Source organism: Muricomes intestini, assembly GCF_004346165.1.
GTDB lineage: Bacteria > Bacillota > Clostridia > Lachnospirales > Lachnospiraceae > Muricomes > Muricomes intestini.
The window spans coordinates 230,686-288,356 of sequence record NZ_SLZZ01000001.1 but is presented as its reverse complement, the minus strand read 5'-3'; the positions used below and the strand labels follow the sequence as shown (position 1 = coordinate 288,356).

At 43.8% G+C, this 57,671-nt stretch carries 51 protein-coding genes (2 of these 51 only partly in view); 5 read left to right on the top strand and 46 right to left on the bottom strand.

Annotated features, from left to right (window positions below; all coding sequences use genetic code 11):
• The 30 genes from mutL to EDD59_RS01220 all read right to left on the bottom strand — a co-directional run.
• Positions 1–328: the 5' end (the start) of a DNA mismatch repair endonuclease MutL gene (gene mutL / locus EDD59_RS01365; RefSeq protein WP_132378132.1), read on the bottom strand. It extends 1,592 nt beyond the left edge of the window; only the first 328 of its 1,920 coding nucleotides appear in the window; it begins with the start codon at positions 326–328; the stop codon falls past the left edge of the window.
• 10 nt (positions 329–338) lie between these two features.
• Positions 339–2,990 carry a DNA mismatch repair protein MutS gene (gene mutS, locus EDD59_RS01360; protein ID WP_330571842.1) on the bottom strand — a complete coding sequence of 884 codons (2,652 nt, stop codon included), beginning with the start codon at positions 2,988–2,990 and terminating at the stop codon, positions 339–341.
• Between the two features lie 85 nt (positions 2,991–3,075).
• Positions 3,076–3,492: a putative ABC transporter permease gene (locus EDD59_RS01355; protein ID WP_132378130.1), complete on the bottom strand. Its 417-nt coding sequence runs from the start codon at positions 3,490–3,492 to the stop codon at positions 3,076–3,078.
• A 258-nt stretch (positions 3,493–3,750) separates the two neighbouring features.
• Positions 3,751–5,226 (bottom strand): tRNA (N6-isopentenyl adenosine(37)-C2)-methylthiotransferase MiaB, encoded by a 1,476-nt coding sequence (miaB, locus tag EDD59_RS01350; RefSeq protein ID WP_132378128.1) that lies wholly within the window; start codon positions 5,224–5,226, stop codon positions 3,751–3,753.
• A gap of 98 nt (positions 5,227–5,324) precedes the next feature.
• On the bottom strand, positions 5,325–5,942 hold the full coding sequence (locus EDD59_RS01345) for a 5-formyltetrahydrofolate cyclo-ligase (RefSeq protein ID WP_132378125.1): 618 nt from the start codon (positions 5,940–5,942) through the stop codon (positions 5,325–5,327).
• Positions 5,920–6,141 (bottom strand): DUF896 domain-containing protein, encoded by a 222-nt coding sequence (locus EDD59_RS01340; RefSeq protein ID WP_132378123.1) that lies wholly within the window; start codon positions 6,139–6,141, stop codon positions 5,920–5,922. The genes EDD59_RS01345 and EDD59_RS01340 overlap by 23 nt, the downstream gene beginning before the upstream one ends.
• 37 nt (positions 6,142–6,178) lie before the next feature.
• Complete coding sequence (locus EDD59_RS01335) at positions 6,179–6,538, bottom strand: hypothetical protein (RefSeq protein ID WP_132378121.1); 360 nt, start codon at positions 6,536–6,538, stop codon at positions 6,179–6,181.
• 62 nt (positions 6,539–6,600) lie between these two features.
• The gene (locus EDD59_RS01330; protein WP_132378119.1) at positions 6,601–8,274 is read right to left on the bottom strand and encodes a putative polysaccharide biosynthesis protein; all 1,674 of its coding nucleotides are present in this window, start codon (positions 8,272–8,274) and stop codon (positions 6,601–6,603) included.
• Between the two features lie 21 nt (positions 8,275–8,295).
• On the bottom strand, positions 8,296–8,793 hold the full coding sequence (ybeY, locus tag EDD59_RS01325; RefSeq protein ID WP_132378117.1) for an rRNA maturation RNase YbeY: 498 nt from the start codon (positions 8,791–8,793) through the stop codon (positions 8,296–8,298).
• A gap of 2 nt (positions 8,794–8,795) precedes the next feature.
• Positions 8,796–9,809 (bottom strand): PhoH family protein, encoded by a 1,014-nt coding sequence (locus EDD59_RS01320; protein WP_132378115.1) that lies wholly within the window; start codon positions 9,807–9,809, stop codon positions 8,796–8,798.
• Complete coding sequence (locus tag EDD59_RS01315; protein WP_330571845.1) at positions 9,784–11,055, bottom strand: sporulation protein YqfD; 1,272 nt, start codon at positions 11,053–11,055, stop codon at positions 9,784–9,786. Before EDD59_RS01315 ends, EDD59_RS01320 begins: the two co-directional genes overlap by 26 nt.
• A 36-nt stretch (positions 11,056–11,091) precedes the next feature.
• Positions 11,092–11,376: a YabP/YqfC family sporulation protein gene (locus EDD59_RS01310; RefSeq protein WP_132378113.1), complete on the bottom strand. Its 285-nt coding sequence runs from the start codon at positions 11,374–11,376 to the stop codon at positions 11,092–11,094.
• 71 nt (positions 11,377–11,447) lie between these two features.
• The gene (locus tag EDD59_RS18640; protein WP_408632274.1) at positions 11,448–11,531 is read right to left on the bottom strand and encodes a DNA-3-methyladenine glycosylase I; all 84 of its coding nucleotides are present in this window, start codon (positions 11,529–11,531) and stop codon (positions 11,448–11,450) included.
• 65 nt (positions 11,532–11,596) lie between these two features.
• A complete protein-coding gene (locus tag EDD59_RS01300) occupies positions 11,597–12,769 on the bottom strand; it encodes an NAD(P)-dependent malic enzyme (protein WP_132378109.1) in 1,173 nt (390 codons plus the stop codon).
• 37 nt (positions 12,770–12,806) lie between these two features.
• Entirely contained in the window at positions 12,807–13,754 is a 948-nt protein-coding gene (locus tag EDD59_RS01295) for an L-lactate dehydrogenase (protein WP_132378107.1), read from the bottom strand.
• A gap of 255 nt (positions 13,755–14,009) precedes the next feature.
• On the bottom strand, positions 14,010–14,489 hold the full coding sequence (gene rlmH / locus EDD59_RS01290; protein WP_132378105.1) for a 23S rRNA (pseudouridine(1915)-N(3))-methyltransferase RlmH: 480 nt from the start codon (positions 14,487–14,489) through the stop codon (positions 14,010–14,012).
• 9 nt (positions 14,490–14,498) lie between these two features.
• A complete protein-coding gene (gene gltA, locus EDD59_RS01285) occupies positions 14,499–15,893 on the bottom strand; it encodes an NADPH-dependent glutamate synthase (protein WP_132378103.1) in 1,395 nt (464 codons plus the stop codon).
• Positions 15,893–16,783, bottom strand: a complete 891-nt coding sequence (locus tag EDD59_RS01280; protein WP_132378101.1) for a sulfide/dihydroorotate dehydrogenase-like FAD/NAD-binding protein — start codon at positions 16,781–16,783, stop codon at positions 15,893–15,895. The genes gltA and EDD59_RS01280 overlap by 1 nt, the downstream gene beginning before the upstream one ends.
• 332 nt (positions 16,784–17,115) lie before the next feature.
• Positions 17,116–18,297 carry an iron-containing alcohol dehydrogenase gene (locus EDD59_RS01275; protein WP_132378099.1) on the bottom strand — a complete coding sequence of 394 codons (1,182 nt, stop codon included), beginning with the start codon at positions 18,295–18,297 and terminating at the stop codon, positions 17,116–17,118.
• A gap of 202 nt (positions 18,298–18,499) precedes the next feature.
• Positions 18,500–19,783, bottom strand: coding sequence for a chitobiase/beta-hexosaminidase C-terminal domain-containing protein (locus EDD59_RS01270; RefSeq protein WP_132378097.1), 1,284 nt, complete (start codon positions 19,781–19,783; stop codon positions 18,500–18,502).
• 11 nt (positions 19,784–19,794) lie between these two features.
• Complete coding sequence (gene folD, locus EDD59_RS01265) at positions 19,795–20,634, bottom strand: bifunctional methylenetetrahydrofolate dehydrogenase/methenyltetrahydrofolate cyclohydrolase FolD (RefSeq protein WP_132378095.1); 840 nt, start codon at positions 20,632–20,634, stop codon at positions 19,795–19,797.
• 11 nt (positions 20,635–20,645) lie between these two features.
• Positions 20,646–22,316 carry a formate--tetrahydrofolate ligase gene (locus EDD59_RS01260; RefSeq protein WP_132378093.1) on the bottom strand — a complete coding sequence of 557 codons (1,671 nt, stop codon included), beginning with the start codon at positions 22,314–22,316 and terminating at the stop codon, positions 20,646–20,648.
• 24 nt (positions 22,317–22,340) lie between these two features.
• The gene (locus EDD59_RS01255) at positions 22,341–24,785 is read right to left on the bottom strand and encodes an FtsK/SpoIIIE family DNA translocase (protein WP_132378091.1); all 2,445 of its coding nucleotides are present in this window, start codon (positions 24,783–24,785) and stop codon (positions 22,341–22,343) included.
• Positions 24,786–24,827: 42 nt separating this feature from the next.
• Positions 24,828–25,562 carry a ClpP family protease gene (locus EDD59_RS01250; protein ID WP_132378089.1) on the bottom strand — a complete coding sequence of 245 codons (735 nt, stop codon included), beginning with the start codon at positions 25,560–25,562 and terminating at the stop codon, positions 24,828–24,830.
• A gap of 135 nt (positions 25,563–25,697) precedes the next feature.
• A complete protein-coding gene (locus EDD59_RS01245) occupies positions 25,698–26,456 on the bottom strand; it encodes a CFI-box-CTERM domain-containing protein (protein WP_132378087.1) in 759 nt (252 codons plus the stop codon).
• An 11-nt stretch (positions 26,457–26,467) separates the two neighbouring features.
• Entirely contained in the window at positions 26,468–27,199 is a 732-nt protein-coding gene (locus EDD59_RS01240; RefSeq protein ID WP_132378085.1) for a YebC/PmpR family DNA-binding transcriptional regulator, read from the bottom strand.
• A 94-nt stretch (positions 27,200–27,293) separates the two neighbouring features.
• Positions 27,294–27,659 carry a type II toxin-antitoxin system PemK/MazF family toxin gene (locus tag EDD59_RS01235; protein WP_132378221.1) on the bottom strand — a complete coding sequence of 122 codons (366 nt, stop codon included), beginning with the start codon at positions 27,657–27,659 and terminating at the stop codon, positions 27,294–27,296.
• Between the two features lie 120 nt (positions 27,660–27,779).
• Positions 27,780–28,946, bottom strand: a complete 1,167-nt coding sequence (gene alr, locus EDD59_RS01230) for an alanine racemase (protein WP_132378083.1) — start codon at positions 28,944–28,946, stop codon at positions 27,780–27,782.
• Complete coding sequence (locus tag EDD59_RS01225; protein ID WP_132378081.1) at positions 28,943–30,448, bottom strand: NAD(P)H-hydrate dehydratase; 1,506 nt, start codon at positions 30,446–30,448, stop codon at positions 28,943–28,945. The genes alr and EDD59_RS01225 overlap by 4 nt, the downstream gene beginning before the upstream one ends.
• A gap of 231 nt (positions 30,449–30,679) precedes the next feature.
• Positions 30,680–31,327: a redox-sensing transcriptional repressor Rex gene (locus EDD59_RS01220; RefSeq protein WP_132378079.1), complete on the bottom strand. Its 648-nt coding sequence runs from the start codon at positions 31,325–31,327 to the stop codon at positions 30,680–30,682.
• Between the two features lie 175 nt (positions 31,328–31,502).
• On the opposite strand from EDD59_RS01220, the gene EDD59_RS01215 reads away from it, so the two are divergent.
• Positions 31,503–33,449, top strand: coding sequence for an ABC-F family ATP-binding cassette domain-containing protein (locus tag EDD59_RS01215; RefSeq protein WP_132378077.1), 1,947 nt, complete (start codon positions 31,503–31,505; stop codon positions 33,447–33,449).
• A 142-nt stretch (positions 33,450–33,591) separates the two neighbouring features.
• Here the strand turns inward: EDD59_RS01215 and EDD59_RS01210 are convergent, their stop codons facing one another.
• The 11 genes from EDD59_RS01210 to EDD59_RS01160 form a co-directional block, all read right to left on the bottom strand.
• Entirely contained in the window at positions 33,592–34,788 is a 1,197-nt protein-coding gene (locus EDD59_RS01210; protein WP_132378075.1) for an NADP-dependent isocitrate dehydrogenase, read from the bottom strand.
• 44 nt (positions 34,789–34,832) lie between these two features.
• Positions 34,833–35,492, bottom strand: coding sequence for a GntR family transcriptional regulator (locus EDD59_RS01205; RefSeq protein WP_132378073.1), 660 nt, complete (start codon positions 35,490–35,492; stop codon positions 34,833–34,835).
• A 21-nt stretch (positions 35,493–35,513) separates the two neighbouring features.
• The gene (locus EDD59_RS01200; protein WP_132378071.1) at positions 35,514–36,902 is read right to left on the bottom strand and encodes a hydroxymethylglutaryl-CoA lyase-like TIM-barrel protein; all 1,389 of its coding nucleotides are present in this window, start codon (positions 36,900–36,902) and stop codon (positions 35,514–35,516) included.
• 192 nt (positions 36,903–37,094) lie between these two features.
• Positions 37,095–38,258 (bottom strand): phosphoglycerate dehydrogenase, encoded by a 1,164-nt coding sequence (locus EDD59_RS01195; protein ID WP_132378069.1) that lies wholly within the window; start codon positions 38,256–38,258, stop codon positions 37,095–37,097.
• Position 38,259: 1 nt separating this feature from the next.
• On the bottom strand, positions 38,260–39,342 hold the full coding sequence (gene serC / locus EDD59_RS01190; protein WP_132378067.1) for a 3-phosphoserine/phosphohydroxythreonine transaminase: 1,083 nt from the start codon (positions 39,340–39,342) through the stop codon (positions 38,260–38,262).
• 45 nt (positions 39,343–39,387) lie between these two features.
• Positions 39,388–41,067, bottom strand: coding sequence for a biosynthetic-type acetolactate synthase large subunit (ilvB, locus tag EDD59_RS01185; protein WP_132378065.1), 1,680 nt, complete (start codon positions 41,065–41,067; stop codon positions 39,388–39,390).
• A 16-nt stretch (positions 41,068–41,083) separates the two neighbouring features.
• Entirely contained in the window at positions 41,084–42,757 is a 1,674-nt protein-coding gene (ilvD, locus tag EDD59_RS01180) for a dihydroxy-acid dehydratase (protein ID WP_132378063.1), read from the bottom strand.
• Between the two features lie 46 nt (positions 42,758–42,803).
• Positions 42,804–43,892 (bottom strand): 3-isopropylmalate dehydrogenase, encoded by a 1,089-nt coding sequence (gene leuB / locus EDD59_RS01175; RefSeq protein WP_207670352.1) that lies wholly within the window; start codon positions 43,890–43,892, stop codon positions 42,804–42,806.
• Between the two features lie 205 nt (positions 43,893–44,097).
• Entirely contained in the window at positions 44,098–44,406 is a 309-nt protein-coding gene (gene yajC / locus EDD59_RS01170) for a preprotein translocase subunit YajC (RefSeq protein ID WP_132378059.1), read from the bottom strand.
• 136 nt (positions 44,407–44,542) lie between these two features.
• Positions 44,543–45,679, bottom strand: a complete 1,137-nt coding sequence (tgt, locus tag EDD59_RS01165) for a tRNA guanosine(34) transglycosylase Tgt (protein WP_132378057.1) — start codon at positions 45,677–45,679, stop codon at positions 44,543–44,545.
• 22 nt (positions 45,680–45,701) lie between these two features.
• On the bottom strand, positions 45,702–47,417 hold the full coding sequence (locus EDD59_RS01160) for a L,D-transpeptidase family protein (RefSeq protein ID WP_132378055.1): 1,716 nt from the start codon (positions 47,415–47,417) through the stop codon (positions 45,702–45,704).
• 185 nt (positions 47,418–47,602) lie between these two features.
• On the opposite strand from EDD59_RS01160, the gene aroC reads away from it, so the two are divergent.
• From aroC to EDD59_RS01140, 4 genes are read left to right on the top strand one after another with little or no spacing between them, the layout of a single operon-like run.
• The gene (aroC, locus tag EDD59_RS01155) at positions 47,603–48,712 is read left to right on the top strand and encodes a chorismate synthase (protein ID WP_132378053.1); all 1,110 of its coding nucleotides are present in this window, start codon (positions 47,603–47,605) and stop codon (positions 48,710–48,712) included.
• Position 48,713: 1 nt separating this feature from the next.
• On the top strand, positions 48,714–49,787 hold the full coding sequence (locus EDD59_RS01150; RefSeq protein ID WP_132378051.1) for an ABC transporter ATP-binding protein: 1,074 nt from the start codon (positions 48,714–48,716) through the stop codon (positions 49,785–49,787).
• Positions 49,777–50,592: an ABC transporter permease gene (locus tag EDD59_RS01145; protein ID WP_132378049.1), complete on the top strand. Its 816-nt coding sequence runs from the start codon at positions 49,777–49,779 to the stop codon at positions 50,590–50,592. Before EDD59_RS01150 ends, EDD59_RS01145 begins: the two co-directional genes overlap by 11 nt.
• Complete coding sequence (locus EDD59_RS01140) at positions 50,589–52,472, top strand: extracellular solute-binding protein (protein WP_132378047.1); 1,884 nt, start codon at positions 50,589–50,591, stop codon at positions 52,470–52,472. The genes EDD59_RS01145 and EDD59_RS01140 overlap by 4 nt, the downstream gene beginning before the upstream one ends.
• Here EDD59_RS01140 and EDD59_RS01135 read toward each other — a convergent pair whose 3' ends face one another.
• The 5 genes from EDD59_RS01135 to dnaG form a co-directional block, all read right to left on the bottom strand.
• Entirely contained in the window at positions 52,473–54,143 is a 1,671-nt protein-coding gene (locus EDD59_RS01135; protein WP_132378045.1) for a nucleoside kinase, read from the bottom strand.
• Positions 54,144–54,221: 78 nt separating this feature from the next.
• Positions 54,222–55,004, bottom strand: a complete 783-nt coding sequence (locus tag EDD59_RS01130) for a Nif3-like dinuclear metal center hexameric protein (protein WP_132378043.1) — start codon at positions 55,002–55,004, stop codon at positions 54,222–54,224.
• The gene (locus tag EDD59_RS01125; protein ID WP_132378041.1) at positions 54,994–55,704 is read right to left on the bottom strand and encodes a tRNA (adenine(22)-N(1))-methyltransferase; all 711 of its coding nucleotides are present in this window, start codon (positions 55,702–55,704) and stop codon (positions 54,994–54,996) included. The genes EDD59_RS01130 and EDD59_RS01125 overlap by 11 nt, the downstream gene beginning before the upstream one ends.
• A 10-nt stretch (positions 55,705–55,714) precedes the next feature.
• Complete coding sequence (gene rpoD / locus EDD59_RS01120; RefSeq protein WP_132378039.1) at positions 55,715–56,824, bottom strand: RNA polymerase sigma factor RpoD; 1,110 nt, start codon at positions 56,822–56,824, stop codon at positions 55,715–55,717.
• Between the two features lie 57 nt (positions 56,825–56,881).
• Positions 56,882–57,671 carry the final stretch of a DNA primase gene (gene dnaG / locus EDD59_RS01115; protein ID WP_132378037.1) on the bottom strand. It continues 986 nt past the right edge of the window, so the window shows 790 of its 1,776 coding nt (coding positions 987–1,776); its start codon lies off the right edge, out of view — the gene reads right to left on this strand; it ends in the stop codon at positions 56,882–56,884.

Genomic DNA, 57,671 nt, shown 5'->3' with positions numbered 1-57,671 from the left:
CGACTTTTGTAACTGCGGCAATACTGGAAAGGGCCTCTCCCCGAAATCCCAGAGAAGAAATATGGGAAAGATCCTCTACACTGCGGATTTTGCTGGTAGAATGCCTTAAGAATGCATTGGGCACATCCTCCCGCGAAATACCGCTTCCATTATCTGTAACACGGATAAAAGAGATTCCGCCCTCCTGAATTTCAACTGCTACAGCAGAAGCACCGGCATCCATGGCATTTTCTGCCAGCTCCTTGACAATAGAAGCAGGGCGCTCAATCACTTCCCCGGCGGCAATCTTATCAATTGTAATTTGATCTAACACCTGAATATGTGACATAGCATTCCTCCTACCATCTGTTTTTCAGCTTGTTCTGCAGCCTGTATATAGTATTCAATGCATCAACAGGCGTCAGATTTCCGACATCGATTGTTTTTAGTTCTTCCAACACATCATCGTCCTTGACGGTATCGAAAAGAGATATCTGTGCAATGTCGACCTCATCATATTTTTTTGCCTTTGTCTGTTTTTTTGTTTCGTGCTCTTTCGCCGCAATCTCACTGACTCTTGCAGTTATATCTTCGTTACTTAATTCTTCTACAATTTCTTTTGCGCGGGTGGTTACAATGTCCGGTACTCCCGCCAGCTTTGCCACCTGGATTCCGTAGCTCTTGTCTGCCCCGCCCTTGACTATTTTGCGCAAGAAAACAATATCCTCACCCTTTTCTTTGACCGCAATACAGTAATTGTTTACATTCTGTATTTTGCCTTCCAGTTCAGTCAATTCATGATAGTGGGTCGCAAATAAAGTTTTAGCTCCCAGCAGGTGGGTGTCTGAAATGTATTCCACCACAGCCCAGGCGATAGACAGGCCGTCAAAAGTGCTGGTGCCCCTCCCTATTTCGTCCAGTATCAGCAAGCTTTTATTAGTAGCATTGCGCAAAATATTTGCTACTTCCGTCATCTCTACCATAAAAGTGCTCTGACCAGAGGCCAGGTCATCCGATGCCCCAACCCTGGTGAAAATCCGATCTACAAGCCCAATATCGGCTGCCGCAGCGGGCACAAAGGAGCCAAGCTGAGCCATCAGTACAATCAAGGCAACTTGCCTCATGTAAGTGGACTTCCCGGCCATATTCGGCCCTGTGATGATGGAAATCCGCTGTTTTTTATCATCCAGGTATGTATCGTTTGAAATAAACATATCATTGGGAATCATCTTTTCCACTACCGGGTGGCGTCCGTCTTTAATATTAATCACACCCTTTTGATTAATTTCCGGACGCACATAATTGCCTCTTTCCGCAACCAGTGCCAGAGATGTAAACACATCCAGTGCAGCTACTGCCTTGGCTGTTTTCTGAATCCTCGCTACCTCCCCTGCCACAGTATCCCGCACTGCACTGTACAGTTCATATTCCAGGGCATACAGTTTGTCCTCTGCCCCTAAAATAGTATCTTCCAGTTCTTTGAGCTCCGGGGTAATATAGCGCTCTGCATTTGCCAGCGTCTGCTTTCGGGTGTAATAATCGGGAACCATGTCTTTATAGGAATTGGTCACTTCCAGGTAATACCCAAAAACCTTGTTATACTTTACCTTCAGGTTCTTAATTCCTGTTTTTTCCCGTTCTTCTTCCTCAAGCCTGGCAATCCACTCTTTTCCATCCGATTTTGCGCGGCGCAGTTTATCTGCTTCCTCGCTGTACCCGTCTCGGATAATGCCGCCCTCTTTCATGGCAAGAGGTGGGTCGTCTGTAATCGCCTCTTTAATCAGGGTACACAAATCCTCCAGTGTATCCATATCCTCCCGGATTTCAGACAATAACTGGGAATGCATATCCTCCAGAATATAACGGATGGGGGGAAGCATTTCAAGAGAACTGCGAAAGGCCGTCAAATCTCTTGGATTTGCCGAGCCATATGTAATCCTTGTGACCAGCCGCTCCAAATCATAAATTGGGGCCAAATACTCCCTGATTTCTTCCCGGCTGATTGCCTCGTTTTTTAGCTCTTCCACAGCATCCAAACGTTTTTGAATTTCCTGTACTTCTATAAGAGGCTGTTCCACATATTTACGCAGAGTCCTGGCTCCCATTGCAGTTTTGCTCTTATCCAGCACCCAGAGAAGAGAGCCTCTTTTCTGCTTTTCTCTCAGAGTTTCAGTGAGCTCCAGATTTCTGCGCGTGGAACTGTCCAGCATCATATACTTTCCTGTGACATAAGGTGTAATATGTGTCAGCTGAGAAAGGTTATTTTTCTGAGTTTCCAGTAGATACTGCATCAAAGCTCCGGCGCTGATAACCCCGCTGTCAAAATCCTGCAGTCCCAATCCCGCAAGTGTAGAAACATGAAAATGCTCCAGCAGTTTTTCTCTGCAGATGGCATCATCAAAATACCAGGAATCCAGGGAATAAATGGCAATCCCCAGCCTGTCCCTCAAATCATCCAGATTCATACCGCTCATATAGCAAGACTCATTGCAGATAATTTCAGAGGGCATGAATTTGTAAATCTCATCTAACAGTTTTGTGCTGTCAGGCAATTCTGTCACAAAATAATCACCGGTAGTGACATCTGCAATAGAAAGTCCGTATCTGTCAGCTATGTAAACAATACACATCAGGTAGTTGTTTTTTGCCTCATCCAGTGCCTGGGCTGCAAGATTGGTCCCCGGAGTGACGATTCGGACCACATCCCGCTTCACCAGCCCCTTAGCCAGCTTCGGGTCCTCCATCTGCTCACATATGGCGACCTTATAACCTTTGGTCACCAGTTTATTCAAGTAACTGTCCACCGCATGATAAGGAACCCCACACATAGGAGCCCGCTCCTCAAGACCACAGTTTTTACCAGTCAGTGTAATCTCCAGTTCTTTTGAAGCTGTCAGTGCATCCTCAAAAAACATTTCATAAAAGTCACCAAGTCTATAAAATAGAATGCAGTCGGGATATTGGGACTTTGTCTCCGTATATTGCTGCATCATAGGGGTTAATTCTGCCACTTTTTTCTTCCTTTCGTTCCCAAAATTCCCCCTAAGTATAGCATTTTTTTATGAATTATGAAAGAGGAGGTTTTATTTGTCAAACTTACAACACGTGAAATTGAGGCTTCTCCTCCCCATAGAGCCAGTGGAGTAAATAACCTGTCAAAAAGATTCCCAGGACACACAGACCGGAAAACAGAATAATAAATGGCACACAAATCTGCCCGAAAAGTTGGAATATCTGGTCTGAATAATCCCACACGTCCCATCCCAGCCACTTATTCACAATAATTCCGGTAATAAATTCTGCCGCAGTCACAAACACCGCGCAGCGGATTACTTGAAGCCACAGCGGATCTTTCCATTTCATCCAGAGTCCCTGCTGTGCAAAAAACACCATGCACGCTCCTCCCAATACAAACATGGACCAGTGGGAAAACCCTCTGAATACCATTTCAAACGCATAATAAATTGTGCCTCCCAGCGTCCATAGAAATAAATATTCACTTAGTTTCTTCACAAAAAATGCCCTCCTATATAGTATTCATATGATACCAGGGTCACAAGGTCATGCGTTTCATGCTTGCATGAAAAAGCATGACTTTGGGACCTGCAAAACATGAGAAAGAAGCCCGAGTAGGGCGGATTTCGAATGTTTTTAGGATTGCGGGAGCAAAAAGTGCGGAGCAATCCGTAGGTATCAGGGGGCAAAATACCTTTTGTCCCCTACATCATTCATATATAGTCTGGACGTTTTTATATGAAATATAATTGGAATTTATTTCTTAAGCAATTCTCCAATATAGTAAAAGCCTTTACATTCTTTCAGTTTTACATCAATAATTTTCCCAATCAAACTCTCACCTCCCGGAAAATGAACTAACTGATTGTTGCTCATTCTTCCTGTCATAAGCAGTGAGTCGTGGTCATTCACGCCCTCCACCAATATCTCTTGAACAGTATCCGTATGTACACTGCACACTTCCCCGGAAATTTTTTGCACTTCCTGAAGCAAACGGTTAAATCTATCCTTCACCACTGCATCCGCGACCTGCTTTTCCATCGATGCAGCCGGAGTTCCTGTCCTTTTTGAATAAATGAAAGTAAAGGCACTGTCATAGCGTACTTTTCTGACCACATCCAGAGTCTCTTGGAAATCTTCCTCTGTTTCAGTTGGAAACCCCACAATAATATCCGTAGTCAGAGAAATATCAGGAACAGCTGTGCGGATTTTATCTACAAGCTCCAGATAGTGCTCTTTGGTATAACCACGGTTCATACTTTTTAGAATCCGGCTGCTTCCCGATTGTACAGGTAAATGCAGATGTTTACATATCTTTTGGGACTTTCCCATCACCTCGATCAGTTCATCAGATAAATCCTTCGGGTGAGAGGTCATGAAGCGAATTCTTTTGAGTCCTTCTATTTTTTCAATTTCCTGTAAAAGCTCAGCAAAACTCATGGGGGTTTTCAGATTTTTACCATAGGAATTCACATTTTGGCCCAACAGCATAATTTCCACTACTCCATCGGCCACCAGTGCTTCTATCTCACGGATAATATCCTGGGGATTGCGGCTTCTTTCCCGTCCTCTCACATAGGGTACGATGCAGTAGCTGCAAAAATTGTTGCAGCCGAACATGATATTTACTCCAGATTTAAAAAAATACTTTCTTTCACTCGGAAGATCTTCCACAATTTTATCTGTATCTTTCCAGATATCAATCACCATTCCCTGAGATTCTAAACGTGTCACAATCAACTCAGCAAATTTGTAAATGTTGTGAGTACCAAAAATCAAATCTATATATCGATAGCTCTTTTTCAGTTTCTCCACAACTTCCGTTTCCTGCATCATACAGCCACATAGGCCTATCAGCATATAAGGATTGTCCTTCTTCCCCTTTTTTAACTGTCCGATTCTTCCATAGACCCTCTGATTGGCATTCTCGCGGACAGTACAAGTGTTGTAAATAACAAAATCTGCCTTTTCTTCCTCTGTCTCCTCCCGATAACCAATTTGCTCCAGAATGCCGGTCAACTTCTCTGAGTCCCTTGCGTTCATCTGACACCCAAAGGTTGTGACATGTGAGAAAAGCGGGCGCCCTGCCTTTTCACTCATTTGTTTTACATATCCACGCGCCTTCTTGATAAAATAATACTGTCTTTTCGGTTCGTCTACCGGTGCCGGTTTGCTGAGATCTATAGTGTCCAGAATTGTTTCAAACTCTTCATTTTTTGTATTATCAATCATTACATATATTCCTTTCCTTATCATACATTTATACATTATACTTTAAGGGCTTTGTTTTTTCAACGAAAAACCGCACCTTTTAAAGTGCGGAAGTCCGTTTAACATGTATAAGTCTCCTCTTCTGTAATAATCATTTCCGGACGGATATCGTGTGCCTCGGCTGGAAAAGTGTCGAGGCACTGCATGGAGTAGGCAAGTGCTATTCTTCGAAATTGGGGGTGCTGCTTTAGATAAGAATCATAAAAACCCTTTCCATAGCCGATACGGTTACATTGTCTGTCAAACGCAACCCCGGGCATGACAACCAAAACATTATCTCCACAGGCCGGTGTCTTTTCCGGCGGTTCCATAATTCCAAAATACCCTTCACTTAATTCATCAGTACCTTCTATGTAATAAAATTCCATCTTTCTTTTTTGCTTAAAGGTTACAGATTTCTCCTGCAAATCAGAAATGTTCTCCTTCGCGGCAAAGTTATCCACAATAATCTTCGGAACCGCAACTTTTTTCCCCATTTTTAAAGAATAAGAAATCAGCTTCTCCGTGGACACCTCCTCCACGAAGGAAACATAACAGTAGATTTCTCCGGCATGTCTATACAACGGATGGCTGATTATCTGTTCAAAAATCTTGTCACTGAAAGCCTGTCTCATTTTCGGATTAAGTGCGGCCCGCTCATTTCTTATCCTTGTTCTAATTTGCTTTTTTGTCTCCATATTTTTCACCAAGATTCACTATTGTTCCGTCTTTTTCCTCAATATCAATATTGTCAAGCTGACTGCGCAGGTTGCGCTTGAAGGAATCAATATATTCCTGACGGAGCACTTTCTGCTCCTTCTTTTCACATTCAGTCAGGCCTTCAGCCTTGGATTTCCTATATAATGCGTTAATTCGTTTAATCTTTTGTTCGTCCATCTTTTTCTCCCACTATTTGATAGATTTCGTCCACTTATCAGCTGGAATAGTTCTCCAAAAAGCCGTACACCTCTGACTCTTTCTCAACATACTTTCCGCTTTTCACTTCTTTTTGTACATCCTCGGGCAAATCTGAGACCAGAATACTGGTAACCTCGTAGACTGTTGTTTTGTCATATAGGTATACAACCACATATCCGTGGAGTTCACATATATAATATCCCTCATTCTTTGTTGCGTCGCCCTTTGTCGTCACACTTTCAGTTGTTTTCTCCTGCTCTGACTTCGCCTCCTGCCGGTTCATTGTGTGCCGGTAACTGAGCTGATATCCAATGCCCAATATAATAGCCAATAAAAATATCCCTGTAAAAAAGCCAACATAATACTTCTTTTTCATAAGGATTCAACTCCTTTTTTTCATACAGTATTGGCTTTTTTACCGCTTTTATACAGTTTTTACTAATATTCCTCTTCAGAGAGCAGATGTAACCTTCTGCAGAGCCGCAGAATCTTATTTCCCTGAGGCAAAGCAAGGATATCATCTACAGAAAGAACTCCAAGCTTTAACACACTTACGGCATAGACAAGTACTGCGATCAGGATGGAAATTATGGTAGCAAAACGTCCTCCAATCAAGATGTCCAGAATCAGATGTACCGCATATGTCACAACTCCCATAATAACCGCCGCCAGCAGAGGGCGTACATAGTTCTTCTCCATATCCTGTTTATAGCCGCTTGCTTTGTGGATGGCACTCATATTTAGAATGCACATGCAAAGTGCAAACACAATATTGCTTCCCACCAGTGCATAAATATTCCATTTGAAAACAATCAGCATAATCAGCAGTGCAATGATATGTATCACCAGTGAGATTCCCGCGTTTTTCGCCGGTGTTGATATCTTGTCCAATCCTTGAAGAATAGAATTTGACACTGTGGAAAGGCAGTACAAAACTATTGTAATGGCGCCCAATGCCAGGAGTGCGGCCGGGGTGGTGCTGGCATCGTTGAACAAAAGAACCATAATCGGAGATGCAAGTACCACAAATCCTACGAAGCAGGGAATTGCAATCAACATAGTGAATCGAATTGACTGGTTAATCTTATTATAAACCTGGGGCCTATTACTTGTTGTCACTGCTGCAGTCAGACTGGGTATGACAGAAGCTGCCAGCCCGTTCGCCATAGCCAGGGGCACACTGATCAATGTATTATATTTGCCGGAATAAATTCCCAGAAGGGCCATATACTTTTCTTCTGTGAACCCCTGCGCGGCCATGATCATATTGAAAAGTGTCATGTCCAGAATCTGGTTAATATTGTAAACTGCCGTGCTGAAAATCACCGGGATAATAGTCGCTATCAGAATCTTAAGTATCCGGCTGTAACTTTCTGTCCTTCGGCTTTTATCCCTGCGGATCTGTCTCTTTATAACATCCTTGTACACAAAAAAGGCAAAAATCAGAAACAATAATGCGAAGAGCGCTCCGACAATTGTACCTACAGTAGCTCCTGCTGCACCGTAGGCCGGCCCCAGCAATTCATTGTTCTGCTTCTCAGCTGCCCGTGTCCCGACTTTAAAAAGAAACACTGCACCGAGAATGCTTACAACTGCATTGACGATCTGCTCAATTATTTGGGACACTGCTGTCGGCACCATAGTCCCCAAACCCTGAAAATATCCCCTGAGCACTCCCAAAATAGAAACAATGAAAAGTCCCGGTGCCAATACCTTAAGTGCAAAAGCACTTAAGGGAGATTTCATCAGATGGGTGGAGAACGCATCTGCTCCGAAAAAAATAATCAGTGCAAAGAGGGTCCCCACTACTATCGCAAAAATTAAGGAACATGTAAATACCCTAAATGCATTTTTGCGCTGCTTCATTGCCATTCTCGCAGAAACCAGCTTGGATACGGCAGTTGGAAGGCTCAAAGAAGAAAGAACCAGTGCCATAGCATATACCTCAAAGGCATACCCGTAAAACCCGATCCCCTCATCTCCCAGAATATTCGTCAGGGGGATCCGGTATACAACACCAATGATTTTTGTAATAACACCGGCGGCTGCCAGTATTGCTCCCTGCATCAGGAAATCATCTTTTTTTGCTTTTCGCTTATGTGACTCAGCCATATGTATCCTCCGTTATTTACATTACCTCAATATTTGAACATTTTGTAAAATATCACTCTGCTTTTTCTCCATAATGAAACGCTCCTCGTCTTTCATATGGTCATATCCGAATAAATGAAGCATACTGTGGGCAATAAGAAAAGCAAATTCCCGCCTCGGGGTGTGCCCATAATACTCTGCCTGGGAAAGTACCTTGTCCTTGGAAATGACAATATCTCCCAGCATCAGTTCGCCGGATTCAGGATTAAAAGCATCTTGAGTGTTCTCCTCCAGGGCAGAAAAATCTCCGGGAGTCTCATATTCCAGCATGGGAAATGAAAGAACGTCTGTAGGCTTGTCTATCTGACGGAACATTTGGTTCATTTCCCGGATATCCTCATCTGTGGTAAGCAGCAGGTTTATTTCCGCTTCATATGGACATCCCTCATATTCCAGCGCAGCTTCGATCACAAGCTCTGCTGTCTGTTTTGTGTCAAAAGGCAGAACTGCGGTACCTTCCTCTTCCGTGTATAAACTCATGTTTATCTCCTCTTATGATTCTTTTTTGATTTGTAACTTGATTTATTTTCAAATCGAGTTCCCTTTTTCTCATAGTCCTCATAGGCTTTTACAATTTTCTGTACAAGCGGGTGACGCACGACATCTTTGCTCGTCAGTGTACAGATACTTATATCCTCAATATTTTTTACCACATTCACTGCCGCATCCAGGCCTGAAACGGCACCGGCAGGTAAATCCTTCTGAGTGGAGTCTCCGGTAATCACTACTTTAGAGCCAAATCCGATGCGGGTCAGAAACATCTTCATCTGTGCAGGTGTAGTGTTCTGTGCTTCATCCAGTATAATGAAAGCATTGTCCAGAGTACGCCCTCTCATGTAAGCAAGAGGAGCTACCTCAATCAATCCCTTCTCCGAATTCTTCAGAAAACTTTCCGCCCCCATAATCTGATACAGAGCATCGTAAAGCGGCCTGAGGTAAGGATCAATTTTGCTCTGCAGGTCTCCCGGAAGAAAGCCAAGCTTCTCCCCTGCCTCGATGGCAGGCCGGGTCAGAATAATCCGGCTGACTTCCTCCCGCTTAAAAGCTGTAATTGCCATTGCCATGGCGAGATAGGTCTTTCCTGTTCCGGCAGGTCCAAGTCCAAAAGTTATCATTCTATTTCGAATGGCATCCACATAGCGTTTCTGTCCCAGCGTCTTAGGTTTGATCGGTTTTCCCTGGAGAGTATGACAGATTACCTCCCTGTCAATCTCTACGAGACTCTCCTCCTGATTTTCAAAAACAAGGGATATGGCATAATCTACATTTTGCTCTGTGATGACATTTCCGCGTTGGGAGAGCTCCGTAAGCTGAGCCAGAATGTTCTTTACTTTTTCCACAGCCGGGCTTTCTCCCAAAATTTTTGTCTCCCCGTCCCGTGGTATCAGCGTGACACGGAAGGCACGCTCCAGTTTTTTCGCGTATGCATCAAACTGGCCGAATACATTTTTCTCATGTTCGGCCGGTATATCAATTATCAGTTCTGACAGACTCATCCTGTTCGCTCCTTTCAATTTCAATGATTTCCGTATCTGCCTCCTGGGTAATTCTTTCATTCAAAAAGAGTTCTCCTGTGGCAGAAGCCTCGTTTTGGCCTATGTGTATTTTAACACTATTTTCCTTGATTTGAATACCTTTTTCTTGTAACCTTTTGGAAAATTGTTCAAAGTTTTCAGTTAATTGCTTCTGAATCTCTTCTTTTGTATATGTTTTTTCTTTCGGGGTGTAAGATTTTATAACTTTACTCCCGTAAGATATTGGAAGATAAAAATTTTCACCCAGTTTAAGTTGGTGTTCATTTGTTCGCAAATCCCATTCCTTGTAATTGTTTTTGAGTGTCCCCAAATCTACAAACCAAGAACCTATTTTAACATAATACTGGTATCTTTTGGACTTTTCATAATACTTTTTTTTATATTTTGTGCTGATTGTATCCTTATAATGCATCTGCGTGTCCGCAAAAATATCTGCATCCGCTTTTTGATATTGGTATCCGACAACTTCCAGGCTGTCGTTAACCACCTCTACTCTGCCGGATACCAGAATATCTCCTTTAGACACCGTGTCCCCCTCATGCACCTGAGGTACGCCCGTTCTGGTAATAATACTGGTAATAACACCGTCTTTGGAGGCAATCAGGTCCTTAGGCTGTTCTGTATCTTCCTGACTTTGGGCATCCACACCTTTTGCCGGGCTGACCGTCTTATCCTCCCCGTCTTCCCGGAAAGTATCCTCATTTTCTTTTATCTGTATGTTAAGCCTGCTTCCGTCAATGGAGGCAGACACCCATACGATATCATCATACTCCTTTCGGATATCTTTTACAATCTGTGCACAGTCTACTTTACTTTTTGGCATATGGGGGGCAACATTCTTCGTTTCCAAAAACTCCAGCAATGTCTCATTGGTCCACTTCTCATTTCCTTCAAAATGAATGTCCCAGATAAAACTAGAGTAAAGATACAGCAATCCCATACAGAGAAAGAAACTTAAGAAAAAAAGTTTTCTTTTCCTGTATTTATATATAAAAAAAGGAAGACCAACTCTCGAGATAAGCACTACTCTTGTATGCGTCTTCCTTACAATAGGCCTAAGCTTCCGGAATCCTTTCAGGCTCATATACAGCTCATATGCATTGCCGCAGGGAGTAAGTCCCCATATGTAAATTTGATGATGTCTGCAAAGGTTTAAAAAACGTTCCGGGGAGTAGCCTTCCACCCGGATCTTCACGTATCCCCGCATATACCGAATTATTGACTGAATCACAGTTTCCTTACCTCACTTACAATATTCTAGTGAAACTATCCTGCCTGTTATCTTCATTTCATCATTGGTATAATATTCTATCTGCAAATGCTTGCCCTGCAGCTTGATTTGATATCCTTTTGTCTGTACACGGATCAATACATCTGTGTATTCTATGATTCCCCTGTAATTCTCAATGCAAACCTCCCCCGCCCCGATGATTGTCACGACAGCCGCCCCGAGAACTACGTCCTTGGGCATACTTGCAGCAGATGCAAGCTTCTCCTTTAATCTATCATTCTCTCTTTCTTTGCCCATATCAAAATGCCACACATACGCCCTTTATTTGTAGTATATGTGCAGAAATTTTGTCTTATTCTTATGTTGCTTCAACTCACTTCGTAAAAAGCACAGGATACCAAGTGGTCTTTCATCATGCCTACTGCCTGCATAAAGGAATAGATAAAAGACACAGCTCCCCTGGATAAGAAAAACTGTGCCTTTATAATTATGCTTCTAAAAACGGTCAATATAATTTTTAGACTCTGGCCACACCGCTCTTTCTTGCAGCTTCTGCAACGGCCCTAGCAACTTCATCTGCAACGCGTTTGTCAAATGGATTCGGAATAATATAGTCAGGTGACAGTTTATCTTCCTCTACCAAGCCCGCAATAGCATATGCCGCAGCTACCTTCATCTCATCGTTGATGTCCTTCGCACGTACATCCAGTGCGCCGCGGAAAATACCGGGAAATGCCAGTACATTGTTAATCTGGTTCGGGAAATCACTTCTTCCGGTACCGATGACTGCGGCACCTGCTTTTTTAGCCAGATCCGGCATAATCTCCGGAACAGGATTCGCCATCGGGAAAAGAATTGGCTTGTCGGCCATATTCTTTACCATTTCCTCTGTAACAGTTCCCGGGGCAGATACGCCGATAAATACATCTGCACCCGCTAATACATCTGCCAGAGTCCCTTTTTCCATGCCAAGGTTACAGATTTCAGCCATCTCTGCTTTTTCGGTATTTAAACCTTCACGGCCCTTGTAGATAGCACCTTTCCGGTCACACATAATAACGTTTTTAAGTCCCAGGCTTACTAAGAGCTTTATGATAGCAATTCCTGCTGCACCTGCACCGGAAGTAACTACTTTTATCTCGTCAAGATTTTTTCCCGTCAGCTTCAGGGCATTAATAAGCGCTGCCGCTGTTACGACCGCCGTACCATGTTGGTCATCGTGAAAAATCGGAATATCACAGCATTCTTTAAGCTTCTTTTCAATTTCAAAACATCTCGGCGCAGAAATGTCTTCCAGATTCACTCCGCCAAAACTTCCTGCCAAAAGACTTACCGTCTTTACGATTTCATCCACATTCTTTGTGCGTACGCACAGAGGAAACGCATCTACGCCGCCGAATTCTTTAAATAGCACACATTTCCCCTCCATAACAGGCATTCCGGCTTCAGGACCAATGTCTCCAAGTCCTAAGACTGCAGTTCCGTCCGTAATAATTGCCACCATGTTGGCACGGCGTGTATATTTGTAAGATAAGTCTACATCCTCTGAAATCTTTAAACAAGGCTCTGCAACTCCCGGAGTATAGGCAACAGACAAATCTTCTGGTGTCTCAAGTTTTGCTCTGCTGGTCACTTCAATCTTGCCTGCCCATTCCTCGTGTTGTTTTAATGCAAATTCCTTCTTGTCCATGTTTTTACTCTCCTTTTCTATTGCTTTTCACCTGTTTTTATTGTTCTTTTACCTGTCTCCAAAAACCTTTTAATATTTCAACAGAATGGTTCATTGCCTGCGTTTCTTCTTCATTCATAGGAATTCTAAAGCTCTTTTCAATTCCTTCTCCTCCGATGCGGCATGGAAGGGAAACAGCGACACCTGCCCACTCTCCAAAGCTCTCATCCAGCACGTGAGCCACAGGGAGTATGGCGCCTTCATCCTTCGTGATTGCTTCTACGATTGTTGACACTGACATTGCAACCCCGTAGAAAGTTGCACCTTTCAGTCCGATTACTTCGGCTCCGCCTACCTTCGTATGTTCTGCAATTGCTGCTTTGTCAAGTGAGATTCCTGTCTGTTCTTCATACTCCGTCATAGGAAGGCCGCCTACTATGGCCGAGCTCCATACCGGCACCTGACTGTCTCCATGCTCTCCGACAATATATGCCTGAACATCTTTTACATTCACACCAAGTTCTGTACTGATATTATAACGGAACCTGGCAGTATCCAAAGAAGTCCCGCTTCCGATTACCCGGTGGGCCGGGAGTCCTGAAAATTCTTTTACCTCCGTAGTCATAACATCCGCAGGATTGGAAACAACAATAATTAGCGGGTTTTCAGCATATTTCATGATACTCTCTGTAATACTTCTGATAATGGAAACATTGGTCTTCGCCAGCTCCAGGCGGGTCTGCCCCGGCTTTCTTGCGATTCCGGCAGTAATAATAATGATATCTGCACCTGCACATTCCTCGTATCCGGCCTGCCTGACCTGTACCTGATGATGAAAGCTGGTTCCATGTGCAATATCAAGAGCTGCACCTTTCGCTCTGTCCTGGTTTACATCCACCAGAACAATATCCTCAGCCTGGGCTTTTGCCATGAGGGTATAGGCAATTGCCTCCCCTACATTCCCGGCTCCGACTACAACAATCTTTTTTCCGTTTGTACTTTGCATATTTGCACTCCTTTTGCTGTAATATTTTTTGGCATTTCAGGTTTTTAAGAACTTGATGTAAAGCCTATAATTAAATGTCAAATGTGACCTTGTTAAAAAAATCACTTTTTACGCAAGTCTATCACATTACAGCATAAGTGTCAAATGTTTGTATAAAAAACTTTTGTTGGGCAATATTCTTCTGCGAATTCTGCATCCGGATAATGTATGACCAGTTAACCAGAAAAATCCCAGAAGAATTGTTTCTCCCGGGACCTATTTATGATAGGGTGCTCCTTGTATAATCCGGTAACTTCTGTAAATTTGTTCCAGCAAAATAACCCTCATCAGCTGATGTGGGAATGTCATACATGAAAAACTGAGTGCATAGTCTGAATGTTTCGTGACTTTTCTACTAAGACCTATAGAACCGCCAATGACAAAGATGATATGGCTGATGCCGGATATGCCTAGTCCTTCTATCTTTCCTGCCAGGTCTTCGGAGGTAAGCTGACATCCCTGTATCTCCAGAGTGATGACAAAAGCATCATCCCGGAGATATTTCAGAAGGCGCTCTCCCTCTTTTTCCCTGATACTGTTCTCAACAGTCTCACTGATCTGGTCAGGCGTTTTTTCATCTGCGACTTCTATAACTTCAAGTTTGCAATATTTACTCAGGCGTTTAGTGTATTCCGCAATAGCGTCTTTCAGATATTTTTCTTTTATCTTTCCTACTGTCAAAAGTGTAATCTTCATTTACATCCATTATTTGTCTCTATTGCGCAGATATTCATCAATTCCCTTTGCACCGGCTTTTCCTGCACCCATAGCAAGAATAACGGTAGCTGCTCCGGTTACGGCATCACCGCCTGCATATACGCCTTCTTTTGAAGTCTGTCCGGTTTCTTCTTCCGCAATGATACATTTCCTTCTGTTTACATCCAGTCCGATTGTAGTAGAAGAAATCAACGGATTAGGTGATGTTCCAAGAGACATAATCACAGTGTCTACTTCAATCTCATACTCAGAGCCGGGAATCTCTATGGGGCGCCTCCTGCCTGATGCGTCAGGTTCCCCCAGTTCCATCTTAACCACTTTCATCCCCCGGACATTGCCGTTCTCATCTACAAGTATTTCTTTTGGATTGGTAAGGAGGTCAAAGATAATCCCCTCTTCCTTCGCATGATGCACTTCTTCAACTCTGGCTGGAAGTTCTTCTTCACTTCTTCTGTATACAACATGCACTTCTGCGCCAAGCCTCAAAGCAGTTCTTGCTGCATCCATAGCTACATTTCCGCCCCCGACAACTGCAACCTTCTTTCCTGCGGCAATAGGAGTGTCGTAGGAATCATCAAAAGCCTTCATCAGATTGCTTCTTGTCAGATATTCATTTGCGGAAAATACACCATTTGCGTTCTCTCCCGGAATTCCCATAAACATGGGGAGACCTGCTCCCGAGCCTATAAATACTGCCTCAAAACCTTCTTCATCCAATAACTGGTCAATCGTAACAGACTTGCCGATTACAACGTTTTTCTCAAATTTAACTCCTAAACCCTTTACCTTTTCTATTTCCTTTGCCACAACCCTCTGCTTCGGAAGACGGAATTCAGGAATACCATATACAAGCACACCGCCCAACTCGTGAAGCGCTTCAAAAACTGTCACGTCATAGCCCATCTTTGCCAAGTCTCCGGCACAGGTAAGTCCTGAGGGACCGGAACCGATGACTGCTACCTTCTGTCCGTTCTTTTCCTTGGGGCCTTCCGGATTAATATCATTCTCCAGGGCATAATCTGCCACAAATCTTTCTAGCTTTCCGATAGACACCGGCTCACCTTTAATTCCGCGGATACATCTCTGTTCACATTGTGATTCCTGGGGACATACACGTCCGCAGACAGCCGGCAGTGCGGAGGATTCACTGATTACCTTGTAAGCTTCTTCAATATTACCTGCTTTTACTTCCTTGATAAATCCAGGAATATTGATTGCCACCGGACACCCCTGGATACATCTTGCATTCTTACACTCCAGGCAGCGGGTAGACTCATCCATCGCTTCTTCTTTATTATATCCAAGACAAACCTCTTCAAAATTCTTTGCTCTTACTTCCGGCGCCTGTTCTCTTACAGGTACCTTCTTTAACATATCTGCCATTAGTTATCACCTCCACAGACACCACAGCCGCCGTGATGGGTGTCCCCTTCCTGCAATCTCAAAATTTCACGGCCTTCCTCTGTCTTGTACATGCGGGATCTTGCCATAGCCTGATCAAAATCCACAAGATGCCCATCAAACTCGGGACCGTCCACACATGCAAACTTCACTTCATCACCTACCTGGAGACGGCAGGCTCCGCACATACCGGTTCCGTCAACCATGATTGGATTCATGCTGACAATCGTATGAAGATTCAGCTTCTTGGTGAGCAGACAGACAAATTTCATCATAATCATGGGGCCGATGGCTACACATACATCATAGTGTTTGCCCTCATTCTGCACAAGATCCTCTATGACAGAGGTAACCATACCGGAACGGCCATAAGAGCCATCATCTGTAGTTATATACAAGTTACCTGCCACAACCTCCAACTCTTTTTCCAAAATTAATAAATCTTTTGTTTTAGACCCGACAATAACATCCGCATCAATCCCGCGCTCATGCAGCCATTTCACCTGTGGATAAACAGGGGCAGCGCCGACACCACCGGCCACATATAATATCTTTTTGTTCTTTAACTCTTCAATATCCTCACTGATAAACTCAGACGGCTGGCCCAAAGGTCCCACGAAGTCGCGGAAGCTGTCCCCTGCTTTAAGCTCCGCCATTCTGGTCGTGGAAGCTCCTATTGCCTGAAATACGATTGTGATCGTTCCGTTTTCCCTGTCATAGTCACAAATCGTAAGCGGAACCCTCTCTCCTTTATCGTCCATCTTTACAATTATAAACTGACCCGGCTGACAATGACTGGCAACACGCGGTGCATGTACATCCATCAGATACGTCTTGTCAGCAAGTGTTTCTGCTTTTAATATCTTATACATCTTATTCCTCCTTGTCCCCTATAAATAACAACCCTTTCTATAATACGACATAAACAGGGGCTTGGCAAGTCTTCTTTTTTATAGAGCCCACCTGTTTTGACAGTATATGTAACAGTTCAGCCATGCGAATTTCCGACAGCGTAGGCAGGAGAAAGCTTGCTTTCGTATGCATATGCTGCCGAAAATTCATATGGCGCTCTGCCACAGCGAGATGAAGCGCAGCACCAGTATATAAAAAGCAGGGACAGGCATTTTGGTTTGCCTGCCCCCCAACTCTATGTATATAAGATTCTCTTAGATTCTGTCAAATTTTGAAAGACTTGGCATTTTCATTAGAAATCCACTTCAGTCCCATAATAAATACAATAAAACAACTTTTCCATCTCCACAGGCGTAATGCTTCTTGGATTAGAGCCTGTACAGGCATCCCCTACAGCCAGTTCAGAAATATGAGCAATCTTCTCTTTGAATTCATCTTCCACAATTCCAAATTCCTTCAAGGTTTTAGGTATTTTGAGCTGTACATTGAAATCATCTATCTTTTCACACAGGCTGTTGATCAGGGCCTTCTCAGAAGTTCCGGGAAGTCCTGTGCGGCGTGCAATTTCAGCATAACGTTTCGCAGCCACAGGGTCTTTTGCATTGTACTTAATAACAAATGGCAGATACATTGCATTTGCACATCCGTGTGTAATGTGTCCGGTAGAAAAAGCAGCCCCTGTCTTATGTGCCATAGAATGTACAATACCAAGCAGGGCATTGGAAAATGCCATTCCTGCCAGACATTGGGCAGTGTGCATTTGCTCTCTTGCATTCTGATTGCCCTTATAAGATTCTGGCAGATAATCAAATACCATCTCGATTGCCTGGATTGCCAGTGGATCTGTGAAAGGGGAATTCAAAGTGGATACATAAGCTTCAATCGCATGAGTCAGTGCATCCATCCCAGTATAGGCTACCTGTTTTACAGGAAGTGCCTCTACTAGCTCTGCGTCCACGATTGCTACATCGGGGGTAATATTGAAATCAGCCAGCGGATATTTTACACCTGTATGATAATCTGTAATGACTGAAAATGCCGTGACTTCTGTTGCAGTACCTGAAGTAGAGGGGATTGCAGCGAATTTTGCTTTCTGTCTCAATTCAGGAAAGTTAAACGGAATACATAAATCTTCAAATGTTACATCAGGATATTCATAGAAAGCCCACATCGCCTTGGCTGCATCGATCGGAGACCCTCCGCCCATGGAAACAATCCAGTCCGGCTCAAAAGCCCGCATTACCTCTGCGCCCTTCATAACTGTCTCAACTGATGGGTCCGGCTCCACGCCTTCAAAAAGTTTAACTTCCATCCCGGCTTCTTTTAGATATCCTACCGCTTTGTCAAGAAATCCCTGGCGCTTCATGGAACCGCCTCCGACTACAAGAACAGCTTTTTTCCCCTTTAAGTTCTTGAGTTCTGCCAGACTTCCTTTTCCGTGATAAATGTCTCTTGGTAACGTAAACCTGCTCATTTAATTGCATCTCCTTTACAGTCTTGTTATTCTCTTAACAACCATACTATACCACCGTTAAACTTTTAACGCAACCATTATGCCGTGAATTTCTTATAAAAGCTTGCACAAAATCCAGTACAATTATAGGCCATCGCGAAAAATATAATTTCACGATGGCCTATTGTCTTTCTATTATATCATGTTTTTGGGGTGTGGTATATCAGCCTGCCGGCTCCAATACATAGTTTCGTTTTGTTACCTGAGTATATTTACCCTGTTTGCTGACAAGAACCGCGCTAAACATGGTCTGTCCTTCCGGCATATCTATAGGCCCTTCGTATTTTGCCGATGTGTCCGATGGCTCGCTGCCGTCCAGTGTGTAATACGCTGTATATCCTTCGGGAACATTGATGGTAATCTGTGTTGCCGCATCATACTGCCCCGTCGAAGGAGTGACCGCAGGCGCGTCTGCAACAGGAATATTAATTGTATATACTTTAGAGACTGTCAGGCTTGGAATTTCCCTTTTATTCACTGAAATAGCCATAACGGTAGTCTCGCCCTCCTGCAAAAGAATGGGCTCCGTATACTTTTCAGAAGATGTATCAGGCTCTGAGCCATCTGTAGTATAATAAATTGTTTCACCCGAGGAGTTTAAGGAAACCTCCTGCACCTCAGAATATGTACCTTCTTCCAGGCTAAACTCAGGTGCATTGGATACATAAGCCTGCACCCCTTTTAAAACTTCATCATCCTCACAATCATCTAAAAGTTCAGACACTTTGAGAAGCTGGTCGGTGTCTACATAAAAACTAATCACCGCCCTGTACAACTCCACATTGGACGGCTGCGAACTGATTGCCGTCAGAAATACTGCTTCTGCCCCATCTAAATCGTCCTGCTGGATATATACCTTTGACAATCCGGTATAGCCTTCGGGCTTTTTTTCATTTTTAGAAATTGCACTATTAAAATAGTTTTCCGCCGCTGTATAATCTCCGGACCGCAGGGCCTGATTTCCTTTGCTCATCTGTCCCGCATAGGAATTTTGATAAAGAAAAAAACCGGACATGCCAGCAAGAACAGCAAAAACCAGCAGAATAATCAGTGCTCTCTTACGGCGCTTCTTTGCCAGCCGTTTTTTGCGGGCTATTTGCTGGCGTCTCTTTTCCTCCGCTTCTGCCCTGCCCTGCCTCATAGCCCCTGTCGTCTGTCTGTTTCTTGGCCCCTGGCTTGCAGCATTTCTTCTTGCCCGTATCTCATCTAGTTCGTTCTGACTGAGGACTCTCGTGGAATTATTATACTCTAAAGCTTCTCCCCGGCGGTATCTTCTGATATCATCCGTCTTAATCTGTCTTGTGGCATCTTCAACAGAGCCCTTCACTTCCCGTGCAAGGACATCTTCCAGAGGATTATAATCTGGTACAATCTGAACTTCCATATTACATTCCGGGCAATATAACATATCATCCGGAATTATGGCACCACAATGTGTACACCTCATATTGTTTCCTCCTATTTGCGTACAGTTTCCACACAGTTATTCATCAGCATGGCTATTGTCATTGGTCCGACTCCTCCAGGAACAGGAGTAATTGCGGATGTCTTGCGGGCTACATCTTCATAATCCACATCTCCACAGAGCTTATTGTCTTTGTCATGGTGCATGCCCACATCAATGACAACAGCCCCGGCTTTTACATACTCAGAATTGATAAACTGCTTTTTCCCTACAGCAACAATTAAAATATCAGCTCTTTTTGCAACCTTCTTCAGCTCTTTTGTACGTGAATGCGCCACTGTCACCGTTCCATTTTCACGAAGCAAAAGTGCAGCCATCGGCTTACCCACAATATTGCTTCTTCCAATTATGACACATTCTTTTCCCGCAATTTCAATATTCGAGCGTTTCAAAAGCTGAATGATTCCGGCAGGAGTACAGGACACAAATCCCTTTTCCCCTATCCAGAGACGGCCCACACTGACCGGATGAAAACCGTCCACATCTTTGTCCGGTGAAATAGTACGTATAATCTTATCCTCATCAATGTGGGGCGGCAACGGAAGCTGTACAAGAATCCCGTTGACACTTGTGTCAGCATTGAGCTTTTCCACCAGATTCACAAGCTCTTTCTCCGTAGTTGTCTCCGGCAGCTCAAAAGCACTGGACTCAATCCCCACATATGCACAGGCCTTTTTTTTATTTCTTACATATACAGTGGATGCAGGATCCTCTCCTACCTGCACAACAGCCAGACAAATATGCCCTCCTGCCTCCTTTATTTTATTAACTTCTGCTTTAAGCTCATCCTTTATCTGGCTGGAAATTAATTTTCCGTCAATTATCCGTGCCATCTGCATCCTCCTTAAAATAAACCGGTAATTTTGCCGTCTTCTGTCACATCAATCTGGTTAGCCGCCGGCACTTTCGGAAGTCCCGGCATTGTCATAACGGCTCCTGTCAATGCAACCACAAACCCGGCTCCCGCACTCACATAGACCTCCCGGATATGAATGTCAAAATTTTCAGGACGGCCTAATTTGCCGGCGTCGTCCGACAAAGAATATTGATTCTTGGCCATACAGACAGGGAAAGAGCCAAATCCCATATTCTCAATTTTTGCAAGCTGCTTTTTGGCAGCAGCTTCATATACGACACCACGGGCACCGTAAATCTCTCTTGCTATCGTTTCTATTTTATCTTTCAGAGATAATTCATCTTCATAGAGCAGACGAAAATGGCTTTCTTTGTTTTCCAGTGTCTCAAGTACCTTTTCTGCAAGCCGGATACCGCCTTCACCGCCCTTTTCCCAAACCTCTGAAAGTGCAAATTCACATCCCCGTTCTTCACAGAATGTGCGGATAAATTCATGTTCGGCAGCGGTGTCTGTTACAAATGAATTCAATGCAACTACTATTGGTACATCATATTTCTGAATATTTTCTATATGCTTTTCCAAATTCACAATGCCTTTTGCAAGGGCCTTAAGGCTCTCTTCGCCCAGATTGCCTTTTTCAGCTCCACCATTATACTTCAAAGCACGTACAGTTGCAACTAAAACTACAGCATCTGGTTTAAGGCCTGCTTTGCGGCATTTAATATCCATGAATTTTTCAGCCCCAAGATCTGCACCAAAACCAGCTTCCGTAATGGTAATATCGCTGAGTTTCAACGCCATTTTTGTTGCACGCACGCTATTGCAGCCATGAGCGATATTTGCAAAGGGCCCTCCATGCACAAGCGCCGGGGTATGTTCAAGTGTCTGTATAATATTTGGTTTGAGAGCGTCTTTCAAAAGTGCAGTCATTGCCCCGGTAGCCTGTAAGTCCTCTGCGGTCACGGGATTCCCTTCAAAATTATAGGCAACAATGATTCTGCCAAGACGTCGTTTCAAATCGGCCAGATCGTCGGCCAGACACAGAATTGCCATAATTTCAGAGGCCACTGTAATTACAAAATGATCTTCACGTACCATGCCATCCGTTTTGTTCCCAAGTCCCACTACAATGTTGCGCAAAACTCTGTCATTCATATCCAGACAGCGTTTCCAGACAATCTGGCGGGGATCAATTTGAAGCGTGTTTCCCTGCTGTATATGATTATCAAGCATTGCGGCAAGAAGATTGTTTGCTGAAGTAATCGCATGGAAATCCCCTGTAAAATGCAGATTCAGGTCTTCCATGGGGACAACCTGTGCATACCCGCCTCCTGCAGCGCCTCCCTTGATGCCGAAGCATGGGCCAAGCGAAGGTTCTCGCAGGGCAATCAGGGCCTTTTTGTTCAGCTTTGCCATAGCCTGTCCAAGCCCCACCGTAGTTGTAGTTTTTCCCTCACCGGCCGGAGTGGGGTTGATAGCTGTCACAAGAACAAGCTTTCCATCCTTGCATCTTTTTATTTTGTTCCACAAAGATTCTGACAGTTTTGCCTTATATCTCCCATAAGGCTCAAGATCCTCCTCTGAAATTCCAATACTGGCTGCCACATCCTTAATAGGGAGCAGCTCCGCCCCCTGGGCAATTTGAATATCTGTTTTCATACATTTTCCTCCCTGCATATATTTTTATATGTTCTCATCTATGTATTGTTCAAATTCCTCTTTTGACATCAGTATTTTTCTCGGCTTTGTGCCTTCCTCCGGTCCAACCACCCCACACTGGGCAAGTTGGTCCATAATCCGGGCAGCCCTGTTAAATCCAATTTTAAACATTCGCTGGAGCATTCCAATAGAAGCTTTTTCTTTATCTATGATTAGTTTCCCTGCCTCTACAAAATAAGCATCTCTGTCGTCGTCATCAGATGCTCCTGGACTTTGGTTTCCTGCAGCACTGGAATTCATGTGTTCCTCCACCTCTTCATTGTAAGAAACATTTCCGTAGTTTTGAATTAAGTAATCCACCACCTTCTGCACCTCCTTATCTGAAACAAAGGAGCCCTGCACTCTGACCGGTTTAGGGTATCCTGTGGGATAAAACAGCATATCTCCTTTTCCAAGAAGCTTCTCTGCACCGTTCATGTCAATAATGGTTCTTGAATCCACACCGGAAGATACAGAAAATGCGATTCTCGAAGGCATGTTTGCCTTAATCAGCCCCGTAATAACGTTGACGGAAGGTCTCTGGGTTGCCAGTATTAAATGAAGTCCCGCTGCTCTCGCCAGCTGTGCCAGACGGCAGATTGCCCCTTCCACTTCTCCGGGGGCCACCATCATCAAATCCGCCAGCTCATCCACAATAATTACAATCTGAGGCATCTTTTTCAGGGCATCTTCATCCGTATTCATCCGACTCGCTTTCTCATTAAATCCCTTTAAATCTCTTACGTTGTATTCCGCAAACAGTTTATACCGCTTTTCCATTTCTGCCACCGCCCAGTTCAGCGCTCCTGCTGCTTTCTTAGGGTCGGTAACAACTTCAATTAAAAGGTGAGGAATTCCATTATAGACACTGAGTTCCACCACTTTGGGGTCTATCATAATCAATTTCACATCCTCAGGGTCTTTTTTATATATAATACTCATAATCAAAGTGTTGATACAGACAGATTTTCCCGAACCTGTGGCTCCTGCCACAAGGAGATGAGGCATCTTGGAAATGTCTGCCACTACCACTTTCCCGGAAATATTTTTCCCCACCGCAAAGGGAATACTTGACTTACTATTTTTAAATTCATTAGATTCCAGAAGGTCTCTCAACATGACCGCAGTATTTTCGCTGTTTGGAACCTCTATTCCTACAGCAGCTTTTCCTGGAATCGGAGCCTCAATCCTCAAATCTGTAACAGCCAGATTCAGTTTAATATCATCCGCAAGTCCCACAATCTTACTTACCTTGACCCCCTGCTCCGGCTGAATCTCATACCGCGTTACCGAAGGACCCTGGCTTGCATTCGTTACATGCACCTGTACTCCAAAATTCTGGAGTGTCTGTTCCAACTTTAAAGCCGTTGCTCGAAGATGAGCCTCTGAATCTCCGCCTGCTTTCTTTCCCCGGCTCAATAAAGTCAAAGGTGGTTTTTGGTAACCGACCTTTTGCTGCTCCTCCTGTTGTTTAACAGATTCTGCAACACGGGCAGTTTCCGCGGCAACCTGGCGGGCGCTTTCTTTTGTTTTTTGCCTTTTACCGGCTTCCTGTATTGTTTGGTCCGCCTCCCCGGGAACAACTTCTTCGACGGACTCTGGCCGTTCAATCACCAGGTCCTCAAAAGGAGAGGCGACAGGCGGTGCTTTAGTATCGTTATCATCAGATACCGTCAGTTCCCTTAAATCTGGAGACTTTCTTTTTGTCAGTGTAGTGGCAAAAGAAACGCCGGACACCTTATGTTCCTGCCTTCTAGTGTTGCCATTTGCCTTCCTGTCCGCTTTTTCCTGCTGTCTGGCTTCTTTTTTGGACTGCCTGTCGGTACGCCTTTGTACAGATATTTCTTTTCGCTTTTTCGCCTCCTCATAAGCTTCCTTGCTTTTGTAAGTTAACGGGGAAAGGAGAGATTTTTCCGTAATTAGTATCACGCAGATAATCATCAGAATAATCACTACCACATATGACCCAACACGTCCAATCAGCGGACAAAGCAGCTTTACGGCGCACCCTCCCATAAGGCCGCCTGCATTTCTGTGCCGGCTGGAAGCTTTGTAGTAAGACATTAAGCCTGCCCCGGAGTCATACGGGTTCATGATCAATTCTAAAAATGCCGCGAGGAGCAGTGTCAAAACAATAGCTGCCCCGGCTTTTATGTATGCGTGTGTGTTGCCTTTATTAGAAATGAGAAAGGCAACCACACCGAACAGGACAAATGGCAAAATATATGCTATAAATCCAAATAATCCAAATATAACCGACGAAACCGTCTCCCCTGCAATTCCGCCCAGGCCGAAGTTACTGATTGCCAGCAGGATACACACCGCCAATACCGAAAGTATCGCGATTTCCTCCTTCAGGGCATTATTTTCAGTGGATTTCTTCGGCTTATTTCTAGTGTTTTTTTTCTTTTTTGTTGACTTTGTAGCCATAGTACTTCCCCCTTGATAATTACACATACTTATTTTAGTATATCATATCTTACTAGACATTAGTAGTTTATTTTGCTTTTCCTCTATCATCTCATGGAGCTTTCCCAGAGCCTGGCTGATGCCTCCGACCTCATTTATAATGCCTTCTTTAACAGCCTCATCCCCCTCCAGAAGAGTCCCCACATCTTTTACAAGCTGCGTGGAATCCAGCATCAGCTCTTCCAGACGTTCTTTTGTAATGCGGGAATGATCGGCTATGAATTTCGCAATCCGATCCTGGGTTCTTTCCATATTTCGGTAGCTTTGAATCACCCCGATAAACATCCCTGTAGAGCGCACCGGGTGCACAATCATAGTTCCGGTGGGGACAATAAAAGAGTAATCCGCTGAAACTGCGAGAGGGCCTCCAATGGAATGGCTCCCCCCAAGGACAAGTGAAACTGTAGGTTTGCTTAAAGATGCTATCATTTCCGAAATGGCAAGCCCTGCCTCCACATCGCCTCCCAGGGTATTCAGTAAAATCAAAATCCCTTCTATGTCATCATTGTCCTCCGCCTCCGCAAGGCGGGGAATTAAATGTTCATACTTAGTGGCCTTTACATTTCCCGAAACAGCTTCATGCCCCTCAATCTCACCGATAATGGTAATAAGCTGAATGTTGTGCCTGCCCTTTTCCTTTCCAAGCCGCAAGGTGCCTGTGTTTTCTATTTCCTCATTTTCTGCCGCCTGCTTTTCCTGAATTTGCTCTTCCTGGTTGTTGTTCAAATCATATTCCATATTATCCTGCCTTTCCGATACAGTTACCTGTTTTTATAAGGATAGTGTCTGGAGAAAAGGCCGGAATTATACCGACTTCAGGTTACAAAAATGGTATGAATGTAAATTGTATACATCCATACCATTTGGTTTACATCAAGAATATAAGTATTTCTTTTCTAGTTTCCGAACCATATCACTGTATAACTCTCTGCATTCTTCTTTCTTTTCTTCTTCAATCAAATGAATACAGGGATTTAAGTAGTCCTGCCAGATTCTGGCATATACTTCAGCCGAATTGTCTCCTGTGTCTATTCTCTTTACAATTGTTGGTGCAATGTTGTAGTATTCCTTTACAAGTTCCTCGCCATTTTCAGAATTCATAAGATAATGATCCCTGTAGTCACGAAGAAGTGTCAGTTCATAACAATCATCAGTCTTGTTAAGGCTTCTGCAGACTGCAGTTGTAATATAACAGAACAGTCCCTTTTTAAATCCTCCCTGGATGTGTTCCCGGGTGGAATGGCCAATCTTATACTCCGGCATATTTTTGTTCCAAATCTCCACCATCTTCTCTGTAAAAGGTTTGGTTTTTACACTGATAATCTCTCCCATTAGAGGAACATAGTAAGATACCATATTCATATTATTGTCCAGACATGCGATATCTTTCTTTCTTTTTGAGGATATATTTGAAAGCTGTTCTGCCACATAGTCAGGAACATAGGCTGCAATTTCCTCCATATCATCGTCAGACTCCTCAATGATGCCCTTTATTTCATCAAGAAGATTGCTGTATCTTTCTTTGAGAGTTTCCATATCCGATTCATAAGTTTTTTTATGGAATTTTTGAGCATATTTCCCTGTTTCCTGAAACAGGGAAATCATATTGGCCTGTAGATTCTTCTGATCCATTTTCTTCTCCTTTACTCGTCCCAGTTATGATAGACATCCTGTACATCATCATCTTCATCAAGTAAATCTAATGTCTTTTGAATATTTTTGATATCTTCCTCATTCGGCAGTTCCACATAGGTCTGAGGAATCATGGTTATCTCGGCATCTGCCATGACAATTCCCGCTTCCTCCAGTTTGAGACGGACCGCACTGAAATCAGCCGATGATGTAATAATTTCGTAGCTGTCATCATTCTCCAAAAAGTCCTCCGCTCCGGAATCCAGAGCTAGCATCATCAGTTCATCTACATCCATATCACACTCTTCTCTGTCAACCAGTATCTGTCCTTTTTCATCGAACATAAAGGATACACACCCCGGAGTCCCTACATTTCCGCTTCCTTTGGTAAATGCATTCTTTACGTTAGAAGCAGTGCGGTTCTTATTGTCTGTCAATGTTTTTACAATGATCGCCGTGCCCCCCGGTCCATAACCTTCATATGTAATATGCTCATAATTGTCCCCTGCACCTTCCCCGGCAGCCTTCTTAATGTTCCTGTCAATGGTATCATTGGGCATGTTATTGGACTTCGCTTTTGCAATCACATCACGCAGCCTGCTGTTATTGTCCGGATCCGGACCGCCCCCCTCCTTTACCGCAACGGCAAGTTCACGTCCAAGCTTGGTAAAAATCTTGCCCTTTGCGGCATCATTTTTTTCTTTTTTATGTTTAATGTTTGCAAATTTAGAATGTCCTGACATCTCAAATCTCCTCTTTTTCTTTTCTTAACGTACTCTGTCTGTTAAGCTCGCCTTACAATTTTATCATTCTTTTTGTGATATTTCAATTCTTTCTTCACATATTCCTTTCTGTATATGTAGGAAGTTCCAGGCTGATTCTGATTGCATCGTCTACTCTCCTCATCATCTGGCTGTCTACATGGCAGACAAATTCCTTCAGTCTCTGTTTATCGATGGTACGTATCTGCTCCAGCAGTATCACAGAATTTTTTACTATATTATATTTCTGTGCACTGATTTCAATATGGGTCGGCAATTTTGCTTTATTCATCCTGGATGTAATTGCTGCACAGATAACTGTGGGACTGTGTTTGTTCCCCACATCATTCTGAATAACCAGCACCGGACGGATGCCTCCCTGTTCCGACCCCACAACAGGACTTAGATCCGCGTAATATATATCTCCTCTTTTAATTACCAAAACCATTTCACACTCCGATTCTTCACTTTGATACTTGAGTATTCCCGCTTTTTTTCGGATGTATGCAAACCGGCAGAAAAATTGACCGGGGTGATTTTTTATAAACCAATGTATTAAACCTTAGGACAGATACTCTGCCTGTTCTACAACTTCTCCATTTTCTGTATAAACTCTGGGAACCCGCCTTCCAAGACAGCATAAAAACTCATAGGGAAAACGCCCGCATATACTGCTTAATTCTTCTACAGAAATGTGCTCCTCACCGTCAAAGCCAATAAGCACAACTGGATCCATGTACTTTGCCTCAGGTATATCAGTGACATCGGCCATAAACTGATCCATGCAGACACGTCCCAGTATTCTGGCGCGCTTTCCATGTATCAGCACGTCTGCTTTATTAGAAAGCCCTCTGGAATAACCGTCCCCATAACCCACAGGAATGGTTGCCACCCTCATTTTTTTCTCCGCCACAAAAGTACCGCCATAGCTTACCGAGGTTCCCGCCTCAACTTCTTTCACAAAGGTAATGTGGCTGACCAGTTCAAGCACAGGCTTTAAATGTACTGACTCCGTAGAAACCTCGTCAGAAGGATATATCCCATAGATAGAGATTCCTGCCCGCACAAGATTATGTTTCATTTCCGGGAAATCAATGATTCCCGCACTGTTGTCACAGTGATAATATGTAATGTTTACCCCTTCACTTTTCAGTAACTTCTCCATCCACATAAACTTTTCATGCTGCTCTATTGTGTAGCTTTTGTCTGTCTCATCAGCTTTCGCAAAATGCGTGAATATTCCTTCCAGTTTTACATTCGGGAAACTGCTTATTTCACAGATATCCTCTACACTCCTGGCATTTGGCATGAATCCAAGCCTTCCCATCCCCGTATCAATCTTGATATGAAAATACGCCGTTTTGCCTAATTTGGCAGCAGCCTCAGACATAGCCCGGGCCATGTCCTTCATATAAACTGTAGCACGGATATCGTTGCAGAGCATATCCTCATACTGGTCAGGGAAAATACAGCCCAAAACCAGAATCGGTTTTTTCACACCAGTATTTCTAAGAGACACAGCCTCCTCCAGACTCGCCGTGGCATATCCCCATATATATTCTTTTTCTTCAAAGATCCTGGCAAGAGGGCCGGCTCCATGCCCGTATCCATCCATCTTAAGAACAGCAACCATCTGAGCTCCGTCTCCAATGTTCTTCTTCATCTGCTCCATATTGTAAACTGCTGCATCCAGATTTATCCCGGCATACACTCTGTTGTATTGCTTCATTTTGCCATCTTCTCCTCTGTTTTTTTTATACAGGTCCCAATTCCTGTAATTAAATCTTCCGCCAATGTACTGTAGGAGCACTTCGCTTCCCTTGCCTCGTCTCCTCCGCAGGCGTGCAGATATACCCCGCAGACAGCAGCCTCATAACAATCAAGGCCCTGAGCCATGAGACCGGCAATCACACCTGCAAGTACATCTCCGGATCCGGCTTTAGCCAAAGAACTATTGCCGGCTATGTTTACAAATATCTGTCTGTGCATCTTTGATACTAAAGTCCGTGCATCTTTCAGGGCGCAAACCACACCGTATTGCTCTGTGAACGTCCGAATTTTTTCAAAGCGCTTTTCCTGGAGCTCCTGTACGGCGCATCCCAGCAGACCAGTCATCTCTTTCATATGAGGCGTCAGGACAAACGGCCACTCCTGCCCTTTTAAAAGTTCCATATGCCGGCCCAGCACATACAAAGCATCCGCATCGACAACACAGGGAGTTTTGGTCGACTTCACAGTCTCAATAACAAGCTTTTCCGAAATATCTGTCCTCCCCAGACCGCACCCTATACACACAACATCGGCCCAGCCGAGAAGCCTGTGCAGGTTTTCTACATCATATTCTGTATAAGTGGAAATAATAGCTTCCGGCAAAAGCTGCTGCAAAATACCCCTGTTTTCTTTTGCTGTGTAAATCTGTACCAGTCCTGCACCGGTAATATATGCCGCCTTTGCACTTAAGTAGGCCGCCCCCGCCATCCCTGAACTCCCGGTAATCATCAGTACTTTGCCATAGGTACCCTTGTGAGAATCTGGTTTCCTTACTGGAAGCAGTTTTGGCAGATCTGTCTCGTCAAAGGTATAGCAGACAGAGGAGTCTTTTTCAAAAATCTTCCTGCTGATACCTATGTCTGCAACAACGCTCTCCCCTGCATACACATGTCCGGGGTACAGGATGCACCCCAGCTTTTCACATGCAAAAGTCACTGTCAGATCTGCCGAAAAGGCAGTCCCTAATACCTTTCCTGTAGCAGAGCAAATACCCGAGGGGATGTCTACAGCAACCTTCTGTCCCGGCAGATGATTCATCTTTTCAATGTTCTCCCGGTAAGTCCCCGCAATATCCCGGTTCAATCCCACTCCAAAAACTGCATCCACTACACTAGTATATTCCTCCCGCTTTATGGATGTTACTATAGAAACACCGCATTTTTCAGCGATTTTCAACTGTTGTCTGCAATCCTCACTCATAGAAGCCTCTCTGCCAATGAAAGAGACAGTCACTTCATATCCTTTTTCTTTCAACAGTCGTGCAATGGCAAAACCGTCGCCTCCGTTATTTCCCGAACCACAGACAACCAGCGTTTTGTCCAGATTCACCTGTTTCCTTTCCATAATATTAACGGTTTTAAGCGCCGCCCGTTCCATCAGCACCATGGAAGGAATACCAATCTCCTGAATTGTGTACCTGTCTGCTTTCTGCATCCATTCTCCTGTTGGCAGATATCTCATCTTTCTATCATCCTCCTAAATCAATTCTTAAATGTAACTGCTCAGAACCAAGCTCGAAAATCTACGGTTTTCTCACTGTTTGGCTCTCGCCAAATAGATATATTTAGAAATACACCTTAGAAAGCAAGCTTTCACGGAGTATTTCTAAATATATCTGCTTGGTTCTGAACAGTTGCAAAATGTGAAACGACGTGTAAAAAGACTGCCGTCTTTATTACACGTCCTGCATTGTCAGTTATTTTCTGTGTCTTTTTCCGAGCTGCTGATGTTATAAGAGAGTTCTAATAAACTATCAGATAAATGCACGCTCTCTACTATTACATTATCAGGCAGAACCAAATCTGTATGTGCAAAGTTCCAGATTCCCTGAATGCCGCCTTCGACCAATACCCCAGCCACCTCTTCCGCCTTCGACTTTGGGATTGTCAGAACGGCTATTTCAATATCATTGTGTCTGATAAAAGCTTTGAGTTCATCCATCCTTCTGATTGGTATACCGCGTATTGTAACGCCCTCCAGCCTTGGGTTTACATCAAAAAGACCTTTCAATATAAAACCGCTTTTTTCAAACCCTACATAGTTGGCAAGAGCCTGTCCAAGATTTCCGGCTCCTATAATAATAATATTGTGTGTCCGGTCCAGTCCCAATATTTTACCTATCTCTGTGTATAGGTATTTGACATTATATCCGTATCCCTGCTGGCCAAAACCACCGAAATTATTCAAATCCTGGCGAATCTGAGATGCTGTAACACGCATCTTCTTGCTTAGATCACTAGAAGAGATACGCTCTACACCTTCATCCAACAATTCACCCAGATATCGATAATATCTTGGTAGTCTCCCAATCACTGCGCGTGATATTTCTCTATCTTCCACTACTGTTTTCCTCCAAATTTAGTCTAGGTTTATTATATAGAATAGTATCCATAAAGTCAATTTTTAGTTGTATTTTATAGTATTTTCGCTATAATTAAAGAAGTGTGTAAATATGCTGCGGTTCAGAGGAATTGATCTGCAGTTAAACTGTAACCACAAATCAAGGAGGATTCTTATGATACTTGCATGTCATAATATTAATAAATTCTTCGGCGAACAGCTGATTGTAAAAGATGGCGCATTCCACATAGAGGACAGAGAAAAGGCCGCACTGGTAGGGGTAAACGGGGCAGGAAAGTCAACCATATTAAAAATGATTATAAAGGAAGAACCCCTGGATAGCGGTGAAGTTATACTGACAAAGGGCAAAACTTTAGGATACCTGGCCCAGCAGCAGGATTTGGAGCCTGGCCGCACCATTTATGAAGAAGTAAAAACTGCAAAGGCAGACATCATTGAGCTTGAACAACAGATCCGGGATATTGAAAAAGAATTAAAACTTCTAAAAGGTAAAGAATTACAAAACAGACTTTCCACATATAATCGGCTGATGTCCCGGTTCGAGTCGGAAAACGGTTATGCCTACAAAAGTGAATTGGTTGGAGTTCTGAAAGGCCTGGGATTTCAGGAGGAGGAATTTGACAAACAGACTGCTACATTGTCCGGGGGACAAAAAACAAGAGTGTCCCTTGGCAAATTGCTTCTCACAAAACCGGATATACTGCTGTTGGATGAGCCCACAAACCATCTGGACTTAAATTCTATTACATGGCTGGAAACCTATCTGACAAATTACCCCGGTGCCGTGCTCATCGTATCCCACGACAGGTTCTTTCTAAACCGTGTGGTATCAAAGGTAATTGAGATAGAAAACGGCGCTATCCGTATGTATTCGGGTAACTATAAAGCTTATGCCGACAAGAAACAGCAGATACGCGACGCGATGATGAAAGAATATCTAAATCAGCAGCATGAAATCAAACACCAGGAGGCTGTTATAGAAAAGCTCCGCCAGTTCAACCGTGAAAAGTCCATACGGCGTGCCCAGAGCCGTGAAAAAATGCTGAACAAGATAACTCCTATAGAAAAACCCCGTGAAGCGGCGGGAGAAATGCATTTTTCCCTGGAGCCCTCCTGCATCAGCGGCAATGATGTACTGCGGGTGGAAGGACTGTCAATGAGCTTCGGAAGTCAGACTCTGTTTAGGAATGTCAACTTTGAAATCAGACGGGGCGAGCACGTGGCTGTAATCGGCGACAATGGGACAGGGAAAACTACCCTTCTAAAAATTTTAAATCAGGTTCACCCGCCGGATACAGGTTCCTTTACACTGGGATCAAAGGTTACTATTGGTTACTACGATCAGGAGCACCATGTTCTCCATGAGCAAAAAAATATATTTGATGAGATTTCTGATGAGTATCCGTCTCTGACCAACACTCAGATACGCAGTACACTGGCCGCATTCCAGTTCACCGGTGACGATGTCTATAAGCTGATCGGAGACTTGAGCGGCGGCGAGAAAGGTAGAGTATCTCTTGCAAAACTTATGCTCTCTGAAGCAAATTTTCTGATATTGGATGAGCCCACAAATCACCTGGACATTACTTCAAAAGAGATTCTTGAAAAAGCATTGAACGACTACACAGGAACTCTCCTTTATGTGTCCCATGACCGCTATTTCATCAATCAGACCGCCACTCGTATCCTGGAACTTGTGAGCCAGACCTTTGTAAATTATATCGGCAACTATGACTACTATCTGGAAAAGAAAGATGAGCTGACGAAAGCCTACGCTTCATCAGGCTCCTCCTCCACCGTGCCTTCAAATGGAAAGCCGTTAAGTGCAGGTGCGGCAGAATCTGTATCAGAAGGAAAATTAAGCTGGCAGGAGCAGAAAGAGCTGCAGGCAAAAGAGCGAAAACGGCAGAATGAATTGAAGAAGACTGAGGAGCGCATTGCCGCTCTTGAGGACAGAAATACAGAAATTGATGAGCTTATGACGAGGAAGGATATCTATTCTAATTCTGTCAAATGTCAGGAATTATCTCTAGAAAAAGCCGAAAAGGCAAAAGAATTGGAAGAACTCTATGAAAGATGGGAGGAACTGGCAAGCATTTAGCCAGCCCCCTTCTTCTGTACTTTTCTTGATTTTATTGTCTCTTTTTATTATGTTTACCGTTTTTTTATGAATAGCTCCATAGAACCTATATATCGCTTGCTCATATCATAATGAATAACCTTTAAATTAAGATTGTCAAGCTCTACAGCCGATCGGCAATTGCCTTTATGAAGTCCTCGCTATTTAGCACAGTGGGATTTGCTATGGTTGTAATCAAAGCAAGGTCTTTTGTCATGCTTCCATTTTCAATTGTATCAATTGTCGCTTTTTCCAGCCTGTCTGCAAATTCCATCAATTCTTTATTTTTGTCCAGTTCGCCGCGTTTTCTGAGTGCTCCTGTCCATGCAAAAATGGTTGCCACAGAGTTAGTGGACGTTTCTTCTCCTTTCAGATGCTTATAATAATGTCTCTGCACAGTTCCGTGAGCTGCCTCATATTCATAATAACCTTCCGGAGATACAAGCACAGATGTCATCATGGCAAGTGAGCCAAATGCGGATGATACCATATCACTCATTACATCCCCGTCATAATTTTTGCACGCCCAGATGTATCCGCCCTCTGACTTCATAACTCTGGCTACCGCATCATCAATCAGAGTGTAGAAATATTCAATCCCAGCAGCCTTAAACTTTTCATCGTATTCTGTATCATAAATATCCTGGAAGATGTCTTTAAATGTGTGGTCATACTTTTTGGAAATTGTATCCTTTGTGGCAAACCAGATATCCTGCTTTGTATCCAGAGCATAATTAAAGCAGCTTCTCGCAAAACTTTGAATTGACCAGTTGAGGTTATGCATTCCCTGTACAATCCCCTCTCCGGTAAAATTATGCACCAGCTCTTTTGTCTGCAATCCGTCTTCTGCTGTATAAACAAGCTCCACTTTCCCCGGTCCCGGTATTTTCATCTCAGAGCCTTTGTAAACATCCCCATATGCATGTCTTGCAATAGTGATTGGCTGCTTCCAGTTTTTTACGCAGGGCTCAATGCCCTTCACAACAATAGGGGCCCGGAAAACAGTCCCATCCAGAATTGCACGGATCGTCCCATTTGGACTTTTCCACATTTCTTTCAGGTCATATTCCTTCATGCGCGCTGCATTTGGTGTAATGGTCGCACATTTGACGGCTACCCCATATTTCTTAGTAGCATTGGCCGAGTCAACTGTAATCTGATCATTTGTCTCATTTCTCTTTTCCAGACCCAGGTCATAATACTTTGTATTCAGCTCAATGTACGGCTCCAGAAGATTATCTTTAATCATCTTCCAGAGTATTCTCGTCATCTCATCTCCGTCCATCTCAACAATAGGGGTACTCATCTTAATCTTTTCCATCTCGTCAGTCTCCTCGTTAAATGTTCAATGTTTCGCCAAGTGTTTTACTCATATCCCTGTTTTTTCAGGTTCTGCATTACATGCAGCATATGTTCATTTGCCAGCTGTTCTGCTAAATCGGCATCTTTCTCTTTGATTGCACGCAATATCTGCCTGTGTTCCCGTATGGACTTTCTTGCCCTCTCCTCCGACACTACAGAAAACTTGCGGGCCCTCTTAACGTATCCGTGAAAATCTGTCAGCACATGAGAAAGTATCCTGCTGTCAGATGCCTCATACAAAACGTTATGAAATTTGCTGTCCAGCTCTGTTACCTGTTCCGGATTGATGTTTCCTTCTTTTTTAATGTGAAATTCGGAGAGCAGCATAATTTCATCCAGCTCATCCAGTTGTGCCGCCGTTATATTCTCAGTTGCCCATCTGGCACAAAGCCCTTCCAGCATGGAGCGGATAACATAAATATCTCTCACATCTTTCCCTGAGATTCCTGTTACATATGCACCTTTATTTGGAATAATAGAAACTAAACCCTCCAGCTCAAGCTGTCTAAGTGCTTCACGCACGGGCGTCCGGCTTACTCCAAGCTCCTTTCCAATTGTGTTTTCTCTTAATTCGTCGTGCTCCTCATACTTGCCTTTAAGAATGTCTTCCCGGATCTTTTGAAAAACACGTCCACTCAGAGAATGATCCTGATATTCTTCCATGTTATTATATTTCCTCCAAAATTAGAGTTCAATGTGCAGGTTGCCGCATACATTGTTTATTTTAGCAACTAATTCATCATCTGTCAAAACTGTAATACGCCCATCTTCATATTCTTTATCTACCCATTTTTTAATTTCCTGTACAAGCACAGAGCTTTTGTCAACCTGCCTTTTAGGTGGAAGTTTATAATATGTATTAATCCAATAAGCAATACCTGCAGTTCCCGATGTATTGGATACGGAAACCAGAGCCGGACGGTTTAAAAACTTATCGGTGTCAAATATATTATAAATTTCTTCATTTTTCAGCATACCGTCTGCGTGAATTCCCGCTCTTGTTACGTTAAAATTTTTTCCCACAAAGGGAGTTCTTGAGGGAGCCCGGTAGCCTAATTCTTTTTCATAATATTCTACAAGCTCTGTGATAACGGTGGTGTCCATCCCGTCCAGAGTACCGCGGAGCTGTGCGTACTCAAATACCATAGCCTCCAGGGGCGTATTGCCGGTGCGTTCTCCGATCCCGAACAAAGAACAGTTTACCCCTGAGGAACCGTAAAGCCAGGCTGTAGTAGAATTATTTACCGCTTTATAGAAATCATTGTGGCCATGGAACTCTATCAGCTCACTTGGAACACCTGCGTGTGTCATAAGGCCGTAAATAATACCCGGGATTGACCTGGGGATTACTGCTCCCGGGTAATTCACTCCATACCCAAGAGTATCACAGACACGGACTTTCACCGGAATCTGGTACTCTTCCCTAAGCTTCATCAGCTCAACGCAGAAAGGAATCACAAATCCGTATATATCAGATCTTGTAATATCCTCCAGATGGCACCTTGGCCTGATCCCCGTCTCCATACACTCACGTACCACAGACAGATAATGCTCCAGTGCCTCTTTTCTAGTCATCTTAAGTTTATAGAAAATATGGTAGTCCGAACAACTTACAAGAATACCTGTTTCTTTCAGTCCGATATTCTTCACCAGTTCGAAGTCCTTTTTGCTGGCCCGTATCCAGCTTGTAACTTCCGGAAACTTATACCCCTTCTCCAGACATTTATATACTGCGTCTCTGTCCTTCTTGCTGTACAGGAAGAACTCACTTTGCTTGATTTTTCCATTCGGGCCGCCTAATTTATGCAGGTAATCATAAATTGTTACAATCTGTTCTGTTGTATATGGGGCCCGTGACTGCTGTCCATCACGGAAGGTTGTATCTGTGAGCCATATTTCGTCCGGCATATGATGAGGAACGATTCTATCGTTAAAAGCAATTTTAGGTATTTGATCATACCGGAACAAATTTTGAAATGTATTGGGAGAATCCACATCTACGAGCGGGTACATATGTTCTTCCAATTCCAATAAATTTGTATGCGTGTTCAAAAATACTTTTCTTTCTTCCATGTTCTCTTTACCTCCTGTGCTTAGACTGCAAGTCAATCGTAATATTCTGCGTTTTGCATCCGTGTATAATTGTATACAGTTATACACTCTTTGTCAATACATTAACGCACTGAACTGGAATAAAGTTTCATTTTACATAAAAATACTGTACCATGACCTGCAGGTCATTGCACAGCATTTTTATTGACATTTTTATAAAAGAACCCTTACTTTAAGCACACCATCTATCTGTGAAATCGCCTTTTCGACTTCTTCGGTGACTTCTCCCTCCGTATCTATCATAGTATATGCATATTCTTTTCTGCTTTTATTGGTTAAAAGAGAAATGTTCATATTAGCTTTTGCAAGCAATGCAGTAAACTGTCCCAGCATATTTGGAATATTACGGTGAAGAATCGTAATCCTGGGGTTTTCTCCCTTCTCTCCCATATCGCAGTCCGGATAATTTACAGAATGTACAATATTTCCATTTTTCAGGTAATCCATGATTTCCTTTACTGCCATTTTTGCGCAATTATCCTCGGACTCTTCCGTGGATGCACCGAGATGAGGAATCACAATTGCCCCTTTGACCCCAGCTATCTCAGGAGTTGGAAAATCCGTCACATAGTGCTTTACTGCTCCGGATACCAGTGCATCCACCATATCTTCTCCGTTTACAAGAATATCCCTTGCAAAATTTAAAATCACCACACCCTTTTTCATAAGACTGATACTATCCTTATCAATCATCCCCTTTGTGTCATTTGTAGCGGGAACATGGATGGTAATGTAATCGCATTCTTTATAAAGCTCATCTACTGTTTTTGCATGCTGGATACTTCTGGAAAGCTTCCACGCTGAATCTACAGAAACGTAAGGATCATACCCATATACTTCCATCCCCAGATGGGTTGCCGTATTTGCCACCAGAACACCGATAGCTCCCAGACCGATGACACCCAGCTTTTTCCCGTCCAGTTCAGTTCCGGAAAAAAGCTTTTTCTTCTTCTCTGTAATCCTTGCAATATCTCCGTCTTCTTCATGCTCCTGCACCCAGTTGATTCCGCCTATAATATCACGAGCTGCAAGAAGCATCCCCGCGATGACAAGTTCTTTAACACCGTTGGCATTGGCGCCGGGAGTGTTAAATACAACAATCCCCTCTTCGGCGCACCTCTCCAGGGGAATATTATTGACCCCTGCCCCCGCACGGGCAATTACTTTTAGCTTACTGTCAAATTCCATGTCACACATTAAAGCGCTCCGAACCAGAATTGCATCGGCATCCTGGACTTTTTCTGTGCCTGTAAAGTCCTCGTCAAATTTTTCCAAACCCACAGGGGCAATTGGGTTCAGGCAATGATACTTATACATTTTACAAATTCTCCTTCTCAAATTTCTTCATAAATGCAACAAGCGCCTCTGCTCCTTCATAGGGCATAGCATTATAAATACTTGCACGCATACCACCTACACTTCTGTGCCCTTTTAGATTCTCAAGCCCTGCTTCCTTTGATTCTTTTACAAATTTTGCATCCAGGTCAGCATTTCCAGTGACAAAAGGAACATTCATAAGGGAGCGGTCTTTCACCTCCACGGTTCCTTTAAATAACTTACTCTGATCCAGAAAATCGTATAGAAGCTTTGCTTTTTTTTCATTGCGGGCTTTCATGACTTCCAACCCCCCCATTTCCTTCAGCCATTTAAACACCTTGCCGCAAATATAAATTCCATAGGCAGGGGGCGTGTTATAAAGAGATTTTGCATCTGCATGTATCTTATATGTAAGCATGGATGGAGTGCCCGGCAGAACATCTTCTGTGATCAGGTCTTCCCGGATAATAACAATAACCACCCCTGCAGGTCCGATATTCTTCTGTACACCGCCATAGATCAGCCCGTATTTGCTCACATCCACTGGTTCAGACAGAAAGCAGGAGGACACATCCGCCACAAGAGTCTTGCTTTTTGTATTTGGAAGCTCTTTAAATTTAGTGCCGTAAATAGTGTTATTTTCGCAGATATACACATAATCTGCATCCTCTGATATAGGAATATCCGAACAGTCCGGGATATAGGAAAATGTTTTATTCTCGGAAGAGGCTATTTTATTAACTTTCCCGTATTTTGCCGCTTCACCGGCAGCCTTTTTTGCCCACTGACCTGTTATAATATAATCTGCCACTTTATTTTTCATCAGGTTCATAGGTATCATTGCAAATTGCTGGGAAGCTCCCCCCTGTAAGAAAAGGACTTTATAATTGTCAGGAATATTCATGAGTTCCCGCAAATCTGCTTCTGCTGTTTCGATAATTTCCTCAAACGCCTTGCTGCGATGGCTCATTTCCATAACCGACATTCCTGTACCATTATAATCCAGCATTTCTTCCGCTGCTGACTTCAATACTTCCTCGGGTAATACTGCCGGACCTGCTGAAAAATTGTAAACTCTGCTCATTTTTAATCCTCCTGGGTTCTCTACTGTCGCCCGTTGCTGCCTGCTTTATTCTTGTTTCATATCACTTTCGTCAAATACATCACTGATTGCTGCTCCCGGTGCCACCATGGGCCATACCTTTTCATCACTGTCGATTTGACAATCAATGACAATTGGCCTATTGAGCTCAAGCGCCCTTGTAAATGCTTTTTCAAATTCCTCCCGGGTAGTGACGCGGATACCTTCTGCTCCCATAGCCTCTGCCAATTTCACGAAGTCAACCGCATCTTCTATTACTGTTGAAGAATAGCGCTTTTCGTAGAACAAATCCTGCCACTGGCGGACCATCCCCAGTACATGATTATTGACTACCACCTGAATCACCGGAATCTGATATCTGACAGCTGTGGCAATTTCGTTCATATTCATACGGAAGCATCCGTCACCGGCAATATTTACCACCAGCTTTTCCGGACATCCTGTCTTTGCCCCAAGGGCTGCCCCCAGACCATACCCCATGGTTCCAAGGCCACCTGAAGTAATCAGTGTGCGCGGCTTTGTATACTGATAATACTGGGCTGCCCACATCTGATGCTGTCCAACCTCTGTGACAATAAGTGCATCTCCCTTTGTCTGTCTGTAAATCTCTTCCACTATAAAGGGGCCGGATAATACGCTTTCATGATATTGAAGAGGATATTTTCTTTTATATTCCTGAATCTTATTCATCCATTCCGGATGTGACTGCTGTTTCAACTTCTCATTGACCTTTTTTAGGACCTCTTTAATATCACCTGTAACACCTTCTGTTATAATTACATTTTTGTTCATCTCGGCTTCGTCCACATCAAACTGCAGTATTTTAGCATTTTTTGCAAACTTTTTTGTATTTCCTGTAACCCGGTCACTGAACCGCGCCCCGACAACAATCAGGAGGTCACACCCACTTACTCCGTAATTGGAGGTTTTTGTACCATGCATTCCCAGCATACCGGTATATCTTTTATCTGTCCCCGGAAATGCCCCTTTTCCCATCAAGGTATCTGTAACAGGTGCATCCGACTTATTTACAAACTCCATCAATTCCTTGTCGGCCCCTGAGAGGACTGCTCCGCCTCCCACAAAAATATATGGCCTTCTGGACTTATTTATCATAGAAACCGCCTTTTCAATCTCTTTTTCAGAAATATCTTCAGGAATCGGCACTATCGACTCAATTTTTGCTGGTTTATAATCTGTTTTTTCTGCTGTTATATCCTTTGGGATATCGACTAGAACCGGACCTGGGCGTCCTGTCTGTGCAATACAAAACGCTTTTCTGATGGTTTCGGCCAGTTTCGTGACATCCTTTACAATATAATTATGTTTCGTAATAGGCATGGTGATTCCCGCAATATCAATCTCCTGAAAACTGTCCTTCCCCAAAAGGGAAACCCCTACGTTGCAGGTAATTGCCACAACCGGAATAGAATCCATATATGCCGTGGCAATTCCCGTTACCAGATTGGTTGCTCCCGGACCGCTGGTGGCAAAGCAGACACCTGGCCTGCCTGTTGCCCTTGCATATCCGTCTGCCGCATGGGCTGCCCCTTGTTCGTGTGAGGTCAGAATATGTCGGATTTCATCACTATGTTTATATAAAGCGTCATATAGGTTCAGGATAGCACCGCCCGGATACCCGAAAACCGTATCCACACCCTGCTCCTTTAAACATGCAATGACGATTTCTGCTCCAGATATGTACATGATACTCCTCCTAACTCTAATTCTTCCACGGTACTTCCAAAATAGCTCCTCTGTTTCCCGATGAAACCATAGCCGCATACCTCGCCAGATATCCTGTTGTAATCTCAGGCTTTCTGGGCTGCCATTTCTCTCTTCTTGCCTTAAGTTCTTCCTCCGGAACATCCAACTCCAACTTCAATTCCGGTATATTAATTTTAATAATATCTCCCTCTTCTATCAGGGCAATAGGTCCTCCCACTGCTGCTTCGGGGGAAACATGACCGATGGCTGCCCCCCTGGACGCACCGCTGAAGCGTCCGTCTGTAATTAGGGCAACGGATGATCCAAGACCATATCCTGTAATTGCGGAAGTCGGATTCAACATCTCTCTCATGCCAGGACCGCCTTTGGGCCCTTCATAACGGATCACAATGACATCGCCGGGATGGATCTTTCCTGTTTTAATTGCTTCTGTTGCCGCTTCATCACTCTCAAAAATCCTCGCAGGGCCCTCATGCACCAGCATCTCCGGAACTACTGCGGAGCGCTTCACAACACTGCCGTCCGGTGCCAGATTGCCCTTGAGTACGGCAATGCCTCCTGTCTCACTGTAAGGATGATCGATTGGGCGGATAACTTCAGGGTCTGTATTAATACAGCCTTCAATATTCTCACCCACGGTCTTTCCCGTTACCGTCATGCAGTCTGTATTCAGCAGTCCCTTTTTATTCAACTCATTCATAACCGCGTACACACCACCGGCCCCATTCAAATCTTCAATATATGTATGTCCGGCAGGAGCCAGATGGCAGAGATTCGGAGTCTTTGCACTGATTTCATTGGCAAAATGAATCTCAAAGTCCATACCAATCTCATGGGCAATTGCCGGGAGATGCAGCATGCTGTTGGTGGAACATCCAAGAGCCATATCTACAGTCAGTGCATTCAAAATAGCTTTTTCTGTAATAATGTCTCTCGGGCGGATATCCTGTTTTAACAGCTCCATCACCTGCATACCTGCATGCTTTGCAAGCTGCAGCCTGGCAGAATAAACTGCCGGGATGGTGCCGTTTCCCTTCAGCCCCATGCCCAGGGCCTCTGTCAGGCAGTTCATACTGTTTGCTGTGTACATGCCGGAGCAGGAGCCACAGGTAGGACATGCCTTATTTTCAAATTCGCACAAATCCTCTTCTGTTATCGTTCCCGCAGCATAAGCGCCCACAGCCTCAAACATACTGGAGAGACTTGTTCTGTCGCCTTTCACACGGCCGGCAAGCATGGGGCCGCCGCTTACAAAGATTGTAGGGACATTAATTCTGGCTGCCGCCATCAAAAGCCCCGGCACATTTTTATCACAGTTTGGAATCATCACCAGTGCATCAAACTGATGTGCCATCGCAAGTGCCTCCGTGGAGTCTGCAATCAAATCTCTCGTAACCAGAGAATACTTCATTCCAACATGCCCCATCGCAATCCCATCGCAGACGGCAATTGCCGGAACCATAACCGGGGTTCCCCCGGCCATCGCAACACCCATTTTTACGGCTTCTGTAATTTTGTCCAGATTCATATGTCCGGGTACTATTTCGTTATAAGAACTGACCACACCTACAAGCGGCCGGTCAAGTTCCTCCTGTGTCATTCCCAGTGCATTAAACAGGGAACGGTGTGGTGCCTGCTGTACACCTTTTGTCACTCTATCGCTTCTCATGATGAAAAACCTCCTTTTTCTATCTCGCATGACTGTACTTTCTCGCTTATCGTTGTATATAAGAACAGATTTTTTCTCCCATCTCCCGGGTCCCAATCTGTATTTTTCCTGCCGCCATAATATCTGCGGTCCGGTATCCTTCTCTTAAAACCTGTGACACTGCATTCTCTACCGTATTGGCTTCCATGTCCAGATCAAAAGAAAACCGAAGCATCATTGCAGCGGACAAAGTGGCTGCAATAGGATTTGCAATCCCCTTCCCGACAATATCAGGGGCGGAACCGCCACTTGGCTCGTAAAGGCCAAATTTTGTCTCATTCAAGCTTGCGGATGGCAGCATCCCGATAGAACCAGCCACCATACTTGCCTCATCCGATAAAATGTCCCCGAACATATTTTCTGTCAGAATGACATCAAACTGTCCCGGGGCCTTCACAAGCTGCATTGCACAGTTGTCCACCAGCATATGTTCCAGTGCCACGTCCGGATAATCCTTTGCCGTCTCTTCCACAACATTTCGCCAGAGTCTCGAGGAATCCAATACGTTAGCTTTGTCAACACTTGTCACTTTTTTGCGGCGTTTTGCGGCAATCTCAAATCCGCGCCTTGCAATGCGGCGTATTTCCTTTTCATTGTATGTGAGTTCATCATAAGCGGTCCTTACACCATCTATATCTACGGTCTTTCTCTCTCCAAAATAAAGCCCCCCGGTAAGTTCCCGCATAATCATCATATCAAATCCGTCTTTTATAATTTCCTCTTTCAGAGGGCATGCATCTTTTAGTTCATCATACAGCACCGCGGGCCTTAAGTTTGCAAAAAGATTCAGTTCCTTTCGGATCTTTAGCAGACCTGCCTCTGGTCTTTTGGACGGTTCAAGCTGATACCAGGGAGAAGTCCCTGCATCTCCTCCTATAGAGCCCATCAACACAGCATCGCTGGCTCTTGCAAGGCCGATAGTCTCATCTGTCAAAGGCACCCCGTTTACATCAATGGAAGCTCCTCCCATTAAAAGCTGGGTATAACAGCACTCATGTCCGAATACCTCACCTATTCTATCAAGAACCTTCATCGCCTCAGATACAATCTCCGGGCCTATGCCGTCCCCTTTAATCACACCAATATTTAGTTTCATATGAATTACTTCCTTCCGAAATAATAAAGTTAAAAAATACTAAACTTTATCATACCGTATTTTTAATCACGTTTCAACCCTTTAATTCGTAAAAGTGCCGGTAGAAAATGCATAGGTATTTTCAGTTATAAAAAGAGAGCATCTGTCAAACCTTTAAATGGTCCGACAGACACCCTCGATTTACTGCTCAAGCATCCTTAAACTTCTACTCTGCATTTGGTTTTTCTATCTGTGCAATTGCAGATTTTTGCATGGGAATTCTGCAGTTCTTGTTGTTCCCGAATTCTACGATTACATCATCATCTGTAATATCGATAATTACCCCGTAAAAACCACTGGTTGTCAGTGCAGTATCCCCCACCTCCATTGTAGAAAGCATTGCCTGAACTCTCTTCTGCTCTTTCTTCTGGGGACGCATCAGTAAAAACCACATACCGCCAATAATTACAACATAAATCAGGATAATTCCAAATGTACCTGCTCCTCCGCTTGCAGCTGCCAATAAACCATTCATCTTACTTCCTCCTAAATTCTGACTTTACATTAAAGTACACTTTCTTAGTGCATAAAAAATGTATTTTTTTACAGACAACTTAACTATACACAAAGTTCTTTCATTCTTCAAGTATCTTTTGGTAATTCAGAAATTTTTATGGTCCTTCTGTCCCTGCCATACCATCCAGCTTCCGCTTTTTATAACCCTTAAATTCTCCCGCATCTATGGCATTCCTTATCTCTTCCATCATTGTATTATAAAAATAAAGATTGTGGAGAACACAGAGCCTCATTCCCAGCATTTCTTTTGCCTTCAACAGATGTCGGATATAGGCTCTGCTGTAGCTTTGACAGGCGGGACACTTACATCCCTCTTCTATAGGTCTGTCATCCAGCTCATATCTTGCATTAAAGAGATTTAATTTTCCCCGGTTCGTGTACACATGGCCATGTCTTCCATTTCTGGAAGGATATACACAGTCAAAAAAATCCACTCCCCGCTCTACTCCCTCCAATATATTGGCCGGTGTCCCCACACCCATCAGATAGACTGGTTTTTCTGCCGGCAGATAGGGCACTACCACATCCAGAATATTGTACATTTCTTCATGGCTTTCTCCGACGGCAAGTCCACCGACAGCATATCCTTCCATATCAAACTCTGCAATCTGCTTTGCATGTTCCACGCGAATGTCCTCGTATATTCCGCCCTGGTTAATTGCAAAAAGCATCTGCTCCTTATTAATGGTGTCCGGCAATGCATTCAGACGCGCCATTTCTGCCTTACAGCGTTTTAGCCACCTGGTAGTCCTCGCCACAGAATTGGTCATATATTCTCTGTCCGCCACACTGGAAGGACACTCGTCAAAGGCCATGGCAATAGTAGATGCAAGATTTGACTGGATCTGCATGCTCTCCTCCGGCCCCATAAAAATCTTCCTGCCGTCAATATGGGAATGAAAATGAACTCCTTCTTCCTTTATTTTTCTTAAATCAGCAAGAGAAAACACCTGAAAGCCGCCTGAATCCGTCAGTATGGGCTTGTCCCAGCTCATAAATCTATGAAGGCCGCCCAGCTTTTTCACCACTTTGTCCCCCGGACGTACATGAAGATGATAAGTGTTGGACAACTCTACCTGTGTTTTGATTGTTTTCAAATCATCAGCAGATACAGCTCCCTTAATAGCGGCAGCCGTTCCCACATTCATAAAAACCGGGGTCTCGATGATTCCGTGAACCGTATGAAGACGGCCCCGCTTCGCAAGACCGTCTCTTTTTAATAATTCGTACATAGTTACCTCATTTGTCTTATAATTAGTAATGCATAATAACCGGTGTGCCGACTGTTATGGAGTTAAACAAAGCTTCTGCCGTATCATAGGGCATATTTACACAGCCATGTGAGCCTATATCAGGATTTTGATATAAAGTACCTCCAAATGCAGGCTGCCAGTCCGCATTGTGGAACCCGACACCGGTCCACGTAATGCGCATCCAGAAGGTAACCGGTGTCTTATATTCAGGTTCACCCGTCGCAGGGTCCGTCTCTCCAATCAGCGTTTTATCTCTCTGTATTTCCAGAATGTCATACACACCTTGAGGGGTCTCCTTCTCCGGAATTGGAACACCTGTTATTACATCTGATTCCATAGAAACTGCACCGTCCACTATATACCACATGTGCTGGGCAGTCAAGTCCACTTCTGCATATGTATTTCCCCAGTCTGTCGCAGAGTGCTCTGCTGCAGTCTGATAATAGGCCGGTTCCTTTGACACAGTCTCCCCGCTCTTAATGCTGTCTGTCAGTGCCGTGAATTCTGTGTCTTCATCAATAGACCAGCCGTAGGTGCCTCCTGATACCTCTGCTGTCTTTCCGGTTGGAGTTGTAATCGTTCTTGTTATTCCCACTGTATCGTACTTATCGCCGAAATCAGTGAGCCATGCTCTGACAGCATTTTCATTGAACGTCACATTCATGTTGTCGTCCGCAGAAATCCATGTGGATATCAATACTTTATCCACAACCGCCGGCTCTGTCATTGTGTATGTAATGCTTGCTTTTATATAGTTATTCATCATATCACAGGCCTTTTGTACTTCTTCAGATTCAGAAGTATACTTAGGAAGAACATAACACTTTTCCTTCTCCATATCCAGTTTCGGCTTAAATTCTGCAATATACTGTGACACTTTCTTATTTAATACATCCATGTCCACCGCTGTGCCTATAACTTCCGGTTTGATCACATACTTCTCCCCGTTAAATTCAGGACGGGCAGATTCCGACGCCGTCTGTTCCGACGCAACGGCCTGAAGATCTTGAATCTTACTCTCCAGGGCAGACTGGTTATAGGATACTTCGATGTTTACTTCTGAAGCATTCTCCGAGAAAAGTGCTGCCGGCCATAAGAATCCATTTTGTTTCTTTAGCTCTTTTTCCACCGCATCACTTTCTTTATAAACCAATGAAATGTCACTCCCCTTGATGGAGTCGGACTTATTATCTTTCTCCAGCACAGTCAGCTCATAGTCCTTAACTTTTCCTTTCAAAAAAGCCTCCACATCAGCAGTTGTCCTGCCTGAGAAATCCCGGCCGTTTATTTTTGTATTTGGCGAAAAATGACTCGTGAAAAATAAGGAAACACCAACATATGCTAAAAGAAGTGCTGCAGCTGCGGAGCCGGAAAATATCCAGATTCTTTTCAAACCTCCGGTTTTAATTTCCCCACTATCTTTTCCTTTTTTTCTTTTATTTCTGCTTTTTATTTTACGTTTGACTTTCCGGTTTCTTGTCTGCGGATCTTCCTCTTCAAAAATATTACGGGCGGTACCTTCCTCTGTGAGTTCAGAGAAATCCGGCCTCTTATCTTCATCATCATCAAGGAAATAATCTGGATCCTCTTCCTTTACCTCATCATCCAGATAAGCTTCCTTGCCGGCTTCATCTATATCGTCAAGATAGTAATCTTCATTTATGTCTTTATCCTTCGGGCTAAAACCATCTGGTTGTTTTATTTGCCTTCCGCTCATTTAGTATTACTCCCTCTTTTTTAATCAATATCTAGTCCACATTATATTACGAAACACTGGAAATGTACAGTAAAAATCCAGCATCTTAACAAAATATTAAACTTATGTCATGTAAATTTAATCATTGCACGTTTATACAACTTCTTATATAATGATTCTATGCGTTAGGAGAAAGGAGTATTTCTATGAGTGGATCAACATTTGGCAAATTATTTCGAGTGACAACATGGGGGGAATCCCACGGTCCTGCTATCGGTGCAGTCGTGGACGGCTGCCCTTCAGGGCTTCCTCTCCGTGAAAAAGATATACAGTGCTTTTTAGACCGGCGAAAGCCCGGCCAGAGTAAATATACAACCATGAGGAATGAATCAGATAAGGTGGAAATTCTGTCCGGTGTGTTTGAGGGGAAAACAACCGGAACACCGATTTCTCTTGTCATCCACAATTACGATCAGCGCCCCAAAGATTACGGGAATATGGTACAGACATACCGGCCCGGCCATGCTGATTATCCGTTTACAGAAAAATATGGTTTCCGCGATTACCGAGGGGGAGGCAGGTCTTCAGGGCGGGAGACTGCCGGGCGGGTAGCGGCCGGCGCGGTTGCTTCCTTATTTTTAAAAGAAATGGGAATCACAGTAACAACCTACACAAAGTCTATAGGACCTATAGCAATTTCTGAAGAGGACTATCATTTTGCAGAGATTACAGAAAACAGTCTGTATATGCCCAACAACGATGCCGCCAAAAAGGCAGAGGTTTATCTTTCTTCCCTGCTTAAAAATCTTGATTCAAGCGGCGGTACTATTGAGTGTTTTGCGACCGGTCTGCCGGTAGGCTTGGGGGAGCCTGTATTTGACAAGCTGGATGCAAATCTTGCCAAGGCACTGATGTCCGTAGGGGCTGTAAAGGCTGTGGAAATCGGAGACGGAGTCGGGGCTGCCTCATCTGCAGGTAGTTTGAATAATGATGAATTCTGTATCCGGAACGGACAAATAGCCAAAAAGACGAATCACTCCGGCGGCACTCTCGGCGGGCTGAGCGATGGCTCCACTCTTCTCGTCCGTGCCACTGTGAAGCCTACCTCTTCCATTGCCCGTACACAGAGCACGGTGACTTCAGAGGGCCGGGAAACCGAACTTTCCATTAAGGGACGGCATGACCCTGTTATTGTACCCAGAGCAGTCGTCGTAGTAGAATCTATGACCGCCCTTACACTGGCAGACCTGCTCCTGGAAAATATGGGCAGCCGCCTCAATAAAATAAAAACCTTTTATTCGGAAGGAATGAAATAGAATGTCCAATAAGTTAATTGATATTGTAAATATAACAAAGTCATATGATGAAAATATAGTCCTGGATCAGCTGAACCTCTACATCCGTGAAAATGAGTTTCTTACTCTGCTGGGGCCAAGCGGCTGCGGGAAAACCACCCTTCTCAGGATTCTGGGAGGCTTTGAGGCCCCCGATTCAGGGGATATCATTTTTGACGGTAAAAATATCAACAGTCTGCCGCCCAACCGCAGACAATTAAATACTGTATTTCAAAAGTATGCTCTTTTTTCACATATGACTATCGCAGAGAATATTGCTTTTGGTCTGAAGATTAAAGGAAAGACCAAAGGCTATATTCAGGATAAAATCCGTTATGCGTTAAAGCTTGTTAATTTGGATGGATTTGAGAATCGGACCCCAGATTCCTTGAGCGGCGGACAGCAGCAGCGCATTGCTATCGCCCGGGCCATTGTCAATGAGCCTAAAGTTCTCCTTTTGGACGAGCCTCTCGGTGCACTGGATTTGAAGCTTCGGCAGGATATGCAATATGAACTGATACGGCTGAAAAATGAGCTGGGTATCACCTTTCTCTATGTAACACATGACCAGGAGGAAGCGCTTACCATGTCGGACACAATCGTAGTTATGAATCAAGGGTATGTCCAGCAGGTCGGAACTCCCGAAGATATTTATAATGAGCCTCAGAATGCTTTTGTTGCAGACTTTATCGGTGACAGTAATATCCTTTCCGCTACGATGGTAGAGGATAAAGTAGTAAAAATGTTGGGGGCTGTCTGGGAGTGCGTAGATGTCGGTTTCGGAAAAAACAAACCCGTGGATGCAGTTATCCGGCCTGAAGATATTGATTTGGTAAAGCCGAAGAAAGGGATCATACAAGGTGTAGTCACTCACATCATTTTTAAAGGGGTACACTATGAAATGGAAGTTCTGGCAAATAATTACGAACTTCTGGTACACAGCACCGATATGTTCCCTGTAGGAACCGAAGTTGGAATCAAAGTTGATCCCTTTGACATTCAGATTATGCAAAAACCAGAATCTGAAGATGAGGAGGCCGCCGGAATTGAAGAGTAGAAAGTTGTTGACCGGCCCTTATTTGTTCTGGGCAGTATCTTTTATTATTATTCCCCTTCTTATGATAGTTTATTATGGACTAACTGACAAAGAAGGTAACTTCACACTGCAGAATCTTGCACAGATTACTACCCCCGAAAACATGAAGGCTCTGGGGCTTGCTCTTTTGCTGTCTTTTATCAGTACCATAATCTGTCTTGTACTCGCTTATCCTCTAGCTATGATTCTATCGGAAAAAAACGTGAATCAGAGCAGCTTTATTGTGCTGATTTTTATTCTGCCCATGTGGATGAATTCTCTTCTGCGCACCATTGCCTGGCAAAATCTTCTAGAGAAAAACGGAATTATCAATTCAGTGCTGGGATTTTTCCATTTGCCTGCACAGGGCCTGATAAATACACCCTATGCAATTGTTCTCGGGATGGTGTATAACTTTTTACCTTTTATGGTACTGCCTATTTACAATGTACTCGCCAAGATTGACAAGGATGTCATCTTTGCAGCCAGGGATCTGGGAGCCAATAACCTGCAGACCTTTACCCGAATCATTCTGCCTCTAAGTGTTCCAGGAATTATCAGCGGAATTACCATGGTATTTGTCCCCTCCCTGACTACCTTTGTTATCTCCGATCTGCTGGGAGGAAGCAAGATACTTTTAATCGGAAATGTTATTGAGCAGGAATTCAAACAAGGAAGCAACTGGAATACCGGCTCCGGCCTTTCTCTTGTTCTTATGATATTTATTATTGTAAGCATGGCTCTGATTGCCAAATACGATAAAGATGGGGAGGGAACTGCATTTTGATCAAGAGCGCTGCAAAACGTTTTTACCTTATTTTAATTTTTATTCTACTTTATGCTCCCATTGTTACACTCATTGTTCTGTCTTTTAATAGCTCCAAGACCCGGGCAAAGTGGGGGGGCTTTGCAGGTAAATGGTATATCACTCTTTTCCAGAACCAGGAAATCATGAATGCCCTTTACACGACGCTTATCATTGCCCTTGTTTCTGCTCTGATTGCAACAATTATCGGAACGGCTGCCGCCATCGGTGTTCAAGCAATGAAGCCTAAGTTTAGAACCCTCACGCTGGGAATTACCAATATTCCCATGCTCAATGCGGATATTGTAACAGGTATATCACTGATGCTTTTATTCATTGCATTTCGGTTTTCCTTAGGGTTTAAAACCATTTTACTGGCTCATATTACATTTAATATACCCTATGTCATTTTAAGTGTCCTTCCAAAGCTTAAGCAGACAAACAAAAATGTGTACGAAGCAGCATTGGACCTGGGTGCTTCTCCTGTCTACGCATTTTTTAAGGTTGTGTTCCCGGATATTATGCCGGGTGTGTTCTCCGGTTTTTTGCTGGCTTTTACCATGTCTCTGGATGATTTTGTGATCACTCATTTTACCAAGGGACCGGGTGTGGATACTCTTTCAACCAAAATATACAGTGAAGTCCGAAAAGGAATCAAGCCGGAGATGTATGCTCTTTCGACCATTATGTTCCTTACCGTACTGGTATTACTGATGCTGGTAAATACTGCACCAGATAAAACAGATGTCCTTTCTTCCGGACAGATAGAAATCAAAAAGAAGCATAAGCTTTCCCGGTTTATTTTTCGGAAAGTGGTTCCCACAGCAATTGTAATTGTCATCGTTGCCGGCGGCTTCTTCTATGGATCTCATAACAGCGCAGCAGGAAAAAGTCAGGTGATCGTTTACAACTGGGGTGAATATATTAACCCGGATATCCTGACAAAGTTTGAAAAAGAAACAGGAATTCACGTTGTCTATGAGGAATATGAAACCAATGAAATTATGTACCCAAAAATTCAGTCCGGCGCTATTGCATATGATGTAGTCTGCCCATCAGATTACATGGTGCAGCGTATGATTGAAAACAATCTGCTCGCAGAGATTGATTTTGACAAGGTGCCAAATATCAAATATATTGATAAGCCCTACATGGATCAGGCACGTCAGTATGACCCTGAAAACAAATATTCCGTTCCCTATCTCTTCGGCACCGTAGGAATTTTATATAATAAAACTATGGTCGACGAACCGGTGGACAGCTGGGGGATACTGTGGGATAAAAAATATAAAGACAGCATTCTGATGCAGGACAGTGTCCGTGATACTTTCGGTGTCACCCTGAAATACCTGGGGTACTCACTAAATTCGACAGATCTAGATGAACTGGAAGAAGCTAAGAAGTTGCTTATAGAGCAAAAACCTCTTGTACAGGCTTATGTCATCGACCAGGTCCGGGATAAAATGATAGGGAATGAGGCGGCTCTTGGTGTAATTTATTCCGGTGAAGCACTTTATACACAGCTGGAGAATCCAAATCTTGAATACGTGATTCCAAAGGAAGGCTCCAACCTCTGGATTGATTCATGGGTAATTCCAAAGAATGCAGAGCACAAAGAAAATGCAGAGAAATTTATCAACTTCCTGTGCCGCCCTGACATTGCAAAAATGAATTACGACTATACTACCTATTCCATCCCCAATTCTGAAGGGCGAAAACTGATAGAGGATAAGGCACTCCGGGACAACAGGATTACATTCCCGGAGCCCGAAGATTTAAAGAATTGTGAAACCTTCAAATTCCTGGGAGACGAAAACGATGCACTGTATAACAGACTCTGGAGAGAAGTAAAATCAAGGTAGTCAAAGCTGGAAGCATCCGCCGCCTATAAATTCTCTTAAAAGTGAATTTGTAGGTACGGGTTCGCTCCCGATTCCGACAAAGTAATCAAAGAATTTCAGCAACCTTTTGGCCTCTGCATACTCCGGACAGTTTTTTCCCATTCCGAAGAGAAGAGGCTCTACATATTGTTTTAATACGGCCAGCTCATATAGCAGTGAAGAATTGAACATTACGTCTGCCTCCTCCTGATAAGGGAAGATATTCTTCTCCTCTCCTCTCCTCACAGAGGACCACATGGCAATCGTGTTTCTTGCCGAGGTTCCCCGGGTTCTTGCATCTCTCACAATGCGGCGTATCAATCTTCCGTCAGTGGAAGGGATACGGTTATGCTCGTCGATATTCAGCTGAGTCAGAGCACTGATGTATATTTTAAACTGATTGTCGGCATTCAGGGATTTCGTCAATTCAGGATTCAGGCAGTGAATCCCCTCAATCACAAGTATATCCTGCTTTCCAAGCTTCTTTGGAATGGTATCATACTCTCTGATTCCTGTTTTAAAATTGAATAGGGGCAGATAAACTTCTTTGCTGGAAAGAAGAGACTGCATATCTTCATTAAATTTTTGAACGTCGATAGCCTCCAGACATTCAAAATTGTAGTTTCCTTTTTCGTCCTTGGGCGTCTTCTCCCTTTCCACGAAATAATTGTCCACTGCTATCGGATGGGGATGCATGCCGTTTACCATGAGTTGAACAGATAAGCGGTGTGAAAACGTGGTTTTTCCTGAGGAGGACGGACCCGCAATCAGCACAAATTTCACGTCCGGCTTCTCCGCAATCTGCTTGGCAATCTCGCCGATCTGCCTCTCCTGGTAGGCCTCCTGTACCAAAACCACTTCACTCATGTCATGCCGGGTTACCATGTCGTTAAGAGCGCCGACCGTATCAATTCCCTGAAGATCTCCCCACAAAATTGACTTTTTCAACACTTGAAAGGACTTTGGTGTGGGCTCAAAGGGAGGCACTTTCTCCGGTTCATTTACTGTTGGCATTTGAAGAATAAACCCTTCGTCATATAAATAGAGAGAATAGTATTTCAAATATCCTGTATCCGGTACCATGTACCCGTAATAATAATCCTCAAATTCATTCATACGGTATATATTGACCTTGGATACACGCCTGTATTCAAAAAGCCGTTCCTTATCATACATTCCGTGCTTTCTGAAAAGTTCTACCGCCTCATTTGTATGGATAGAGCGCTTTTCAATAGGAATTCTGTTCTCGGCAAGGTTCTTCATACGTGCAGCCACCAGCTCCAGAAAGTCCTGATCCAGCTTCACATTGCCTTCTACCGTACAGTAATACCCCTTGCTCATTGAGAAATGAATCCGGACCCTCTCTACCTTGTCATGTCCTCCTACGTCGTGCACGGCCTTGACAAGCATAAAGCACAGACTCCGCTTATATGTCTCATATCCGATAGCATCGCCGGTTGTGACAAACTCTAATTCGCAATCTTTTTCCAGCTTTTTTTCCAATTCCTGAAGACGGAACCGGTCTACAAAAACAAGTACAATCTGATGAGAATAGTTCTCTTGAAAGTCTTCCGCAATTTTCTGATAAGTGATCCCAAAAGCATATTCTTTTGTCTCATTTCCAATCTTTACCTTACAGGTCTTTTCTTCCATAAACTATAAACTTCCTTTCATACCTCAAAATAGTAACAGCTCAGCTATCAGCTCAAATCCGCATGGCTGAACTTTTGCTCAAAATATCTGGAATGGATGGATAACCGGTGCGGTTATCACCTGCAGACCCGGAAGTTTTTTCTGCAGAAATTCTTTCATGTCCTCTATGAAAATATATTCCGTTCCGTAATGCCCTGCATCTATCACGGCAAGTCCCTGCTCTACGGCATCGAGACCATCATGATGTCCGATATCTCCTGTGACCAGTACATCTGCCCTCTTATTTAGAGCCGGCTTTATGGCACTTTTCCCCGAACCGGGAGAAACAGCAAGTCTGTTCACTTTTTTATTCATCTCTCCAAATACTTTTACTGAGCCTAATTTTAGTCTATTCTTCACATAGATACAACATTCCTCCAGAGTCATAGTCTTCTTAAGCATTCCCACCTGTCCGATTCCCTGCGGGGCTCCGTCCTCTTCTGAGGTGACGTCCAGAACCTGAACTTCCCCCAGTTCCAGTATCCTGCCAGACAGTTCCGCCATACCGAGGACATCATAGTTCGTATGCATTGCATAATAGGAAATGTCACTTTGAATGAGATCCACAACCCTTCTACCCACAAAATCTTCATCTGTTACATTTTTCATAGGAGAAAAAATTAGAGGATGATGCGTAATCAGCATATCTGCTCCAACCGCTTTTGCTTGTTCAATTACCTGGCTTGTGGCATCCAGGGCTACATATATACAGTGGATCTCCTGCGTACTTCGTCCTGCCTGCAGTCCCACGTTATCAAAATCCAGCGCCGCAGACTTTGGGTATGCAGCCTCTATCACCTTCATAATTTCTTTACAAAGCATAATATCCCAACCCCTTTTCTGTGCTGTATAGTTCCTGCTTCAATTCATCCATGCGCTTTACGGCGCGGGCACTATCCTGTTTCTTCAGATTTTCCAACAACTCTGACTTCAACTCCTTTTCCCTTTCCAGGTACTGCTTCAATACAGGATGTTGTCTCTCAAGCAGATATTTTCCATACTGTTTCTCTGTTTTTGTCCAGATGTCCTTATTTTGTATCTTCCCTGAAGGCGGCTGTACCTTCATCATAGGATAAAATTTCCCCTCATCAAGAACCATATCTTCCCCGATAAACAAAAAACCTTCCTGTAGAAGAAAGGTCCTTACTTTTGCGATTTCCGACTGGGGCTGCAAAATACATTCCTTCAGGTTCACTGTAACATTCCAGTTCTTCGTCAAAATCCTTATGATAAGTGCACCGCCCATACCAGCTATCACCGCCGAATCAACTTCTCCGGGAGCAAGCTGTTCAAATCCATCTGAGAGCCGGGTCTCAATGTTATCCGACAGACCGCACTCTAAAATGTGTTCTCCAGCACGTTTCAAAGGCCCTTCGTGAACGTCCATAGCAACTGCCAGAGGAATTTTTTTATGCTCTATGAGATAAATGGGAATATAGGCATGATCTGTGCCTATATCCGCCATTTTATATCCGCTGCTCACCAGATTTGCAACTGCATGCATTCTTCTTGTCAGTTCCATCTTTCCCTGCCTAGTCCAGATAATCCCGAAGCTTCCGGCTGCGGCTTGGATGGCGGAGCTTCCTGAGAGCTTTTGCCTCAATCTGACGGATACGTTCACGGGTGACATCGAATTCCCTTCCAACTTCCTCCAGAGTTCTTGCTCTGCCATCATTCATGCCGAACCGCAGACGCAATACTTTCTGTTCCCTTTCCGTCAAAGTGTCCAGCACCTCGTCAAGCTGTTCTTTGAGCAATGTCTGGGCAGCTGCTTCCGCCGGAACAGGCACGTTATCGTCCTGTATGAAATCGCCGAGATGACTGTCCTCTTCCTCACCGATTGGGGTTTCCAGAGACACAGGTTCCTGGGAAATCTTAAGAATTTCACGCACGCGGTCTACCGGCATGTCCAGTTCCTTCGCAATTTCTTCCGGCGTGGGTTCACGGCCAAGCTCCTGTAAAAGCTGCCTGGACACACGAATCAGCTTATTGATAGTCTCTACCATGTGTACCGGTATGCGGATTGTTCTCGCCTGATCCGCAATCGCTCTTGTTATGGCCTGACGAATCCACCATGTGGCATAGGTACTGAATTTATAGCCTTTGTGGTAGTCAAACTTTTCCACTGCCTTAATCAGGCCTAAGTTTCCCTCCTGAATCAGATCAAGGAACAGCATCCCACGGCCCACATACCGTTTTGCAATGCTTACAACAAGACGCAGATTTGCTTCCGCCAGCTCTTTCTTTGCTTCTTCATCACCGTTTTCCATCCGCTGTGCCAGTTCAATCTCCCTCTCTGCACTCAAAAGCGGAACTTTTCCAATCTCCTTTAGATACATGCGCACAGGATCCTCGATACTGACTCCATCAGGCACAGTCAGATCAATATTCTCCATATCCACTTCATCTTCATCGGAAATAATGACTTCCACATCCACATCGTCCTCATCACTGCTGATGCGAAGTACATCTATATTATTTGACTCCAGGTATTCAAATACTTTTTCCATATGGTCTGCGTCCAGTTCCATGTCGTTGAAAAAGTCGTTAATTTCCTGGAGCTCCAGGATACTTTTCTTTTTCTTCCCCAGCGCAACAAGCTCTTTTAACCTTTCGTCAAACTTCTGTGTATTTTCTTCCATGTGTCCATCCTTCCTTTGCCTATACGCAGTATAGGGCTATCTTGTTTTATTTTATCCTTATTCAATGGAAATATGCAGGTTGTTTATATCATCCAGCATATGTTTCTCTTCCATCAGCTTTTGCAGGCCGGCAAAATCGGCAGGATCCAGATTCTTGATCCGGCCATCAATACTGTTTGCCTTGACACGGAACATCGTTTCCTTTAAAGCCTGTTCCCGTTCTTCCCTGGTAGAAAGCTCTTTGATTTTTGTATGAAATAAAGACGCTGCCTCCCGATGTTCTTCCTCGGCCGTAAAGTGATTCAGTATCTTTGCCGGATTTACTTCTCCCGAAGCATACTGGCTGTAAAGCAGCTCTGCAACTGTTTTATATAGCTCTTTTGTGAAATCCCTGGGACTTATGTACTTCTGTATGATGCTGAAAAGTTCCTCATCTTCAATAATCCATGTAAGGAGAACTTTCTGAGATACAAGAATCCCATCCTCCTTTGTCTTTTCTTTTGCCCCTGCAGTTTTCGGGCGGAGGGCAGGTTTTGCCATCCCGTCACCGATTGCAGTTTTTACCACCAATTTTTTCAGACTTTCCTCACTGACCTTATATTGCCTAGCCACTGCTTCAATATAATTATTTCTCTCCAGCTCATCTTCAAAGGCTGTAAGCCGCCGGGAAGCTTCCCGAAAAAAAGCTGTCTTCCCCTCGGGGGAGTCCATATCGTAATCTTTTGAGAGAATCTCAAGGCTAAAAAGAAAACCATTTCTGGCATTTTCAATTCTCTTCTCAAATTCTTTTGCGCCCAGATTCTTAATAAATTCATCCGGGTCTTTGTATGGCTCCATACGGATTACC

Bases quoted from the DNA above. Each gene is read 5' to 3' on its own strand.
- miaB (WP_132378128.1), bottom strand. From the start codon at position 5,226: ATGATTGATAATACAAAAAATGAAGAGTTTGAAACAATTCTGGACACT.
- EDD59_RS01345 (WP_132378125.1), bottom strand. From the start codon at position 5,942: ATGGAGACAAAAAAGCAAATTAGAACAAGGATAAGAAATGAGCGGGCC.
- EDD59_RS01340 (WP_132378123.1), bottom strand. From the start codon at position 6,141: ATGGACGAACAAAAGATTAAACGAATTAACGCATTATATAGGAAATCC.
- EDD59_RS01335 (WP_132378121.1), bottom strand. From the start codon at position 6,538: ATGAAAAAGAAGTATTATGTTGGCTTTTTTACAGGGATATTTTTATTG.
- EDD59_RS01330 (WP_132378119.1), bottom strand. From the start codon at position 8,274: ATGGCTGAGTCACATAAGCGAAAAGCAAAAAAAGATGATTTCCTGATG.
- ybeY (WP_132378117.1), bottom strand. From the start codon at position 8,793: ATGAGTTTATACACGGAAGAGGAAGGTACCGCAGTTCTGCCTTTTGAC.
- EDD59_RS01320 (WP_132378115.1), bottom strand. From the start codon at position 9,809: ATGAGTCTGTCAGAACTGATAATTGATATACCGGCCGAACATGAGAAA.
- EDD59_RS01315 (WP_330571845.1), bottom strand. From the start codon at position 11,055: ATGCGGGGATACGTGAAGATCCGGGTGGAAGGCTACTCCCCGGAACGT.
- EDD59_RS01310 (WP_132378113.1), bottom strand. From the start codon at position 11,376: ATGGGCAAAGAAAGAGAGAATGATAGATTAAAGGAGAAGCTTGCATCT.
- EDD59_RS01300 (WP_132378109.1), bottom strand. From the start codon at position 12,769: ATGGACAAGAAGGAATTTGCATTAAAACAACACGAGGAATGGGCAGGC.
- EDD59_RS01295 (WP_132378107.1), bottom strand. From the start codon at position 13,754: ATGCAAAGTACAAACGGAAAAAAGATTGTTGTAGTCGGAGCCGGGAAT.
- rlmH (WP_132378105.1), bottom strand. From the start codon at position 14,489: ATGAAGATTACACTTTTGACAGTAGGAAAGATAAAAGAAAAATATCTG.
- gltA (WP_132378103.1), bottom strand. From the start codon at position 15,893: ATGGCAGATATGTTAAAGAAGGTACCTGTAAGAGAACAGGCGCCGGAA.
- EDD59_RS01280 (WP_132378101.1), bottom strand. From the start codon at position 16,783: ATGTATAAGATATTAAAAGCAGAAACACTTGCTGACAAGACGTATCTG.
- EDD59_RS01275 (WP_132378099.1), bottom strand. From the start codon at position 18,297: ATGAGCAGGTTTACGTTACCAAGAGACATTTATCACGGAAAAGGAAGT.
- EDD59_RS01270 (WP_132378097.1), bottom strand. From the start codon at position 19,783: ATGAGGTGTACACATTGTGGTGCCATAATTCCGGATGATATGTTATAT.
- folD (WP_132378095.1), bottom strand. From the start codon at position 20,634: ATGGCACGGATAATTGACGGAAAATTAATTTCCAGCCAGATAAAGGAT.
- EDD59_RS01260 (WP_132378093.1), bottom strand. From the start codon at position 22,316: ATGAAAACAGATATTCAAATTGCCCAGGGGGCGGAGCTGCTCCCTATT.
- EDD59_RS01255 (WP_132378091.1), bottom strand. From the start codon at position 24,785: ATGGCTACAAAGTCAACAAAAAAGAAAAAAAACACTAGAAATAAGCCG.
- EDD59_RS01250 (WP_132378089.1), bottom strand. From the start codon at position 25,562: ATGGAATATGATTTGAACAACAACCAGGAAGAGCAAATTCAGGAAAAG.
- EDD59_RS01245 (WP_132378087.1), bottom strand. From the start codon at position 26,456: ATGGATCAGAAGAATCTACAGGCCAATATGATTTCCCTGTTTCAGGAA.
- EDD59_RS01240 (WP_132378085.1), bottom strand. From the start codon at position 27,199: ATGTCAGGACATTCTAAATTTGCAAACATTAAACATAAAAAAGAAAAA.
- alr (WP_132378083.1), bottom strand. From the start codon at position 28,946: ATGAAGCAATACAACAGAGTGTATGCCGGGATAAATCTGGATGCAGCA.
- EDD59_RS01225 (WP_132378081.1), bottom strand. From the start codon at position 30,448: ATGAGATATCTGCCAACAGGAGAATGGATGCAGAAAGCAGACAGGTAC.
- EDD59_RS01215 (WP_132378077.1), top strand. From the start codon at position 31,503: ATGATACTTGCATGTCATAATATTAATAAATTCTTCGGCGAACAGCTG.
- EDD59_RS01210 (WP_132378075.1), bottom strand. From the start codon at position 34,788: ATGGAAAAGATTAAGATGAGTACCCCTATTGTTGAGATGGACGGAGAT.
- EDD59_RS01205 (WP_132378073.1), bottom strand. From the start codon at position 35,492: ATGGAAGAATATCAGGATCATTCTCTGAGTGGACGTGTTTTTCAAAAG.
- EDD59_RS01200 (WP_132378071.1), bottom strand. From the start codon at position 36,902: ATGGAAGAAAGAAAAGTATTTTTGAACACGCATACAAATTTATTGGAA.
- EDD59_RS01195 (WP_132378069.1), bottom strand. From the start codon at position 38,258: ATGTATAAGTATCATTGCCTGAACCCAATTGCCCCTGTGGGTTTGGAA.
- serC (WP_132378067.1), bottom strand. From the start codon at position 39,342: ATGAGCAGAGTTTACAATTTTTCAGCAGGTCCGGCAGTATTACCCGAG.
- ilvB (WP_132378065.1), bottom strand. From the start codon at position 41,067: ATGTACATATCTGGAGCAGAAATCGTCATTGCATGTTTAAAGGAGCAG.
- ilvD (WP_132378063.1), bottom strand. From the start codon at position 42,757: ATGAGAAGCGATAGAGTGACAAAAGGTGTACAGCAGGCACCACACCGT.
- leuB (WP_207670352.1), bottom strand. From the start codon at position 43,892: ATGAAACTAAATATTGGTGTGATTAAAGGGGACGGCATAGGCCCGGAG.
- yajC (WP_132378059.1), bottom strand. From the start codon at position 44,406: ATGAATGGTTTATTGGCAGCTGCAAGCGGAGGAGCAGGTACATTTGGA.
- tgt (WP_132378057.1), bottom strand. From the start codon at position 45,679: ATGTACGAATTATTAAAAAGAGACGGTCTTGCGAAGCGGGGCCGTCTT.
- EDD59_RS01160 (WP_132378055.1), bottom strand. From the start codon at position 47,417: ATGAGCGGAAGGCAAATAAAACAACCAGATGGTTTTAGCCCGAAGGAT.
- aroC (WP_132378053.1), top strand. From the start codon at position 47,603: ATGAGTGGATCAACATTTGGCAAATTATTTCGAGTGACAACATGGGGG.
- EDD59_RS01150 (WP_132378051.1), top strand. From the start codon at position 48,714: ATGTCCAATAAGTTAATTGATATTGTAAATATAACAAAGTCATATGAT.
- EDD59_RS01135 (WP_132378045.1), bottom strand. From the start codon at position 54,143: ATGGAAGAAAAGACCTGTAAGGTAAAGATTGGAAATGAGACAAAAGAA.
- EDD59_RS01130 (WP_132378043.1), bottom strand. From the start codon at position 55,004: ATGCTTTGTAAAGAAATTATGAAGGTGATAGAGGCTGCATACCCAAAG.
- EDD59_RS01125 (WP_132378041.1), bottom strand. From the start codon at position 55,704: ATGGAACTGACAAGAAGAATGCATGCAGTTGCAAATCTGGTGAGCAGC.
- rpoD (WP_132378039.1), bottom strand. From the start codon at position 56,824: ATGGAAGAAAATACACAGAAGTTTGACGAAAGGTTAAAAGAGCTTGTT.